General features: G+C 72.1%; 43 protein-coding genes (1 of these 43 only partly in view). 29 read left to right on the top strand and 14 right to left on the bottom strand.

The window, feature by feature from the left end; all coding sequences use genetic code 11:
* Positions 1 to 123: 123 nt before the first annotated feature.
* Positions 124 to 1803 carry a DHA2 family efflux MFS transporter permease subunit gene (locus ACFZAX_RS22865; RefSeq protein WP_390963782.1) on the bottom strand — a complete coding sequence of 560 codons (1680 nt, stop codon included), beginning with the start codon at positions 1801 to 1803 and terminating at the stop codon, positions 124 to 126.
* A 222-nt stretch (positions 1804 to 2025) separates the two neighbouring features.
* Between ACFZAX_RS22865 and ACFZAX_RS22860 the strand changes: the two genes are divergently transcribed.
* The 8 genes from ACFZAX_RS22860 to ACFZAX_RS22825 all read left to right on the top strand — a co-directional run bounded on the left by ACFZAX_RS22860 (position 2026) and on the right by ACFZAX_RS22825 (position 10872).
* Positions 2026 to 2778: a cupin domain-containing protein gene (locus ACFZAX_RS22860; RefSeq protein WP_390963781.1), complete on the top strand. Its 753-nt coding sequence runs from the start codon at positions 2026 to 2028 to the stop codon at positions 2776 to 2778.
* Complete coding sequence (locus ACFZAX_RS22855) at positions 2775 to 3851, top strand: hypothetical protein (RefSeq protein ID WP_390963779.1); 1077 nt, start codon at positions 2775 to 2777, stop codon at positions 3849 to 3851. Before ACFZAX_RS22860 ends, ACFZAX_RS22855 begins: the two co-directional genes overlap by 4 nt.
* Complete coding sequence (locus tag ACFZAX_RS22850) at positions 3848 to 5032, top strand: hypothetical protein (protein WP_390963778.1); 1185 nt, start codon at positions 3848 to 3850, stop codon at positions 5030 to 5032. The genes ACFZAX_RS22855 and ACFZAX_RS22850 overlap by 4 nt, the downstream gene beginning before the upstream one ends.
* Positions 5032 to 5958: a hypothetical protein gene (locus tag ACFZAX_RS22845; RefSeq protein WP_390963777.1), complete on the top strand. Its 927-nt coding sequence runs from the start codon at positions 5032 to 5034 to the stop codon at positions 5956 to 5958. Before ACFZAX_RS22850 ends, ACFZAX_RS22845 begins: the two co-directional genes overlap by 1 nt.
* A gap of 12 nt (positions 5959 to 5970) precedes the next feature.
* Positions 5971 to 6522 carry a hypothetical protein gene (locus tag ACFZAX_RS22840; protein ID WP_390963775.1) on the top strand — a complete coding sequence of 184 codons (552 nt, stop codon included), beginning with the start codon at positions 5971 to 5973 and terminating at the stop codon, positions 6520 to 6522.
* A gap of 95 nt (positions 6523 to 6617) precedes the next feature.
* Complete coding sequence (locus ACFZAX_RS22835) at positions 6618 to 8393, top strand: asparagine synthase-related protein (protein ID WP_390963774.1); 1776 nt, start codon at positions 6618 to 6620, stop codon at positions 8391 to 8393.
* A 61-nt stretch (positions 8394 to 8454) separates the two neighbouring features.
* Positions 8455 to 9804, top strand: coding sequence for an aldehyde dehydrogenase family protein (locus tag ACFZAX_RS22830; RefSeq protein WP_390963773.1), 1350 nt, complete (start codon positions 8455 to 8457; stop codon positions 9802 to 9804).
* A gap of 93 nt (positions 9805 to 9897) precedes the next feature.
* Positions 9898 to 10872, top strand: coding sequence for an acetylxylan esterase (locus ACFZAX_RS22825; protein WP_390963772.1), 975 nt, complete (start codon positions 9898 to 9900; stop codon positions 10870 to 10872).
* A 30-nt stretch (positions 10873 to 10902) separates the two neighbouring features.
* Here ACFZAX_RS22825 and ACFZAX_RS22820 read toward each other — a convergent pair whose 3' ends face one another.
* The 3 genes from ACFZAX_RS22820 to ACFZAX_RS22810 form a co-directional block, all read right to left on the bottom strand.
* Positions 10903 to 12162, bottom strand: coding sequence for an arginine deiminase (locus tag ACFZAX_RS22820; protein WP_390963771.1), 1260 nt, complete (start codon positions 12160 to 12162; stop codon positions 10903 to 10905).
* A 48-nt stretch (positions 12163 to 12210) separates the two neighbouring features.
* Positions 12211 to 13671: a basic amino acid/polyamine antiporter gene (locus ACFZAX_RS22815; protein WP_390963770.1), complete on the bottom strand. Its 1461-nt coding sequence runs from the start codon at positions 13669 to 13671 to the stop codon at positions 12211 to 12213.
* A gap of 298 nt (positions 13672 to 13969) precedes the next feature.
* Positions 13970 to 14125 carry a DUF6131 family protein gene (locus ACFZAX_RS22810; RefSeq protein WP_390963769.1) on the bottom strand — a complete coding sequence of 52 codons (156 nt, stop codon included), beginning with the start codon at positions 14123 to 14125 and terminating at the stop codon, positions 13970 to 13972.
* A gap of 153 nt (positions 14126 to 14278) precedes the next feature.
* On the opposite strand from ACFZAX_RS22810, the gene ACFZAX_RS22805 reads away from it, so the two are divergent.
* From ACFZAX_RS22805 to ACFZAX_RS22750, 12 genes are all read left to right on the top strand, one after another.
* Positions 14279 to 14599 (top strand): gas vesicle protein GvpO, encoded by a 321-nt coding sequence (locus ACFZAX_RS22805; protein ID WP_390963768.1) that lies wholly within the window; start codon positions 14279 to 14281, stop codon positions 14597 to 14599.
* A 30-nt stretch (positions 14600 to 14629) separates the two neighbouring features.
* Positions 14630 to 15100 (top strand): gas vesicle protein GvpJ, encoded by a 471-nt coding sequence (gene gvpJ, locus ACFZAX_RS22800; RefSeq protein WP_390963767.1) that lies wholly within the window; start codon positions 14630 to 14632, stop codon positions 15098 to 15100.
* Between the two features lie 3 nt (positions 15101 to 15103).
* On the top strand, positions 15104 to 15865 hold the full coding sequence (locus ACFZAX_RS22795) for a GvpL/GvpF family gas vesicle protein (RefSeq protein ID WP_390963766.1): 762 nt from the start codon (positions 15104 to 15106) through the stop codon (positions 15863 to 15865).
* The gene (locus ACFZAX_RS22790) at positions 15856 to 16113 is read left to right on the top strand and encodes a gas vesicle protein GvpG (RefSeq protein ID WP_390963764.1); all 258 of its coding nucleotides are present in this window, start codon (positions 15856 to 15858) and stop codon (positions 16111 to 16113) included. Before ACFZAX_RS22795 ends, ACFZAX_RS22790 begins: the two co-directional genes overlap by 10 nt.
* Positions 16114 to 16116: 3 nt before the next feature.
* Positions 16117 to 17061: a histone protein gene (locus ACFZAX_RS22785; protein ID WP_390963763.1), complete on the top strand. Its 945-nt coding sequence runs from the start codon at positions 16117 to 16119 to the stop codon at positions 17059 to 17061.
* A 6-nt stretch (positions 17062 to 17067) separates the two neighbouring features.
* Positions 17068 to 18168 carry an SRPBCC family protein gene (locus ACFZAX_RS22780; RefSeq protein WP_390963762.1) on the top strand — a complete coding sequence of 367 codons (1101 nt, stop codon included), beginning with the start codon at positions 17068 to 17070 and terminating at the stop codon, positions 18166 to 18168.
* On the top strand, positions 18165 to 18527 hold the full coding sequence (locus tag ACFZAX_RS22775) for a gas vesicle protein GvpJ (protein ID WP_390963761.1): 363 nt from the start codon (positions 18165 to 18167) through the stop codon (positions 18525 to 18527). The genes ACFZAX_RS22780 and ACFZAX_RS22775 overlap by 4 nt, the downstream gene beginning before the upstream one ends.
* Positions 18524 to 19354 (top strand): GvpL/GvpF family gas vesicle protein, encoded by an 831-nt coding sequence (locus tag ACFZAX_RS22770; protein ID WP_390963760.1) that lies wholly within the window; start codon positions 18524 to 18526, stop codon positions 19352 to 19354. The genes ACFZAX_RS22775 and ACFZAX_RS22770 overlap by 4 nt, the downstream gene beginning before the upstream one ends.
* Positions 19351 to 19578, top strand: coding sequence for a gas vesicle protein (locus tag ACFZAX_RS22765; protein WP_327179772.1), 228 nt, complete (start codon positions 19351 to 19353; stop codon positions 19576 to 19578). The genes ACFZAX_RS22770 and ACFZAX_RS22765 overlap by 4 nt, the downstream gene beginning before the upstream one ends.
* A complete protein-coding gene (locus tag ACFZAX_RS22760; protein WP_327179771.1) occupies positions 19575 to 19853 on the top strand; it encodes a gas vesicle protein K in 279 nt (92 codons plus the stop codon). The genes ACFZAX_RS22765 and ACFZAX_RS22760 overlap by 4 nt, the downstream gene beginning before the upstream one ends.
* Positions 19854 to 19855: 2 nt before the next feature.
* A complete protein-coding gene (locus ACFZAX_RS22755; RefSeq protein ID WP_390963758.1) occupies positions 19856 to 20842 on the top strand; it encodes an iron-containing redox enzyme family protein in 987 nt (328 codons plus the stop codon).
* Between the two features lie 110 nt (positions 20843 to 20952).
* Complete coding sequence (locus tag ACFZAX_RS22750) at positions 20953 to 21657, top strand: HemK2/MTQ2 family protein methyltransferase (protein WP_390963756.1); 705 nt, start codon at positions 20953 to 20955, stop codon at positions 21655 to 21657.
* A gap of 314 nt (positions 21658 to 21971) precedes the next feature.
* Here the strand turns inward: ACFZAX_RS22750 and ACFZAX_RS22745 are convergent, their stop codons facing one another.
* Together ACFZAX_RS22745 and ACFZAX_RS22740 are read right to left on the bottom strand one after the other, a co-directional pair.
* The gene (locus ACFZAX_RS22745) at positions 21972 to 22226 is read right to left on the bottom strand and encodes a CDGSH iron-sulfur domain-containing protein (protein WP_390963755.1); all 255 of its coding nucleotides are present in this window, start codon (positions 22224 to 22226) and stop codon (positions 21972 to 21974) included.
* A 118-nt stretch (positions 22227 to 22344) separates the two neighbouring features.
* A complete protein-coding gene (locus tag ACFZAX_RS22740) occupies positions 22345 to 23298 on the bottom strand; it encodes a PfkB family carbohydrate kinase (RefSeq protein WP_390963754.1) in 954 nt (317 codons plus the stop codon).
* Between the two features lie 281 nt (positions 23299 to 23579).
* Here ACFZAX_RS22740 and ACFZAX_RS22735 point away from each other — a divergent pair, with 281 nt between their 5' ends.
* From ACFZAX_RS22735 to ACFZAX_RS22725, 3 genes are all read left to right on the top strand, one after another.
* The gene (locus tag ACFZAX_RS22735; protein WP_390963753.1) at positions 23580 to 24941 is read left to right on the top strand and encodes an FAD-dependent oxidoreductase; all 1362 of its coding nucleotides are present in this window, start codon (positions 23580 to 23582) and stop codon (positions 24939 to 24941) included.
* Between the two features lie 158 nt (positions 24942 to 25099).
* Positions 25100 to 25732 carry a methyltransferase domain-containing protein gene (locus ACFZAX_RS22730; RefSeq protein ID WP_390963752.1) on the top strand — a complete coding sequence of 211 codons (633 nt, stop codon included), beginning with the start codon at positions 25100 to 25102 and terminating at the stop codon, positions 25730 to 25732.
* A 361-nt stretch (positions 25733 to 26093) separates the two neighbouring features.
* Positions 26094 to 27878: an ATP-binding cassette domain-containing protein gene (locus ACFZAX_RS22725; RefSeq protein ID WP_390963751.1), complete on the top strand. Its 1785-nt coding sequence runs from the start codon at positions 26094 to 26096 to the stop codon at positions 27876 to 27878.
* Between the two features lie 37 nt (positions 27879 to 27915).
* Here the strand turns inward: ACFZAX_RS22725 and ACFZAX_RS22720 are convergent, their stop codons facing one another.
* The 7 genes from ACFZAX_RS22720 to ACFZAX_RS22690 form a co-directional block, all read right to left on the bottom strand.
* The gene (locus tag ACFZAX_RS22720; protein WP_390963885.1) at positions 27916 to 28662 is read right to left on the bottom strand and encodes a hypothetical protein; all 747 of its coding nucleotides are present in this window, start codon (positions 28660 to 28662) and stop codon (positions 27916 to 27918) included.
* Positions 28663 to 28844: 182 nt separating this feature from the next.
* Positions 28845 to 29039 (bottom strand): hypothetical protein, encoded by a 195-nt coding sequence (locus ACFZAX_RS22715; protein WP_327179759.1) that lies wholly within the window; start codon positions 29037 to 29039, stop codon positions 28845 to 28847.
* Between the two features lie 201 nt (positions 29040 to 29240).
* Complete coding sequence (locus tag ACFZAX_RS22710) at positions 29241 to 30383, bottom strand: acyl-CoA dehydrogenase family protein (RefSeq protein ID WP_390963749.1); 1143 nt, start codon at positions 30381 to 30383, stop codon at positions 29241 to 29243.
* Positions 30380 to 31570, bottom strand: coding sequence for an acyl-CoA dehydrogenase family protein (locus tag ACFZAX_RS22705; protein ID WP_390963747.1), 1191 nt, complete (start codon positions 31568 to 31570; stop codon positions 30380 to 30382). The genes ACFZAX_RS22710 and ACFZAX_RS22705 overlap by 4 nt, the downstream gene beginning before the upstream one ends.
* Complete coding sequence (locus ACFZAX_RS22700; RefSeq protein ID WP_390963746.1) at positions 31567 to 32535, bottom strand: zinc-binding dehydrogenase; 969 nt, start codon at positions 32533 to 32535, stop codon at positions 31567 to 31569. The genes ACFZAX_RS22705 and ACFZAX_RS22700 overlap by 4 nt, the downstream gene beginning before the upstream one ends.
* Before the next feature lie 132 nt (positions 32536 to 32667).
* Positions 32668 to 33267 carry a helix-turn-helix domain-containing protein gene (locus tag ACFZAX_RS22695; RefSeq protein WP_390963745.1) on the bottom strand — a complete coding sequence of 200 codons (600 nt, stop codon included), beginning with the start codon at positions 33265 to 33267 and terminating at the stop codon, positions 32668 to 32670.
* A gap of 100 nt (positions 33268 to 33367) precedes the next feature.
* Positions 33368 to 33634, bottom strand: coding sequence for a metal-sensing transcriptional repressor (locus ACFZAX_RS22690; RefSeq protein ID WP_390963884.1), 267 nt, complete (start codon positions 33632 to 33634; stop codon positions 33368 to 33370).
* Between the two features lie 106 nt (positions 33635 to 33740).
* Between ACFZAX_RS22690 and ACFZAX_RS22685 the strand changes: the two genes are divergently transcribed.
* Complete coding sequence (locus ACFZAX_RS22685) at positions 33741 to 34313, top strand: rhodanese-like domain-containing protein (protein WP_390963744.1); 573 nt, start codon at positions 33741 to 33743, stop codon at positions 34311 to 34313.
* Positions 34314 to 34846: 533 nt separating this feature from the next.
* On the opposite strand, the gene ACFZAX_RS22680 is transcribed toward ACFZAX_RS22685, so the two are convergent.
* Positions 34847 to 36142 carry an alpha/beta fold hydrolase gene (locus ACFZAX_RS22680; protein ID WP_390963742.1) on the bottom strand — a complete coding sequence of 432 codons (1296 nt, stop codon included), beginning with the start codon at positions 36140 to 36142 and terminating at the stop codon, positions 34847 to 34849.
* 475 nt (positions 36143 to 36617) lie between these two features.
* Here ACFZAX_RS22680 and ACFZAX_RS22675 point away from each other — a divergent pair, with 475 nt between their 5' ends.
* From ACFZAX_RS22675 to ACFZAX_RS22655, 5 genes are all read left to right on the top strand, one after another.
* Positions 36618 to 37547, top strand: coding sequence for a DUF6807 family protein (locus tag ACFZAX_RS22675; RefSeq protein ID WP_390963741.1), 930 nt, complete (start codon positions 36618 to 36620; stop codon positions 37545 to 37547).
* Positions 37548 to 37676: 129 nt separating this feature from the next.
* On the top strand, positions 37677 to 38915 hold the full coding sequence (locus tag ACFZAX_RS22670) for an aromatic acid exporter family protein (protein WP_390963739.1): 1239 nt from the start codon (positions 37677 to 37679) through the stop codon (positions 38913 to 38915).
* Between the two features lie 258 nt (positions 38916 to 39173).
* The gene (locus tag ACFZAX_RS22665) at positions 39174 to 40487 is read left to right on the top strand and encodes a pectate lyase (RefSeq protein ID WP_390963737.1); all 1314 of its coding nucleotides are present in this window, start codon (positions 39174 to 39176) and stop codon (positions 40485 to 40487) included.
* Positions 40488 to 40830: 343 nt separating this feature from the next.
* Positions 40831 to 41265 carry a hypothetical protein gene (locus ACFZAX_RS22660; RefSeq protein ID WP_390963736.1) on the top strand — a complete coding sequence of 145 codons (435 nt, stop codon included), beginning with the start codon at positions 40831 to 40833 and terminating at the stop codon, positions 41263 to 41265.
* Positions 41266 to 41475: 210 nt separating this feature from the next.
* Positions 41476 to 41570, top strand: the 5' portion of a protein-coding gene (locus tag ACFZAX_RS22655) for a Rossmann-like domain-containing protein (protein WP_390963734.1). 781 nt of this gene lie beyond the right edge of the window; 95 of the gene's 876 nt are visible here — the first part of the coding sequence; its start codon is at positions 41476 to 41478; its stop codon lies off the right edge, out of view.

Below are 41570 nucleotides of genomic sequence, written 5' to 3'. Positions count from 1 at the left end.
CCTGGGGCCCGCCCCCCCCCCCCCCCCACCACCCCCCCGGCCCCCCCCCCCCCCCTGGCAGGCCCCGCGGTGGGGCCCCCCCGGCGGGGGCCCCGCCCCCGCCACAGGGGCGAAGAGCGCCGGTCAGGTCCCCGGTGGCGGCGGTCCGTCGTCGGGCGCACGGTCCTGGAGGGCCACGCCGTTCCTGGGCGCCGTACCGTCCCTGTCGGCGGCCGTCCGCGCACCCGTACCCGTACCCGGCGCGACGTCCGCGTCGTCGTCCGTCGCCGGGGCCGCGCCGCCCTGGAGCCGTTCGCGGTCGGAGGCGCGGACCTGGATGACGAAGAGGGCGATCAGTGCGGCGAGTACGGCGAGCACGGCCGCGACGATGAAGGCGGCGGACACACCGGACGACAGCACCTCGTTGCCCCAGGGCGGCGGCAGTTCGCCGGTCCTGCGGAACTCCAGCTGCTGTGCCGGGGTCGCCTCCTGCATGAAGGGGGGGATCTGGTCGGTGGCCTCGTTGCGGCTCGCGGTACCGAAAACCGTGACCAGGATGGAGAGTCCGAGCGATCCGCCGACCTGCTGGGTGGCGTTCAGGATGCCGGAGGCCGCTCCCGCCTCCTTGGGGCGGACGCCGGAGACCGCCATCAGCGTCAGCGACACGAACTGGAGTCCCATGCCGAAGCCGAAGACGAGCACCGGGCCGAGCAGGCTGCCCAGATAGGTGCTGTTGGCGTCGGTCAGGGTCAACCAGCCGAGCCCCGCCGCCGCCAGCACCGCACCCGTCACCATGAACGGTTTCGGCCCCCACCGGGGGAGCAGTTGGGACGCGATCCCGGCGCCGACCGCGATGATGGCGCTCACCGGGAGGAAGGCGAGCCCGGCGCGCAGTGGGCTGAAGCCGAGGACGTTCTGCACGAACAGGGTCAGGAAGAAGAACATGCCGAACATCGCGGCGGACAGGGACAGCATGATTCCGTAGGTTCCCGCGCGGTTGCGGTCGCGGAACATCCACAGTGGGGTGATCGGCTGTTTCGACCGCTGCTCGTTGGCGATGAATGCGGCGAGCAGCACCACGGCGGCCGCGAAGGCCCCGAGGGTGATCGAGTCGCTCCAGCCGTCCTCCGAGGCCCGGATGAAACCGTAGACGAGCATCACCATGCCGAGCGTGGAGGTGAGAGCGCCGAGGAGGTCGAAGTGGCCCGGGTGGCGTACGGACTCCGGGATGTAGCGGGGGGTGGCCAGTGCGATCAGCAGGCCGATCGGGACGTTGACGAAGAAGATCCACCGCCAGTCGAGCCACTCCACCAGCAGACCGCCGGCCAGCAGCCCGATCGCGCTGCCGCCGGCCGAGACGGCGGCGAAGACGCCGAACGCCCTGTTCCTTTCGGGGCCTTCACGGAAGGTCGTGGTGATCAGCGACAACGCCGTGGGGGATGCGATGGCGCCGCCGACCCCCTGCAGCGCGCGGGCGCCGAGCAGTTGCCAGGATTCCTGCGCCAGGCCCCCGAGGAGGGAGGCGAACACGAAGAGCAGGACACCGAAGATGAAGACTCTGCGGCGTCCGAGGATGTCTCCCAGCCGTCCGCCGAGCAGGAGCAGACCACCGAACGTCAGGGTGTAGGCGTTGATCACCCACGAGAGGTTCTCGGTGCTGAAGCCCAGCGAGGACTGGATGTGTGGGAGCGCGATGTTGACGATGGTGATGTCGAGCACGACCATCAGCTGGCACGAGGTGATGACCAGGAGTGCCATGCCCTTGCCGCGTCCCTCGTTGCGGGGCGCGGCCAGATGTGCGACATGCGTGGGAGAGTCCGTCATATCAGTACTCACGTCTGCCGACGGCGGCGTCCACGGCCCGGGCGGGCCGGACGCGTTACCCGTCCGACGGTAGGCCCCGGGCCTGGGTGCCGCCATTCGGGCGCCCGTCGGCCGTCCACCGCGCCGTTCGTCCGCCCTTCGCACCTCCCGTTCACCGCGACTTCACCGGAGAGACGTGCTCACGCCTCCCGCTCGGGTGCCGTCCGGCCCTACGATTCCCTCGTGACGCGCGCGCCGCGCGCCACCGGGGCGGGGGGAGGCGCAATGGGCGCGGGCAAGGAGATACCGGACCGGCTACGCGGGGCGCTGCCCCGCGGGGTGCGCCTTTATCACGTGCGGCCGGACGGTTCCGTGGTCGTCGCCGACCGTGACGGATGCCGCCCGCTGGGTCCCGGCGGCCAGATGATTCCCTTCATCGACGACGGCCAGTTCGCCCATTACCTGGTCGGAGACGCGGCGACGTCCCCGGAGCGGCCGTCCAACGCGACGGTGAAGCTCGGGATGGTCGGTCCCCGCAGCGCCTTCACCCCGCACGCCCACGGCGGCGAGCACTACGTGCTGTCGCTCGGCCACGCGTCGTGCGGTCTGTACGACACCGAGCGCGGCAGGACCGCCGACGTGAGCCTGGTGCCGGGGATGCTCATCCGCATCCCCGAGATGATGCCCCATTCGTTCGCCAACCGTGGCAAGCGGCCCCTGACCATCCTCACGGCGAACACGGGCTACGGCATCGATCACGAGGACTACGCGATCACCGCTCCGGAGGCGGAGCGCCGGGCCCTCGGCGGGATCTCGCCGCAACCCCGCGGCGGAGCACTCGCCACGGCTGCCGCCACCGACTTCCGGTCCTTGGCCGCGGCCCTGCGTTCCGTGGAGGAGCGCCAGCGGGTCCACGGCATCGCCCCGGCCACGCTCCGGGAGCGGCTGGCGGGCCGGCTGCGCCGGGTGGCCACGGCGCTGGAGGACCACCGGTGATCTGTCCGCACTGCGAGCACGAGCTGCTCCGCAAGGAACGCCCCGGCAACAGGTGCGCGTACTGCAAACGCCTCTACGCGCTGGATCCGAAGACCAACCCCCTGAGCCTCAGCGACCTCCGGGTGCGGCGGGTGATGGCCGCGCTGTCGGCCGACGGTCACGTGGCGGTCGCCCCCGGCCAGCTGTGGTACGCCCTGTCGCGCCGTTCGCTGCGGACCAGCAGCCTCGGCGCGGTGTGGAACCCGCTGCTGACGGTGGCGGGCGTCGTCCTCCTGCTCGCCGGTGTCCTGGTCCCCTTCGTACCGGCCTTCCTCACCGGAGCGGTCTTCCTGCTGGTGTCGCTGTCGGTGGTCGTCGCACGGAGTGCCGGGGTGGGGCGGGGCGTCCCCCGGGTGGAACGCGACGCGTTCCGCTCGGTGGTCCTCGCCCCGTGGCTCCGGGTGTACGGCGCGTTGCCGCCCGGCCTGGTGGACGAGCCCGTACGGGAGCGGAGCCCCTACGCCGCCCCGCCCTCTCCGCGGAAGCCCGCACCCGGCGCCGAGGCCCCCGGGGTCCTGCTCTGCCCCGATCCGTCGGTCATCGCGTTCCTCGCGGCGGAGGGCGTGGCCGGGCACTACGGCCTCGTGCTCGTCCGGACCCTCGACGAGGCCGTGGGTCTGGCACCTCGGGGGCCGGTGATCGTGCTGCACGACGCGGACGCGCACGGGGTGCTCCTGGTCCGGCGGACCCGCGACGCGTTTCCGCGGACCGCGGTGGTCGACGCCGGTCTCCCCGTGGGCAAGGTCCGCGGCCTGGCCCAGGCGGTGCCGGTGCGCGACCGGTGGCGCGGGCCCGACGCGGCGGCACGGCGTGAACTCGCCGCTCTCGGTGAGTTCGGCGAGGCGGAGCTGAAGTGGCTGGGGCGGGGCTGGGGTTTCCCGCTCGTCGGGCTGCCTCCGGCCCGGTTGCTGGACGTCGTCGTGCGGTGCGCCGCCCGGGCGACCGGGCGGCCCGATCCCGCCCGCGCCGGGGCGGCCGGTCTGGGCTTCCTGACATGGCCCTCCCCCGGCACCGGACGGGGGCCCGGCACGTGATCTGTCCGGGCTGCGAGGCGCGGATCACCCGCAAGGAACGCGTCGGCGGCAGATGTGTGCGGTGCGGGCGGCGCTACGCCCTGGACCCGTGGTCGGACGGGCCGGGGATGCACGACGTCCGCATCCGGCGCTGCGTCGAGCGGGCGACCGGCAACGCCCGGCTGAGGATCACCCTGACCCAGCTCTGGTACGCGTCCCGGTCGTCCAACCCGTTCTCGGAGGCGTCGGTGCCGCGCGGTGTCCGGGCGTGGGTGCGCTGGGCGGTCGCGCTCCCGCTCTCCGCCGCGCTGGTGGCGGGTGCCGTCGTGGCACGCGGCGCGCTGGGAACGGTCGCCGCATGGCTCGTCCCTGTGGTGCTGGTCCTGGCGGCCGCGCTGCGCCACCGTCCGGGGCGGCAGGCGTTCGCGCTGGTCCAGCCGTCGGAGAACGCGTTCCGGGCGCTGATGCACGGCGCCTGGGCGACGACGTACGGCGGGCTGCCTGGTGGTGTGGTGGACGAGAGGCGCGCGGCAGGCACCACTGCCGCGCGGCGCGCTGCCGAGGGCCGGTCGGGACCGCCCGAAGTGGTGATCCTCTGCACGGAGCCGGTCGTCGCGCGCTTCCTCAGGGAGAACGGGCTCCCGAAACGGCCGCACACCCTCCTGGTGACGAAGGCCACCGACCGTATCGGCGGCACGGACGGCCCCGGACGCGTGCGCGAGGCCCTGGAACTGCTGGCCGGTCAGCGGGCCGGCCTGCCGGTCGTGGTGCTGCACGACGCGGACGCCTCGGGCGCCGTGCTGGCACCGGCGCTCCGTGCGGCCCACCCCGGCCGGGCCGTTGTGGACGCCGGTCTCCGGCCGGGGACCGCCGCCCGCAACCCGCGTGCCGTCCGCCGCTACTCCGCCGGTTCCGGGTACGACGCCGAACTGCTGCGTACCGTGGCCGGTCTGCCCGAGCACGAGGCCGCACGGCTGGCCGAGGGCTGGTGGTGGCCGGCCGCCGCGGTGCCGCCCCCGGTACTCGCCGAGGCCGTCACCAAGGCGGTCGAGCACGCCGTGACGGCACCCGCCCCGAGGCCGGACCGCCCCGGGAGCCCGCTCTCCGAGGGGTTCCTCACCTGGCCGGAGGCCGTCGGCCAGCCGCCGCGCGGCGCCTCCCGCACCCCCGGCCCGCACCACCAGCACGACAGGAGCACGTGATGACGCCCCGACGTCCGCCCCTCACCGGGGCGCGCGCCCTCGCAGCCGGGTCCCGCGGGCCCGGCACCCGCCTGATGGCCCGTGCGCTGGACGCCGCCCTCCACACGGCGATCGACACCGCCGCCGCACGGGCCGCCGAACCTGACGGTCTCCGGTTCACCGAACGGCAGTTGTACTTCGAGACCTGCCGGGTGCTCGATCCCGCCCTGCCCGTGCTGAGCCGGGTTCCTCGCACCGTGCGGCCCTACCTGCGGCTGTCGTCGTTCACCCGCGCCCTGGACGCCCGGGGCCGTGACACCGTTCCGGGCCTGCTGCCGCCCCCGCCGGAGGGGGTTCCCGCCCCGCAGCGGGAGAGCGAACCCGACCTCCACGACTACGGACTGCCCCGTCTCCTGGTCTGCCAGGACCGCGCGATCGCGCGGATGCTGCTCGCCAACCACGTCCATCTGGAGGCCGCCTGCCCGGTCTTCGCGGTGGCCGGCGCGCTGCCTTTCGACCCGCGGCTGACCACGGCGCTGGAGCGCGCGGGCGGGGCGACGGTGTACGTGCTCCACGACGCGAGCCCCCGGGGGATCGCGCTGCGTGGCCTGGTCCGGGCCTCCCTCGGCCCCGCCCCCGGCGTGCGGGTCTCCTCCATCGGGCTCGTACCGCGTCATGCGCGGGCCATGCGCTTGCCGGCCGGACGCGGCCCGGTCCGGAGGGAGGAACTGGCCGCGTTGCCCGGCACCCTCAGGCAGCAGGAGACGGCGTGGCTGGCGCAGGGCCGTTTCGCCGAGGTCGCCGCCGTGCCGCCCGGCCGGCTGGTCCGCGCGGTACTGCGTCTCACCCGCGGGCCCCGGGTGCCGCGGGCCTCGGTGTGGACGGGGCTGCGGGACCTGCGCGCCACGGGCTTCTTGAGCTGGCCCGATCCGACCGGAAGACCCTGAGGACAGCAGACCATGATGAGGCCCACAGAGATCGGCTACAGCGACGAGCTGCTGGCGGACGGCACGGTGCACCGCTCCTACCAGGACGGCCGGCAGGAGTGGCGGCGACGCGATCCGGCGGTGGCGGGGCTGGTGCGCTGGCACGACAACGTGGGGGCGTCGGGCACCGACGAACTCCTCGGCGACCGCATCGTCAAACGCGTCTCCAACGGCACCGCCACCTACGGCCGGGACCTCGGATACGGCCGGACCGTGTGGGGGCGTGGCGAATCCCTCACGGTCAACCGCACCTCGTTCGGCGGCCGGATGGGCCTGCTGCTCGCGGGAATCGGGGCGACGGCTCTGGCCGTCACCGAGGCGCAACTGCCGCCGCTGACCCTGAGCCCGGAGGAAGAGGAGGAGCTGCGCCGCCAGGCGCGGGACTCCGGAGGGGACGGCGGCGCGGGCGGCGACGGGGCGGGTTCTGGCGACTCGGACGGACCGGCCGGCTCGGGGGACGACGACTGGGACGGTGGCTGGGGCGACGGTGACGACGGCGGCTGGAGCGACGACGACTTCGGCTGAGGCGCCGGGGTGGTGTCCGGCGGATCGAGGCCGGACACCACCAGAGCGGCGCACGAAGGAATCCCGGCGAGGAACAGAGCGGAGAGGAGCCGTCGATGGCGCGCTTCTGTGTGAGTCTGGCCCCCACGACGGACGGAGCTCGCGCCCACGTCCGGGCGATGGGCGCGATCCCCGGCATCGGGCCGGAGGTCACCGTCCCGCGCGCGGACGCGGCCCTGCTGCGCGGCGAACCCGGTCCGGCCGAGGGCCCGTTCACCGCGTGCGGTCTCACCGCCACCGGTGAGGTCACCCTCCACAACGCGCCGGTGCTGCGGGACGCGCTGGAACAGCACGGCACCCCCGCCCCCGCGCGCTGCCCGGACGCCGAACTGCTGCTGCGCTGCTGGGCGTCGCTCGGCGCGGAGGGGGTGGCGCTCGCCGAGGGCATGTTCGTGCTGGCAGTGCTCGACGGCACCGACCTGGTGCTGATCCGCGACCACGTGGGCGCCCGTACGGTGTTCTACGCGCGGGCGAACGGGGCCTGGGCGGCCTCGTCCTCGCTGCGGGCGCTGCGCAGATGGCCGGCGCTGGGCACGTCCCTGGATGTGGCCGCGGTCCGTTCGTTCCTGACCTTCGCCTACCTGCCCGGCGAGGAGACGCTGCTGACGGGCGTACGGGAGGTGCTGCCGGGCCGGGTGCTGCGGCTGTCACCGGACGGCTCGGTGGCCGAGACCGTCCACTGGGAACCGGTCGAGAGGCTCGGCGGGGAAGCGCCCGACGGCCCGCAGGACCATGTTCTCGGGCTGCGGGCCCTGCTGGAGGACGCGGTGGCCCGCCGGCTGCCCGAGGCGGAGCCGGTGGCGGTCCTGCTCTCCGGGGGCATCGACAGCTCGCTGGTCACCGCGCTCGCGGCGAAGCTGCACAGCCGTCCGGTCCGCACGTACTCCATCAGCTTCGGCGGTGAACTCCCCAACGAGCTCGGCTACTCGGGTCTCGTCGCCGCGCGCTGCGGGACCCGGCACCGGGTGTTGAACGTCTCCGGTGCGACGGTCGCGGCGCGGCTCGCGGAGGCGGCGGCCCTGCTGGACAGTCCGGTGGGCGACCCGCTGACGGTGCCCAACCTGCTGCTCGCGGAGGCGGTGGCGGACGAGGGGGCGTCGGTGGTGCTCAACGGCGAGGGCGGCGACCCCGTCTTCGGCGGCCCGAAGAACCTCCCCATGCTGGTGCAGGAGATGCACCGGGAGGCCGGGGCGCCATGGGACGAGGACCGGGCGACCGCCTATCTGCGGTCGTACCGCAAGTGCTGGACGGACCTTCCGGTGCTGCTGACCCCGCAGGCGCTCGACGCGCTGGCCGACGCGCCCCGACCGCAGCGCTTCGTCGAACCGTACCTGCTGCCGGGCCCGGCAAGTCCGTACCGCATGAGCAGCCTGCTCAACCAGTTGCTCCACTGCAATCTGCGGACCAAGGGTGCCCACCACATCCTGACCAAGGTGGAGCGGCTGACCTCGTCCCGGGGAGTGGAGGGCCGGGCCCCGCTCTTCGACCGGCGGGTGGTCGACCACGCTTTCGCCACACCGCCGACGTACAAGCTCCGGGGCACGGTGGAGAAATGGGTCCTCAAGGAGGCGGTGCGCGATCTTCTGCCGGACACCGTCGTGGACCGCCCGAAGAGCGGGATGCGGGTGCCGGTGCAGCAGTGGCTCACCGGTCCGCTGCGGGACCTGGGCAACGAACTGCTGCTGGGGCGCGGGGCCCGGGAGCGCGGCCTGTTCCGTCAGGACACGATCCGCACGTGGCTGAAGGGCGAGGGCACGCTGCTGCCGCGCCAGGGGGGCAAGCTCTGGCTCGTCCTCACGCTGGAGCTCTGGCTCCGTTCGTACGACCTCTGACGGGCGGCCCGGGCTCCGGGCGCCGCAGGAGACACCACCCGAACTGCCGGAGGACCCACCGATGAAGACCACTCTCACCGACCCCCGCACCGGTCTGGCGCGCGGTACGGCGCCCGTGTCGCGGGAGCCGGAGGTGGCCGGGGCGGTGTCGGCCGCCAGAGCGGCGCTGCCCGGCTGGAGCGCCCTCACTCCGCGGGAGCGGGCCGGACGCCTGGGGCTGCTCGCCGCGGCGGTCGAGGCGGACGCGGCGGAGTACGCCGCGTGCGAGCGGTCGGGGACCGGCAAGCCGGAGTCGGAGGCGGTGGGCGAGGTCGCGCAGGTGGCCGACCTCTTCCGGTTCTACGCCACGGCTGCCCGGACCCGGACCGTACCGGCCTCGGGCGCGCTGGTGGCGGGCCACGAGAGCTGGGTGCGGTGGGAGCCGATCGGTGTGGTCGGCGTGGTGGTGCCCTGGAACTACCCGCTGATGATGGCGGCCTGGCGGTGCGCGCCCGCGCTGGCCGGCGGGAACACCGTCGTGGTCAAACCGGCCGAGACCACCCCGGACTCCCTGCTGCTGCTCGCCTCGCACGCGACGGCGGTGCTCGGCGAGGGGGTGCTCCAGGTGCTGCCGGGCGACCGGGCGACGGGGCGGCTGCTGGTGGAGTCCGGGGTCGACATGGTCGCGTTCACCGGCAGCCCGGAGGCGGGCCGGGATGTCGCGGCACGGGCGGGCATCCGCCGGGTCAGCCTCGAACTGGGCGGTAACGCCCCGGCGATCGTCCTCCCCGACGCCCCGCCGGAGACATGTGCGGCGCTCGCGGAGGCGGCGACGTACAACGCGGGCCAGAGCTGTGCGGCGCCCGCGCGGGTGATCACGCTGGCGGAGAACTACGAGCGCGTGGTCGCGCTGCTCGGCACGGCGATGGCGGGGCGGGTGGCGGGCCGTGACTTCGGGCCGCTGAACAACGCGGACCAGGCGGCCCGTTACGACCGGATCGTCGCCGCCTCGGAGGCGGGACGGTCGGTGACCGGGCCCCTGGAGACGGCGGCGGGCGAGGAGAAGGGCTACTGGCGTCCGGCCCGGGTGCTGGTCGATCTGCCGCCGGCCGACCCCGCGATCACCGAGGAGGTCTTCGGCCCGCTGCTCACCGTCGAGCGGGTGGCCACCGTCGAGGAGGCTCTGGCCAGGGCCAACAGCGTGCCGCAGGCGCTGGCGTCCAGTGTGTGGACGACCGACCTGGAGCGGGGGATCGACCTGGCGTCCCGGCTCGACGCGGGCGAGGCGTGGGTCAACTGCCATCTGGTGCAGACGGCCGAACTCCCGCACGGCGGGAGGGGTTCGTCGGGTCACGGCACGGACCTGAGCGTGCTCGCCCTCGACGAGTACCAACGGCCGAAGACGGTCACAGTACGCGTCGGGCGGCCCTGAAACCTTTCCGTTCGGGGACGGAACCGGGCTTCTGCGGACCGGGTGATCGCACGTACCGTGTGATCATTCATCCGTGCGACGAAAGCGGCCCGCATGTCCCTGTTCGACCTGCCTCTCGAAGAACTCCGTACGTACCGAAGCGCTTCGGTGGAGCCCGCCGACTTCGACACGTTCTGGTCGAGGACGCTCGAGGAGACCCGCAGCCACCCGCTCGACGCGCGCTTCGAGCTCCGCGCGGACACGGGCCTGAAGACCGTGGAGGTGTACGACGCGACCTTCGCCGGTTTCGGTGGCCACCCGGTGAAGGGCTGGCTGGTGCTTCCGGCGGGCACCACCGAACCGGTGCCGGCTGTGGTGCAGTTCATCGGGTACAACGGCGGGCGCGGCCTGGCCCACACCCATCTGCTCTGGGCGTCGGCCGGGTTCGCGCACTTCGTCATGGACACCCGGGGTCAGGGCAGCGGCTGGGCCGGCGGCGACACCGCCGATCCGGTGGGCAGCGGGCCCGCGTTCCCGGGGGTCATGACCCGGGGCATCGAGGACCCTGACGACTACTACTACCGGCGGCTGTACACCGACGCGGTACGGGCCGTGGAGGCCGCCCGCTCCCACCCGCTCGTCGACGCGTCGCGCACCGCGGCGGCCGGCATCAGCCAGGGCGGCGGCATCACGCTCGCCGTCGCCGGTCTTGTGCCGGACCTGGTCGCCGTGGCGCCGGACGTCCCGTTCCTCTGCGACTTCCCGCGCGCCCTCACGGTGACCGACCGCAACCCCTATCGCGAGGTGGGCGACTACCTCAAGACCCACCGGGGCCGCACCGAGCGGATCAAGGAGACACTCGCCTACTTCGACGGGGTGCACTTCGCCGCACGGGCCACGGCGCCGGCGCTGTTCTCGACGGCGCTGGAGGACCTCACCTGCCCGCCGTCCACGGTGTTCGCCGCGTTCAACGCGTACGCCCACACCGACAAGTCGATAGAGGTGTACGACTTCAACGACCATGAGGGCGGCGGCCCCCACCAGGAGGCCGCGCAGCTCGCCTGGCTCCCCGGAAAGCTGACGGCCTGACCACCGGAGGCCCCTGCGGAAAGTGGCGGGTCAGAAGGAGACGGGGTCGCGGACGAGCGGGCAGGTCATGCAGTGACCGCCGCCGCGTCCGCGCCCCAGCTCCGCACCGACGATGGTGATGACCTCCACGCCCGCCTTGCGCAGCAGGGTGTTCGTGTGGGTGTTGCGGTCGTAGGTGAAGACCACCCCGGGTTCCAGTGCCACGGCGTTGTTGCCGCTGTCCCACTGCTGGCGTTCGGAGGCGTACACGTCGCCGCCGGTCTCGATGACCCGCAGCGCGGGCAGTCCGAGTCCCTCGGCCACGACGTCGACGAAGGGAGTGGAGCCCTCGTCCGTGATCTCGACGCCCGGAGTCCTGTCGCTGGGGCGGAGGGAGAAGGTGTGGACCGCGTCCATGATCCTCGGATAGAGCGTCACGATGTCGCGGTCGGCGAAGGTGAAGACGGTGTCCAGGTGCATGGCGGAACGCAGCTTGGGCATGCCGGCGACGATGACCCGCTCGGCGGCCCCCTCGCGGAAGAGGGAGGCGGCGACCTGGGTGATGGCCTGGCGGGAGGTCCGCTCGCTCATACCCATGAGGACGACGCCGTTGCCGACGGGCATGATGTCGCCGCCCTCGAAGGTGGCCTGCCCCCAGTCCTGTTCCGGGTCGCCCCACCAGACCTTCGCGCCCCGGTAGTCGGGGTGGAAGGCGTAGACGGCGGCCATCAGGAGGGTCTCGCCGTGGCGGGCGGGCCAGTACAGGGGGTTGAGGGTGACGCCGCCGTAGAGCCAGCAGGTGGTGTCCCGGGTGTACAGGGTGTTCGGCAGGGGCGGCATGAGGTACTCGCGGGCGGCGGTCGACTCGCGGGCCAGAGCCAGGTAGCCGGAGCGGAACTCGTCGGGGAGGTCCGCGGTGGCGAGCCCGCCGATCAGGTACTCGGCGAGGCGACCGGGTTCCAGCGACTCCAGGAAGGCGCGGGTGTTCTCGATGAGCCCGAGGCCGACCTCGTTGGCGGTGATCTTGCGGTCCAGCAGCCAGTCCCGGGCCGCCGGGATCGCCATGGTCCCGGCGAGCAGTTCGTGGAGTTCGACGACGTCGACGTCCGCCTGCCGCAGCTTGTTGACGAAGTCGGCGTGGTCGCGCTGGGCATTCTCCACCCACATCACGTCGTCGAAGAGCAGGTCGTCCGCATTGGTGGGGGTGAGCCGCCGGTGGGCCATCCCGGGTGCGCAGACCAGGACCTTGCGCAGCTTGCCGACCTCGGAGTGGACGCCGAGGGCGGGGCTCTGGGCGGTCGTGTCAGTCATGGGGAAGCCTTTCGCGGTTCACCGGCGGGGCGGCCGGGGCGGGACGGGTCAGAGTTCGATCCAGCCGGCGGCCAGAGCGATCACACCCATGACGGCACCCGCGATCGAGACGGCGCAGATGACCGCTTCGACCGGCGAGAAGAGGCGGCGGTTCTGCTCCCGCCGGGCCTTGACGAACAGGAAGGTCGCCGGGGCGTAGAGGATGAAGGAGACGAGGACGAACTTCAGTCCCGCCGCATACAGGAGGAAGGCCGTGTAGAGGGTCGCGAGCGCGGCGACCACCAGCTCCCCCCGGGTGATGCGGCCTTCGGCACGTTCCCTTTCGGGCCTCAGCGCGATCTTGAGGGCGAAGGCGGCGGCCAGCAGGAACGGGATCAGAGTGAGGGCGCTGGTCAGGTCGAGCGCGAAGTTGAAGGCGTCGTCCGAGAACGCGGTGATGACCAGGACCAGCTGGCTGAGCGCCGTCGTCATGAGCAGGGCGGGTACGGGCACGTCGGCGGGGGTGGACCGGCCCAGGAAGCGGGGCATGTCGTCGTCCTTGGCGGCGACGAAGAGCACCTCGGCGGCCATCAGTGTCCACGCCAGGTACGCGCCGAGGACGGAGATGATGAGCCCCACGCTGACGAAGACCTTGCCCCAGGTGCCGACCGCCGCTTCCAGGACCCCGGCCATGGAGGGCTGGCGGAGTTCGGCGATCTCGGCCATCGGCAGGATGCCGTACGAGACGATGGTGACGGAGGCGAAGACGGCGAAGACGCTGAGGAAGCCGAGGATGGTGGCCCGGCCGACGTCCTCGCGCCGCTTGGCGTGGCGGGAGTAGACGCTGGCCCCTTCGACCCCGAGGAACACGAAGACGGTGGCCAGCATGGTCCCGCGCACCTGGTTGAAGAGCGAGCCCGCGTAGTCGGCCCCGGCGAAGTTGTCGGCGAAGACGGACGTGTCGAGGCAGAAGAGGGCGAGAAGCACGAAGACGAGGATCGGGACGACCTTCGCCACGGTCACGATCCGGTTGATCGCCGCGGCTTCCTTCACTCCTCGCCGGATGAGGAAGAAGAACCCCCACAGCCCCACCGACGACAGCACGATGGCGAGCGCCGTGTCGCCGTCTCCGAGGGCCGGTGCGATCGCCCCGATGGTGGACATGATGAGCACCCAGTAGGTCACGTTGCCGACGCACGCGCTGGCCCAGTAGCCGAAGGCCGAGAAGAAACCCAGATACTCGCCGAACCCGGCCTTGGCGTAGGCGTACACACCCGCGTCGAGGTCGGGTCTGCGGACCGCGAGCTTCTGGAAGACGAACGCGAGCATCAGCATGCCGATGCCGGCGACCGCCCAGGAGATCAGGGCGCCGGCGACACCGGTCTCCGCGGCGAAGCGCCGGGGCAGTGAGAAGACGCCGGCGCCGACCATGGAACCGACGACCATCGTCGTGAGGGTGAGCAGAGTGAGTTTGGCCGCGGGCGACGACGCCTCAGCGGGAGTGCCGGTGCCGGCCTCGGCGTTGGTCATACTTCCCCTCCGCGAGGTGCCTCTTCCGGTCCGCGCGGGGACGATGCGCTCCGGTCGATCCGACACACGTTCATTGCGACGGGAATCTAATGCCACATGTCCGCTTTGTCATATTGCGGCTGCGACGGAGGCGACGGCACACGGAGAGGTGACACCCAGCCCTCGCAAAGGCGGGTGTCACCCCTTCCGATCATTCGGCGACAGCCGACGAGCCCCCGACTCCGCCCGTAGGTGAACCGGCCGAAGGGCCGCCGCCGGAGACCCGGCACCGCCGACCGCCCTCTTGACGGGCACCGCTCTACCAGTAGTGCCGCCTGCCGCCCACCGCACGCCCGGTGGCGCCGAGCAGGAGCAGCACCGCCCCCACGACCAGCAGCACGATGCCGATGGTCCACAGGAACGAAAGCCCGGTGATCAGACCGATCACCAGCAGGATCACACCGAGAACAATCATGGCGTCCTCCGTCCGTCGTGGTTCCAGTATGCGCGCCGCTCCCCCGACGGGCTCACGGAAGCAGGATCACCGCCGCGCCCGGTGGACCAGCGGGTATGCGCCGATGGCGCCGTCCAAGATGCACCGAGCGCCGTGGCACCCAGACTGGGAACCATGGCAGAGACACGTCGTAAGCGGGCCGCTCACCCCTCGCCCGCCGCACGCAAGAGCTCCTCGGACGGCGGCCCTCAGGGAGCGGCCCGTGCTGCCTGCCAGAGCCTGGAGGGCCTGATCGCGCATCCGCTGGAGGGCGTTTCCGCCGTCCGGCGCGCCGACGACGACGGCTGGCACGTCGTCGTCGACGTTCTCGAGGTACCCCGCATTCCTGACACCACGAGCCTGCTCGCCTCCTACGAGGTACGGCTGGACCAGCAGGGCGAACTCGTGGAATACCGCCGAGTGCGCCGCTACCGACGGGGTTCCGCCGACGAGTGACGCGGCGGCCCCAAGACCGGAAGGACCCCCATGGCCACGACCTCCTACTCCGACGAAGTCACCTGCCCGCCACGTTCCGGCACTCTCTACGACGTACTGGAACTCATCCTCGACCGCGGCATGGTGATCGACGTCTTCATCCGGGTGTCTCTGGTCGGGATCGAGATCCTGAAGATCGACGCCCGCATCGTCGTGGCGAGCGTGGACACCTATCTGCGGTTCGCGGAGGCGTGCAACCGGCTCGACCTGGAGCGGGATTCCGGCAGCACCACGATCCCCGAGCTGCTCGGCGGGACCGCGGCCAAGTCGATCGGCAAGCGCAAGGTGCGCAAGGCGGCGTCGACGGTCGGGGACACGGTGCGCAAGGCTGTGGGCGCGGACGACCGCGATGCCGACCCGGAGGACGAGGCGGACGAGGCGGAGGAGCCCGTACGCCCCAAGAAGCGGCGAGCCCCCGAGCGCTCCGGCAGCGCACGTCGCCGCCGTCCCGTGGAGGCCTGAGCCATGCCGACACAGGGTGTGTACGTCTACGGCATCGTCCGCCACACCACCGCGGTGCCGACCGGACTGGGCGGCGTCGGCACTCCTCCCGCGCGTCTCACGACCATCGGACGGGGAGCGGTACGCGCCGTGGTCAGCGAGGCGCCCGCACGGATGCGCGCCCGGCGCCGGGATCTCATGGCCCACCAGGAGTTGCTGGTCAGGCTCGCGGAGGTCGACTCCGTACTGCCCATGCGTTTCGGCATGGTGGCGACGGGCGAGCAGACCGTGCTCCAGCAACTGGCCGTGACCGAGAAGGCGTGTCTGGAAGCCCTGGAGCAACTGGCCGGACGCGTGGAGATCAACGTCAAGGCGTTCCCCGCGCAGGACGCGCTCTCCGCGGTGGTCGCCGAGGAGCCACAGGTGCGCCGGCTCCGCCAGGACGCCCGCCGGACCCCGGGCTACGAGGCCTCCGTACGACTGGGCGAGGCGGTGGCGAAGGCGCTGGCCCGCAGGGCGGCCGAGGCCGGGCAACAGATCCTCGCCGAGCTCACGCCGATGGCCCACGGGGTTGCCAAGGGGCCCGAGGTGCGCGACTGCGCGCTCAATGTGTCGTTCCTGGTCGACCGGGCCCGGGAAAGCGAGTTCCGTGGGGCGGCACGACGCCTCGCCGACGCGCGCCCCGACCACGTCGACCTCAGGATCGTCGGCCCGCTGCCCTGCTACAGCTTCGTGGCCGGCACCACCTCGCTCGCTCCGGCACACACGGGTGCGGCATGGGGCTGATCACGGGGATTCTCCTGCTCCCCCTCGCCCCTGTGCGCGGGGTGGTGTGGGTGGCGGACAAAGTACACGGGGCGGCCGAGCACGAACTGAACGATCCGACCGTCCTCAGGGCCCAATTGACCGCGCTCAACCGCGATTTGGAGGCCGGCCACATCGACATCGAAGAATTCGAACATCAAGAGGAACTGCTGCTCGACCGGCTCCACGCCGAAGGCGTGGCGGCGAACCGGACGATCGAAGGTGACTGACCCATGGACGACACGGCCAAGGTGACGCTCGCTGCCGCAGTGGTGGGCGGGTACGTACTGGGGCGGACGAAGAAGGGCAGGCTCGCGATCACAGTCGCGACCTACCTGGCGGGACGGCGGTTCGGCCTCGAACCGAAGCAACTCGCGGCAGAGGGCATGCGGCGGCTGAGCGACGTACCGCAGATCGCGGAGTTGCAGGAGCAGTTGCGGGGCGAGGTCCTCGAAGCGGGCCGCGAGGCGGTCTCGGCGGCCGCCAACCGCGGAATGGTCTCGCTCGCCGAGGCGATCGGCGAGCGCACGGCCCGCCTCGGCGAACGAGGGCGCCCGGCCGAGGAGGTCGAAGGCGGGGACGAGGACGAGGACGAGGAGTACGAGGACGAGGGTCCCGAGGAAGGGGAGCTGGAGGGCGAGGACGAGGAAGAGCCCGAGGAGGAGGGCGAGGAAGAGGAGGACGAAGAAGAACCCGAGGACGAAGAGCCCGAAGAGCCCGAGGAGGGGGAAGAGGAGGACGAAGGGCCCGAGGAGGACGAAGGGGACGAAGAAGAGGAGGACGAAGAAGAGGAGGAGGAACCCGAGGAGCAGGAAGAGGAAGAGCCCGAGGAGGAGCCCGCACCGCGCCCCCGCTCCCGTAAGCGCTCGGACGCGCCCCCCGCGCGCGGTGCCGCGAAGAAGGCCGCTCCCGCCAAGAAGAGTGCGGCGAAGAAGGCACCGGCCAAGAAGGCGGAGCCCAAGCAGTCGGCACCCGCCAAGAAGGCAGCGAAGAAGGCTCCCCCGGCGAAGAAGTCCGCTCCGGCGAAGAAGGCCGCTCCCGCCAGGAAGAGCGCGGCGAAGAAGGCACCCGCCAAGAAGGCCGCCGCGAAGAAGGCACCCGCCAAGAAGAGCGCGGCGGCCAAGAAGACGTCGTCGTCCAAGCGGACGGCTTCCAAGCGCGCCGATCGCCGGAGGTAGCGAGCCATGGCCAGCAACGAGAAGGACGGTCCCGAGGACCAGGCGTCAGGTATCGAGCGGCTGCGCGAGGAGCTTTCGGGCTATCTCTCCGGTCAGGTGGAGCGACTGGCCGGTAAGGCCGGGGAGAAGCTCACGGACGTCACCAGTCAGCTCACCGATGTCGCAAAGAACGGCGGGTCCTTGCCCTCCATCGGCGCGCGTGTCCTACAAGGGGAATCGCCGCTGAAAGCCTTCGTCTCCGAGAAAGCCAAGGGAGTGAAGGACAACGTCGTGGGCAAGGCGAAGGAGGCCTTCGGCGGGGGTGGCGACGGGGGCGGGGGCGGGGGCGGCGGAAAGGGTGGGAAGAGCAAGTCGGGCGGCAAGTCGATGAACATCATCGAAGTACTCGATGTGGGCGTGCCGTTGCGCGACGCGTACGACTACTGGACGCAGTACGACCAGTTCAGCAGCTTCACCAAGGGCGTCCAGAGCGTCTCGATGGGCGACGAGACGGAGAGCGACTGGAAGGTGAAGATCGGACCTTCCTCCCGCGGCTTCAAGGCCACCGTGCAGGAGCAGATTCCCGACGAACGGATCGTGTGGACGTCCGAGGGAGCCAAGGGCAGCACACGCGGCGCCGTCAGCTTCCACGAGTTGGCGCCTTCCCTGACCAGGATCGTCCTGGTCGTGGAGTACTACCCGGCGGGCTTCTTCGAGAAGACGGGCAACCTCTGGCGCGTCCAGGGGCGCCGCATCCGCCTGGATTTCAAGCACTTCCAGCGCTACGTCACTCTCAGCGCCGAACCGCCCGAGGGCTGGCGCGGTGAGATCCGCGACGGAGAGGTCGTCGTCTCGCACGAGGACGCGGTCGCGGAGGAGGAAGAGCAGGAAGGCCAGGAGGACGAGTACGAAGACGGCGAGGGGGAGGACGGCGAGTTCGAGGACGAAGACGCCGAGGACGAGGACGAGGACGCCGAGGACGAAGACGAAGAGGACGCGGACGCGGACGACGAGTACGAAGACGAGGATGACGACGGCGAGTACGAAGACGAGGACGAGGATGACGGCGAGGACGAGGAAGAAGAGGCGCCTCGTCCCCGGAAGCGGAGAGGGGGCGGACGACGGTGACGGACCTGGCGTACCGGCAGGCCGGCGACACCGTTCCCGGTCCGCAGACGACCAACCTCGCCGACATCCTGGAACGGGTTCTCGACAAGGGCATCGTCATCGCGGGAGACATCAAGATCGATCTCCTCGACATCGAACTGCTCACCATCCGGCTCCGGCTCTTCGTGGCCTCGGTGGACACCGCCAAGAAGGCCGGAATCGACTGGTGGGAGACCGATCCCGCACTCAGTTCACGCGCGTCGCGCAGCGCCCTCCAGGAGGAGAACCGCGAACTGCGCGAACGCATCGAGGCGTTGGAGTCACCCGACGACGCCGACGCCGACGGACGGAAGAGATCCAGGGAGCGCGCACGCACATGACCCGTACCCTTCGCAGCGGCTCCGCTTCCGGGGGCGGCGCCCTCTACGTCTTTGCCGTGTGCCGCGACCTCGATCCCGACTCCCTCGGGCGGTCGCCGGGCCTCACCGGCGAGGAACCCCCACGGGTGCTGCCTCTCGGGGCGCGCCTGTCGGCGGTGGTGCAGACCGTGCGGGCGGACGACTTCACCGACGAGGTGTGGCAGGAACGACTGGCCGACCAGGAGGAGTTGGGACGCTACGCGCGGGCGCACCACTCGGTGGTCACCGCCGTCGCCGGGAGTGCGCCCACCGTGCCGCTCCCCATGGCCACGCTCTACCACGGTGACGGCAGCGCCCGGGCGGCGCTCGCGTCGCAGGCGGCGCGGTTCGACCGCGCGCTCGACCGGGTCGCCCACCACGCCGAGTGGGGCGTCAAGGTGTTCCTGTCCCCCTCGATGGCCCGAGACCACACGAGCCGGGAGGTGGCGGCTGCCGCACCGTCCGACCGGGCGAGGCCCGCCGTGGGTTCGGGGCTCGCCTATCTGAACCGGCGCCGGAACATCCAGGAGAACCGGCAGCGCCGTCACGTCGAAGCCGGGCTCAGGGCCGACGCGGTGGACGAGGCGTTCCGCCGGGTCGCGGCGGAGGCCCGCCGGTTGCGGCTGCACTCCGCATCCGCCTCCGAGGACCAAGGCGTGCAGGTCCTCAACGCGACCTACCTGGTGGCGGAGGCCCGGTCGGCCGAGTTGCACCGGCTTGCGGAGTCGCTGCGGGAGCCGGGCGACGTGCGGGTCACCCTGTCGGGTCCCTGGGTGCCGTACTCGTTCGTGGGCGAGGTGGAGGGATGAACCGCGAGGTGGTGCCCTGGGATTCCGCCGAGCCGCTGAGCGGTCCGATCGGGGTGCCGCTGGTCGATCTGCTCGACCGGGTGCTCGCGACCGGGGTGGTCATCAGCGGGGATCTCGTGATCGCGATCGCGGACGTTCCGCTGGTACGACTGTCGCTGCACGCGCTGTTGTCCTCGGTCAGCGAACGCGTGCCCGCCCCCTGGGCCGACGGAGGACCGCTGTGACCGGGGCGCGGCTCGACCTCGACCGGGAGCGGATGGGTCGTGACCTCGTCACGCTCGTCCTCACCGTGGTGGAGTTGCTGCGCCAGCTCATGGAACGGCAGGCGATCCGCCGGGTCGACCAGGGCGATCTCACCGACGAGCAGGCCGACGAGATCGGCGCCACCCTGATGATGCTCGACCAGCGGATGACCGAACTCTGCGAGCAGCACGGCGTGCGCCCCGAGGACCTCAATCTGGACCTGGGGCCCCTCGGGTCCCTGCTGCCGCGGGACTGACGATGGACACGTACGGCAGGGAAGCGCATCGGTCACCGGAACTCCCCCGCGCCCGGGGGCCGTTGTCGGCCGCGGTACTCGCTCATCTGCGGGGTGCGGGCGGGCTGCCGCGGGCGGGGGACGCCCGCGCGGCCGATCCGTACGGCGAGGATCTCCACCTGGCGCTGTACGCGTGCTACGAGCTGCACTACCGGGGGTTTGCGGGGGTGGACCCGGACCTGGAGTGGGACCCGGACCTGCTGGCCGTGCGGAGGGGCGCCGAGGACTCCTTCCTGGCCGCGCTGCGGCGCGACGCCACGGGCACCGGTTCCCTGGAGGACGTTCTGGCCGGGCTCCTGGTGGAACCGGTGCGCGGTCAGGGGGTGTCGGACTTCCTCAAGGACGAAGGCGAGCTGCGACACGTCCGCGAGTACGCCGTCCAGCGGTCGCTGTACCACCTGAAGGAGGCCGACCCGCACGCCTGGGTCCTGCCCAGACTCGGCGGACGGGCCAAGGCGGGGATGGCGGCGATCGAGTACGACGAGTTCGGGGCCGGGCGCGCGGAGCGCGTCCACGCGCGCCTCTTCGCCGATCTGATGGCCGACCTGGGGCTGGAGACCGCCTACGGCCACTATGTGAACGAGGGCCACGCCGAGATGCTGGCTCTGGTCAATCTGATGTCGCTGTTCGGGCTGCACCGGCGTCTGCGGGGCGCTCTGGTGGGGCATTTCGCGGCGGTGGAGATCACCTCGTCGCCCGCCTCGCGTCGGCTTGCCCAGGCGATGCGGCGCGTCGGGGCGGGGACCGCCGCCGAGTTCTTCTACGTGGAGCACGTCGAGGCGGACGCCGTGCACGAGCAGGTGGTCAGACGCGAGGTCGTCGCGGGGCTGCTGGCGGACGAGCCGGAGCTGGCGGCCGACGTCGCGTTCGGCGTCACCGCCACCGGCTTCCTGGAGGAACGGCTCGGGGAACGGCTGCTGGCCGGCTGGCGCGAGCCGCCCGCCCGCTGAGGGCGTTCCCTCGCCGGGGAGGCACACCTCGGAAGGCGCCGAGTGGTGACCCGAGCGTTTCCGCCCCAATCTGAGACAGACCGCTCATCCTTACGTCCGAGGGAGCCCCGATGGCCACCGATGTGGCGTCGCCCGCCCCGTTCGTCCTGACCCTGCCCGGCGTGTACGCGCCGCAGCACGACACCCGTCTGCTGATGCGGGTGCTCGAACACGAGGCCCTCGCGCCGGGCGCGAGGGTGCTGGATCTCGGTACGGGGAGCGGGGCGCTGGCGATCCGCGCCGCCCAGCTCGGCGGGTCGGTGACAGCGGTCGACCTGTCCCGCCGGGCCGTGCTGACCACCCGGGCCAACGCCCGGCTCCACCGCCGCCGCATCGACGTACGGCGCAGCGATCTGACCGCGGCCGTCCGGGGCCATGCTTTCGACCTGGTGCTGTGCAATCCGCCCTACGTGCCCTCACCGACGCCCGAGGTCCCGGGGCGCGGACGTGCGAGGGCCTGGGACGCGGGCCTGGACGGGCGGGTCGTCCTGGACCGCGTCTGCGACGGGGCGCGGGAGGCGCTGCGGCCGGGAGGGGTGCTGTTGATGGTGCACTCGGCGCTCTGCGACCCGGACCTGACCGTGGAGCGCCTGGAGCGGGCGGGGCTGCCCGCGGAGGTGCGCGAGCGGGCCCGGGTTCCGCTGGGGCCGGTGCTGCGCTCGCGACGGTCGTGGCTGCGCGACCGGGGCCTGCTCGGGCTGGGCGCGCAGAGCGAGGAGCTGGTGGTCGTACGCGCCGTACGCGCCGGCTCCCCGGCCGCACATCCTGCCGTGTGAGGTCTGCGGCTGAAGAACCGGCTCATCGGGCCCTCGGACGCGTTCCGCCTGCGGATCTCTTCGGGCGGGACCTCACGGGGGTGCGGCCCGGCCCGGGGGTGCCACAGCCCGGATCCGCCCGTCGCGTCGGCCACCCGGCCGGTCACCCACCGTGCGCCGTCGGAAGCGGGGAAGGCCACGATGTCGGCCGCGTCTACCGGCGGGCCCGATCCGGCCCAGCGCCGCTGGCGACGCCGCGTGGGCGTCGGCCTGCGGATCGCGGCGCAGCCGGCCCGCGTCGACGTCGGTGCCGATGAGGCCGGGCGCCACCGGGTTCACGGTGATGCGCCCCCTCGGCCCCGGCCCTTGCCTCCTTCGCCCGTACCGTCTTCACCCTTCACCCTGCGCCGGTGGCTGGTGTCGCACCAGGGGTGGATACGGCTCTTGCGGCACATGCACAGGGCGACCACGAATCGGTCCGACACCACCGTGGCGCCGTCCGGCAAGGTCACCTCCACGGGCCCTTCCAACAGCAGCGGTCCGTCCTCGGTGAGCGTGACGCGACAGGGGGCACGGGGGGTGTCCGGCACGGGGACCGCCTTCCGGGGTCCGCCGGCGCGGGTCTACGGGCGTAAGGCCCGGGCGGACACCTGACTCCGATGGTCGTCCCCGTCCGGACCGCGCGCACGCCGAGCACCGCGCCGGGTTTCAGACGCGCGCCGCCGGCGGCGTCGCGCCGGACACCGTCCCGGCACCCGCTTCCCACTCCGCCACCCGGGCGAACAGCAGGTCACGGCCGATGGCATCGGCCCGGGTCGCCTCCACGGTGCAGGCGTACGCCCCGGCGACAGCGCCGAAGAGAGCGCACCGTGCGGGTTTCTCGCCCGCCAGCCAGCCGAGCAGGAAGCCGGCGGCGAACGCGTCGCCGGCACCGTTGGAGTCGACGACCGGTTCGGGCGGGGCGATCGCCGCGACATGTGTCAGCTCACCGTCGACGAGCAGATGGGAACCGGCGGCCCCGTCGGTGGCGACGGCGACGCGGGCCCTGCCGTGGTCGGCGATCCTGCGCAGGGTCGCCCCGGGGTCCGCCAGGGCGGTGGCGGAGAGGAATACGAGGTCCGCCTCGAACGCGAAGGGCTCGTGGTAGGGGTTGACGCCGTCCCAGTTGTGCAGGTCGGTGGAGAGCGTGAGGCCCGCCTCGCGCAGCAGCGGGAGGGTGAAGGCGCAGGGATGGGTGATCGAGACGTGCGCGTGGCGGCTCTTCGCTGCCAGCGCCCGCACGGTGGCCTCCGGTAGCCGGTCGCTCTCGGCCGCGCGGCTGTCGTCGTACAGGGAGAGCCGCCGGCCGTCCGGGCCGACGAGGTTCACCGCGCGTTTGGTGCCGAGCGGCTGCGGGACGCCGGTGAGGGGGAGGGACCGGTCGCGGTGGAACGCCCGCACCAGGTCGCCCTCGTGGTCGTCGCCGATCAGGTCGATGTGATGGGTGCGCAGGCCGAGTGAGGCGAGCCCGAGGGTGACGAAGTCGCCGGTCTGCCCGGCGCGCGCGGTGATGCCGGGGCGGATCATGTGGCTGTCGGCGTACGGGACCGGCAGCTCGGGCACGTACACGATGGTGTCGACGCCCGCTCCTCCCAGGACCAGTACGTCGTTCTCCTTGCTCATGGGAGGAGGACCTTTCCCCGGGGTCGCGGCTCGTGCGGGACGGGAGCGAGTCAAGCAGCCGCCCACAGCCACCCGCAATCCCTTGCGGAAAAGTACGGAAAAATTTTTCACGGACTGTCCCGCGCAGCCGCCCGCGTGCGGGCGACGCCTCCTGGCGACCCCGGCCACAGGCCCCGGAAGGCGAGGACATAGCGTGTAGGGGGGTGTAGTAAGTCAAGCCTTACCTTGACGGCACCCTGCCCGCGTTCGCCCGCCCCGAGGAACGAAGGAACTACAGCCCCATGACACGCCCCGTCCGCGTCGCCATTGTCGGAGCCGGTCCTGCCGGAATCTATGCGGCCGACGCGCTGCTGAAATCCGAAGCCGCCAAGGACCCGGGTGTCTCGATCGACCTGTTCGAGCGCATGCCCGCACCCTTCGGTCTGATCCGCTACGGCGTGGCTCCCGACCACCCCCGGATCAAGGGCATCGTCACCGCGCTGCACCAGGTGCTGGACAAGCCCCAGATCCGGCTCTTCGGCAACGTCGACTACCCGAACGACATCGGTCTGGACGAGCTCCGCTCCTTCTACGACGCGGTGATCTTCTCGACCGGCGCCGAGGCCGACCGCGCGCTCGACATCCCCGGGATAGAACTCGACGGCTCCTACGGTGCCGCCGACTTCGTCTCCTGGTACGACGGTCACCCCGAGGTTCCGCGCACCTGGCCGCTGACGGCCGAGAAGGTCGCCGTGCTCGGCGTGGGCAACGTGGCGCTGGACGTGGCGCGCGTACTCGCCAAGACCGCCGACGAGCTGCTCCCCACGGAGATTCCGGCCAACGTGTACGAGGGCCTCAAGGCCAACAAGGCGCTGGAGGTGCACGTCTTCGGGCGCCGCGGTCCCGCCCAGGCGAAGTTCAGCCCCATGGAGCTGCGCGAGCTGGACCACTCGCCGAACATCGAGGTCATCGTCAACCCCGAGGACATCGACTACGACGAGGGCTCGATCGAGACCCGCCGGGGCAACAAGCAGGCCAACATGGTCGCCCAGACGCTGGAGAACTGGGCCATCCGCGATGTCGGCGACCGTCCGCACAAGCTGTTCCTGCACTTCTTCGAGTCGCCGGTCGAGGTGCTCGGCGAGGACGGTTCCGTCGTCGGTCTGCGTACCGAGCGCACGGAGCTGGACGGCACGGGCAACGTGCGCGGTACCGGCACCTTCACCGACTGGGACGTGCAGAGCGTGTACCGCGCGGTCGGCTACTACTCCGACGAGCTCCCGAAGCTCCCGTGGGACCCGGCGTCCGGCACGGTCCCGCACGCCGCCGGGCGCGTGGTCGCCGGCTCGGAGCACATGCCGTCGGTATACGTCACCGGCTGGATCAAGCGCGGTCCGATCGGTCTCATCGGCCACACCAAGGGCGACGCCAACGAGACCGTCGAGTGCCTGCTGGAGGACCGGGCCGAGGGCCGGCTCCCCGCCCCGGCGCAGCCCGAGCCCGACGCGGTCGTGGCCCACCTGGAGGGCCGCGGGGTCCGTTACACCACGTGGGAGGGCTGGCACCGCCTGGACGCGCATGAGAAGGCGCTCGGTGCCGAGCAGGGCCGCGAGCGGATCAAGGTGGTGGAGCGTTCGGCGATGCTGGACGCCTCCGGGGCCTGATCCCCGCACGGCGTACGCGTCCCCGGCCCCGCACCCGCGGAGACCGGGGACGCGGTCGTTCGTACGGTGACCGGCCGCGGCCCGCGCCCCGTTGTGGGCGGGCGCGCCGGGTGGCACGATCCGGGGTGACCCGGCCGGCCCGCGGAAGGAACGCACCCATGGACGACGTGAGCCGCACCTCGGCCGCTGCGGTGTTCGACGCGCTGGGCGCCCGGTACGAGCGGGCCTTCGCCGGTTCGCCGGCGCACCGGGCCTCTTTGCGGGAGCTGACCGGACATCTCGCGCCGCACAGCCGGGTACTGGACGTGGGCAGTGGGACCGGCCGCCCGACGGCCGAGACGCTGGTCGCCGCGGGTCACGAGGTTCACGGGGTCGACGTCTCGCCGGTCATGGTGGAACTGGCGGCCCGGCAGGTCCCCGGGGCCTCCTTCGTACACGCCGACATCCGCGAACTCCCGTTGACGGAGGAGTCCTTCGACGCCGCATGCGTCTACTTCTCGCTCCTCCAGATGACCCGCGGCGAACAGGCGGCGCTGCTGGCCAAGGTCGCCCGGTCCCTGCGCCCCGACGGGCTGCTCGCCGTGGCGACGGTCCCGCTGGACGTGGAGGGCGTGGACGGTCTCTTCATGGGCCGCCCGGTGCGGGTGACCAGTTTCGACGGTCCCGCGTTCACCGCGCTGGTGACGGACGCCGGGTTCACGGTCGTCTCCGGCCGCAGCTCGCTGTTCACCCCCGCGCATCCGGAGGCGACGGCCGAACCGCACCTCTTCCTGCTCTGCCGCCGCGCCTGACGCCCGGAGGGCGGGCTCGCGCCCCTGGAGCGACCGTGCGTCGCATGGGTGACACGACCAGAGGTGTGGAAGATCCGCAGGGGTCCGGCGGGACGTCGGCGAGCACGCCGCCGAACCGGGCCACCCGTGGATCTTCCACGGCACGGCCGGGGCGCTCGCGACCGCGTACACCCGGCTCCCGGTGGCACCCGGGAGCCGGGAACCAGGTGACGAAGGACGACGCGGATGCGCCGTCACCGGCCCCGGTCACCGACCGGAAGCCCGGCGCCCCGCCCGTGACCAGCGGGTTCTCACCGGGACGCGCGCCCACGATGCGGACGGGGTCTTGCGGCGGTCGAGGGCGGGCGGCTTGGCTGGTCGGATGCAGCACACGCTTGCCCTTCCTCCGCGGCTCTCCGCGCTCGACCACCGTTACCGGGGCGAACATCCCATCCGCACCCTCGGCTACCTGCTCCACCCGGACCGGGCCCGGCTGATGCTCGCGGTGCTGGCGTTCGTCGTCAAGCACAGCCCGATCTGGCTGCTCCCCCTGATCACCGCCAACATCATCGACGTCGTCGTCCGGCACAGCCCGGAACGGGAGTTGTGGCTCAACGCGGGCGCGCTGCTGTTCGTCCTCGTCCTCAACTACCCCATGCACCTGCTGTACGTACGCTGCCTCAACGGCAGTGTGCGGCGGATGGGCACGTCCCTGCGGCAGGCGCTCTGCCGGCGCATGCAGCAGCTCTCCATCGGTTACCACGCGCGGACCAGCGCCGGTGTTCTGCAGGCCAAGGTGGTCCGGGACGTCGAACTGGTCGAGCACATGGTCCAGCAGAGCGCGGACATGGGACTCGCGGGGATCGTCACCCTGATCGGCGGCCTCGCCGTGATAGCCGTCCGGGTGCCGTCCTTCCTTCCGGTGTTCCTCGTGGTCGTGCCGGCCGCCGCGTTCCTCGTCATGAAGCTGCGTACCCGACTGCGCACCCATAACGAGTCGTTCCGTCAGGAGGTCGAGCAACTCTCGGCCCGGGTGAGCGAGATGACGAGCCTGATCCCCATCACCCGGGCGCACGGCCTGGAGAAGGCCGCGCTCGGCCGGGTGGACGGCCCGCTGAGCCAGGTGCTGACGGCGGGGCTGCGGCTGGACGTGCTCAACGGGCGGTTCGGCGCCATGGCCTGGATTTTGCTGAACTCGCTCGGTGTCGGCTGCCTCGCCGGTTCCGCGCTGGTCGCGTACCACGGCTGGCTGGCGATCACCGCGGGCGACGTCGTGATGCTGAGCGCCTTCTTCACCACGCTCACGGGCTCGGTGTCCACCTTGTTGAGCCTGGCGCCGGTGATCAGCCAGGGGCTGGAGTCGGTGCGCTCGGCGGGCGAGGTGCTCCAGGCGCCGGACCTGGAGATCAACGCGGGCAAGGAGCGGGTCGAGCGCGTCGAGGGGCGTATCGACTTCGAGAACGCCGGGTTCTCCTACGACGGCTCCTCCGGCGACGCGGTGAAGGACTTCACGCTCTCCGCCCGTCCGGGCGAGACGGTCGCCCTGGTCGGTGCCTCGGGGGCGGGAAAGTCGACCGTCCTCAACCTGTTGATCGGGTTCATCCGGCCGACCTCCGGGCGGATTCTGCTCGACGGCAGGGACATGGCGTCGCTGGACCTGCGGACGTACCGGCGGTTCCTCTCCGTCGTCCCGCAGGAGTCGATCCTGTTCGAGGGCACGGTGGAGGAGAACGTCACCTACGGTCTCGGCGACACCGATGAGGGCACGGTCCGGCGAGCGCTGCGCGACGCGAACGCGCTGGAGTTCGTGGAGGCCCTTCCGGACGGCATCCGCACCGTGGTCGGCGAGCGGGGGGCCCGGCTCTCGGGTGGCCAGAAGCAGCGCCTGGCCATCGCCCGCGCGCTGATCCGGGACCCGAAGGTCCTCATCCTCGACGAGGCGACCTCGGCTCTGGACACCCGTTCCGAGGCGCTGGTGCAGGAGGCCCTGGCCCGGCTGGTGCGGGGACGGACGGTTTTCGTGGTGGCCCACCGACTGTCCACGATCAGGTCCGCCGACCGGATCGTGGCTATGGAGGGGGGCCGCATGGCGGAAATCGGCACCCACGAGGAACTGATGCGCCGCGGCGGCGTGTACGCGGGGCTTCACCCGTCCCGGGCTGCGTAGGGCGTACGGGCAGGGGTCCCGGTCCGGCGGCGACGGGTCAGCCGCGCGGGGCGCGCCGGGTGCGGGTTCGGTTCTCCAGCAGGCCGCGCCGGATCCCGGCGGCGGTGTGGCGGGCGTGGTCGGTTGTCGCCCGCCGCTCGGAGACGGACGGCACGAAGCGATACGTGGGCTGGCGGCACCGTCCGCAGGGCAGGTCCGTGGTGATGAGGTAGCCGTCCTCGCAGTCGGGATCGGGGCAGCGGCCCCGCGTCAGCAGGGCTTCCGCGATGTCCTGCGGGGACCAGCGGCGGTTGCCGTCCTCGTCGGTCTCGTGCAGGGCGTGTGCCCAGCGGAGGTTCCAGCGGCGCTCGATCCGCTCCCGGAGCTGGAAGGCGGTCCGCCCCCGTCCGAGCTCCTGGCGGACCAGGTCGAGAATTTCGGCCGGGAGCCTGCGGCCGAGTCCCTGCATGAGCGGTTGCGGCAGGGCGTTCAGCACGTAGCCGAAAGGGTCCTTTCCGGCAAAGCGGTGCCACGCCTCACAGCCGCAGGAGCCGTCCGGCCGCTTCGGGTTGTTGCAGCGCCCGCACATGCCCCGGCAGTCGGCGCAGAGACCTTGGTCGAGGCCGTCCAGGTGGGGCGCCGGGGCACGTCCGCACTCACGGCAGCAGGAGCTGCAGGGTCCGCAGAGCCGCTCGCCGGCCACGTGCGTGGACCAGGTCCGCGTCTGGCACCGGCAGCACAGGGCACTGTTGCAGTACTCGTGGTGCGCGGCGCCGGAGTGACGGCCGGAGGGCGGGAAGGACATGGCGGAGTGCTCCAGACGGGCGACGGGGAGCGGCACGGTGGCGCTCCGGGTCGCCGGAAATCGGACGGGGACCTGGGGACGACGTTACCGCCCGCCGGGGGTGAACGCGGCGGGCGGTCGTGCGCGGCTCGCATCCCGCGAAGTCGGCGGGAGCGACCGGGGCTCTGCGCAGGGGGCGGGCGTCAGGGTCTCAGCCCGCTCACGATCTCGGCGGTGGAGGCGATGCCGTCGTGGATCGTGGGCGCCATCCGCGTGCCGGCGATGAGGAAGCCGAGCAGGGCGCAGACGATGGCGTGCGAGATTTTCAGGCCGCCGTTGCGCATGAAGATGATCGCGATGATCAACAGGAACACCACGAGTGAGATGGAAATGACCATGCCCCGCCTCCTCCGCCGCGCCCGGTGTGCGGCATGTCGCGGCCAGTGTGGCGGAGGGCGAGCGCCGTTCGGCGGACTGGCGTGTCCGCCGAACGGGTGTTGACCGAGTGTGACGGCATCGCCGGGAAAGGTGGTGCCGACGGGGCGGCGGGGCGTTGACGGGAGAGGCGCAACGCGTCTTGCCGCCCCGTTCCAGCGCCGTCAGGGGGCCGGGAGCTCGACCAGGTCGGCGACGGCTTCGCGGTGGCGGCCGGCCGTTCCGTAAGCGAGGGAGTCGGCCTTCGCGCGCTTCAGGTACAGATGGGCCGGGTGTTCCCAGGTCATGCCGATCCCGGCGTGGAGCTGGACGCACTCCTCGGCCGCGTGCACCGCCACCCCGGAGCAGTACGCCTGGGCGACGGCGACCGCGAGGGGCGCGTCGGCGGCTGCGGTGGCCAGCGCGTCGGCGGCGTTGCGGGCGGCTGCGCGGGCCGAGACGACCTGGAGCCAGAGTTCGGCCATGCGGTGTTTGAGTGCCTGGAAGGAGCCGACCGGCCGGTTGAACTGGTGGCGTTCCCGTGTGTACCGGACAGTCTCGGCGAGGCACCATTCGGCGACTCCGAGCTGTTCCGAGGCGAGGAGACCGGCTCCGGTCAGCAGCCCGTGCCGTACGGCCGCGGCGCCTTCGTCCGGTCCGGCGAGCAGCGTGGCGGCGGCTCCGTCCAGGATGATTCCGGCGAGGGGCCGGGTGAGGTCGAGCGGCACGAGCGGCTCCAGGACCACGGCGGCCCCTTGCTGGGACGCGCGCTCGACGGCGTACAGCCCGGTGGGGGCGGGCACCAGCAGCACGTCGGCGAGGGCCGCGTCGGCGACGCCCCGTACGGTGCCGGTCAGCGCGCCGCAGTCGGCGGTCACGTCGGCGGCGTGGTCCGCGCCGGGCGCGGCGGCGAGCGGTACGGCGAGGGCGGCGGTGCGGCGCCCCGCCGCGAGGTCGCCGAGCAGCCCGGCCGCGGGTCCGTCCTCGGGGCGGAGGGCGAGCAGGACGGCGGTCGCGACGACGGCGCTGGTCAGGTACGGGGACGGGGTGACGGCCCGCCCGAGCTCCTCCAGGACGACGGCGGCCTCGCGGTGGGTGGCGCCGAGGCCGCCGAGCTTCTCGGGGACCAGCAGTCCGGCGGCACCGATGTCCGCCGCGAGGGTCTTCCAGAGGTGCTGGTCGTACGGCGTGTCGGACTCGGTGCGGGCGATCACGGACGGCGCGCCGGACCGGTCGGCGAGCAGGGCGCGGACGGCCGACCTGAGGTCCTCCTCCGCCTCCGAGTAGAGGAGGTCGGGGGTGGCGGACGGCTGATGCGGGGCGGTCATCGGGAGAGGTCCTTCCAGGCGACGTCCTTGTCGGTGCGCGGTTCGGCGGGCAGGCCGAGGACGCGTTCGGCGACGATGTTCAGCAGCACCTCGCTGGTGCCGCCCTCGATCGAGTTGCCCTTGGAGCGCAGGTAGCGGTAGCCGGCGTCCCGCCCGGTGAAGTCCACCAGCTCGGGGCGGCGCATCGTCCAGTCGCCGTAGAGCAGCCCCTCGTCGGCGAGGAGTTCGACCTCCAGCCCGCTGATCTCCTGGTTGAGCCGTGCGAAGGCGAGCTTCATGCCGGAGCCCTCGGGGCCGGGCTGCCCGGCGACGAGTTGCTGGCGCAGCCGTTCCCCGGTGAGCCGGGCGACCTCGGCCTCCACCCAGAGGGTGAGCAGCTGTTGGTGCAGGTCGGGGGTGCGCAGTTCGGGGCGCTCGCGCCAGGTGCGCGACACGGGGCCGATCATCCCGCCCTCTCGGGGAATGCGCATGCCGCCGATGGAGACGCGCTCGTTCATGAGCGTGGTCTGGGCGACCTTCCAGCCCTCCCCGACGGGTCCGAGGCGCCTGCTGTCGGGGATGCGCACACCGGTGAGGAAGACTTCGTTGAACTCGGCCTCACCGGTGATCTGCCGCAGTGGGCGTACCTCGACGCCCGGGTCGGTCATGTCGCAGATGAAGTAGCTGATGCCCCGGTGCTTGGGCAGGTCGGGGTCGGTGCGGGCGATGAGGATGGCCCAGCGGGCGAGGTGGGCGCTGGACGTCCAGACCTTCTGTCCGTCGACGGTCCAGGTGTCGCCGTCGCGGACCGCCCGGGTGGAGAGCGCGGCCAGGTCGGAGCCGGCGCCGGGCTCGCTGAAGAGCTGGCACCACACCTCCTCGCCGATCCACAGCGGGCGCAGGAACCGCTGCTTCTGCTCGTCGGTTCCGAAGCCGAGGATGGTGGGGGCGGCCATGCCGAGGCCGATGCCGATCCGGCGGGGGTCGTTGTCGGGGGCGCCGGCGGCGGCGAGTTCGGCGTCGACGGCCGGCTGGAGGGAGCGGGGGGCGTCGAGGCCGCCCAGGCCGGCCGGGTAGTGGACCCAGGCGAGGCCCGCGTCGAAGCGGGCTCCCAGGAATGCGGTGCGGCCGGTGGTGGCCGGGGGGTGTGCGGCGAGCAGCTCGCGGGTACGGCGGAGCAGTTCGGGGGCGTCGACGGTGGTGGTCATCGGGTGCCTCCGGTCGGCAGGACGACGATGCGTCCGGTGGTCGTGCCGTTCGCGACCCGCTGGACGGCGTCCGCCGCGGCGGACATCGGGACACGCTCGCTGACCAGCGGCTTGACGAGCCCCTGGTCGGCCAGTTTCGTCAGCTCGTCGTGGCAGGCGCGGACGGCGGCCGGGTCCTTGGTGTTGTAGAGGCCCCAGTGGAGTCCGAGGACGGAGTAGTTCTTGACGAGGACGTGGTTGAGCGCCGGGGTGGGGACGGTGCCGCCGGCGAAGCCTACGACGACGATCCGGCCCTCGAAGGCGATGCATTTGACGGACTTGGCGTAGGCGTCGCCGCCGACCGGGTCGTAGACGACGTCCGCGCCGCGCCCGCCGGTGGCCTCCTTCACCACGGCGACGATGTCCTCGCTGCGCCGGTCGATGACCAGGTCGCAGCCGAGTTCGCGGGCGACGGCGGTCTTCTCGGGCCCGCCGGCGACGCCGATGACGGTGGCGCCCGCGGCCTTGCCGAGTTGGACGGCGGCGCTGCCCACTCCCCCGGCGGCGGCGTGCACGAGCAGGGTCTCGCCGGGCTGGATACGGGCACGGCGGTGCAGGCCGAACCAGCCCGTCTGGTAGCCGATGTGCAGGGCGGCGGCCTCCGCGTCGTCCAGCGCGTCGGGGGCGGGCAGCAGGGCCGCCTCGTCCACCACGACGTACTCGGCGAGGCCGCCGTTCGGAAGCGCGGGGGTGGCGAGCACCCGGCGTCCGTCCTCGGTCTCGCCGCAGATCTCGACCCCGGGCGTGAAGGGCAGCGGGGGCCTGACCTGGTACTGGCCTCGGCAGAGCAGCGCGTCGGGGAAGTTGATGTCGGCCGCCCGCACCGCGAGGAGTACTTGGCCCTCGCCCGGTACCGGGCGGTCCGTCTCGTCGAGGGTCATCACCTCGCTCGGTTCGCCGTTCCGGTGCACTCGCCATGCCTGCATGAAGGCCTCCACAAACCTGTCGGCGTAACTCCTGCTCCGGCGCATACTAAGCGGTCGCTTGCCTCCTGGGAACACTCCGCGACCCCGGAAACGGGCGGGCCCGCACGTCAGGGGTGGGCCGCGCCGGTGGCGTCAGTCGGCCTTGGGCCGGGCGATGACGTGCATCCGCTCCCCCTGCGGCCCGAAGAGGCTGAGGAACTCCACCGTCTCCTCCCCGGCGGGCCCGAACCAGTGCGGCAGCCGGGTGTCGAACTCCGCGGCCTCGCCGGGGCCCATCACCAGGTCGTGGTCGGCGAGGCGCAGCCGCAGCCGCCCGGAGAGGACGTACAGCCATTCGTAGCCCTCGTGGGTGCGCAGGTCGGGGCGTTCGCCCGTACCGCCCTGCTGGACGAGCTTGTACGCCTGGAGTCCGCCGGGCCGGGCGGTGAGCGGGAACATGGTCCGGCCGTGGCGGACGACCGGCTCGGCCCGGACCCGCGGGTCGCCCACGGGCGGCGCGCCGATCAGGTCGTCGAGCGGAACCTCGTGGGCACGGGCGATGGGCAGCAGCAGCTCCAGGCTGGGGCGACGGCCGCCCGACTCCAGCCGGGAGAGCGTGCTGACGGAGATGCCGGTGGCCGCCGAGAGGGCGGCGAGGGTCACCTCGCGGTCCTTGCGCAGACGGCGCAGCCGGGGGCCCACTCCGGAGATCACCGCGTCCAGCTCGGGGTCGCCCGGTGCCTGTTCGTCCATACCGACCAGTGTGCAGAATCGGCAACGGCTTTTGTCAACCGCGCACCGTGGCCGAGCGCACCGCGGCACCGGAGCCGACGAGGGCCGTGGCTCGGGAGCGTCAGGCGAGGGAGAGGAAGAGCTTCTCCAGCCGGGCCCGCATCCGCTCCCGGTCCTCCGGTTCCGCCGTACCCTCGGTCAGGCAGTGCTGGAGCCCGGTCGCGATGATCGCGAACCCGGCGCGGTCCAGCGCGCGCGAGACGGCGGCCATCTGCGTGACGACGTCCTCGCAGTCGCGGCCCTCCTCGATCATCCGGATGACCGCGCCGAGCTGTCCCTGCGCGCGGCGCAGGCGGTTGAGCACGGCCTTCAGCTCGCCGGCCGTCATGTCGGGTTCCACACACACTCCTCCGCATACCCCCCGGGGTATTTTATCCTCGCCGGGGCAGGAGGAACCCGTTCCGCTTGCTCTCGACCGAAAGGACACCCCGCTCGTGACCAGCCCGGCTTCCCTCTCCCCCGTCCAGGCCGCTTCCCGTCTGGACGAATTCACCGTCATCGACGTCCGGGGTCCCGGCGAATACGCCTCGGGGCACGTACCCGGCGCGTACAACGTCCCGCTCGACCGCGTGGCCGAGGCGCTCCCGGCACTGAAGTCCGCAGCCGCCCGCAATTCCCTGCTCGTGGTCTGCGCGTCGGGCGTCCGCTCCACCCGCGCGGCCGAGATACTCGCCGACGCCGACATAGCGTCCACGACCCTGTCCGGGGGCACCTCCGCCTGGGTGAGTGCCGGGCACGAACTGGACCGTCCGGCCGGGGCGAAGGCCGTCTGGCCCCTGGAGCGGCAGGTCCGCCTCGCGGCGGGCTCCCTCGTGGTGGCGGGCCTGCTCGTCGGCCGCCGCTTTCCCGCGGCCCGCTGGCTGTCGGCCGGCATCGGTTCGGGCCTGGTCTTCTCCGCGGTCAGCGACACCTGCGGCATGGCGGCGGCGCTCTCCAAGCTGCCGCACAATCGCGCCCCGCAGACCGCCCCTGAGCTGAACGAGACACTGGAAGCTCTCCAGAGCTGAGCCCTACGCGTCCGCGCGGCACCGATCCGGTCCGCGGAGACGCGGAGACGCAGGTGGTCGGCAGGATGTGGGCGTGGGCCCCGCGCGGGCCCGCAGCCTGCGGTTTCCGGTGGCGCCGGGGCGGTGAGCGAGTAACGGGCCGGGTGAGGGCTGAGTGGTGGCACTCCTCAGGCCCTGGGCCGGTCCTCCTCCTCGGGCCTGTTACCCCGTCCCGGCGTATCGCCTGACTTTTTGGAACAGGCTCTGGCTGGTGCACGGCGACGAACACGTCATCAAGCTGACGGGCACGGCCCTCGACGTCGGTGACGGACCGGCCCTCGCGGCGGCGCTGCGCTCCGTCGAACTGACCGCCCCGCCGGCGTGAAGGGCGTCCACCCGCGTCCTCCCTGTTCCACGAGCGGGGAGGCGAGGCCGAGGGCGCCCGCCCCCTCTCCGCTCGCGGCGTCGGTCAGAGGCGACCCCATGGGCAACGGCCCCGAGTCCGCCCCTCTCCCTGATCCGGCCCGATCCGGGCGAAGGGCCCCCTGGCCCGCTCAGACGTCGTCGCGGACCATGGCCAGCAGCCGGTCCAGCACGCGCGGTCCGCCCGCGCGCAGACCGTCGTGCTCGAACTCGTTGGTCACCCAGGTCCGCAGCCCGCGGATGCCCGCCGCGGTGGCGAGTGCGTGGGCCGTGTCCACGTACATGTCGTCGTGGTAGACGGCCGCCGCGACCGGGACGTCGTTGGCGGCGAGCCGCTCCTTGTCGTACAGCTCCGGCCAGTCGGTACGCGCGGCCAGCAGCTCGGCGGTCTCGCGCAGCGGGCGCAGCGCGGGATCCGTCTCGAAGTGCCACGGGTGGATGCTCTCACCGGTGAAGAGCAACGGACCGTCCGAGGCGAGCGCCGTTCCGGCGTCGAACTGCGGGAACTCGGCGCGGACACGTTCGGCGGACCAGCCGGTGGGCCGCTCGCCCCGGCCGTAGATCGCCTCGTGCATCAGGGCGTAGAGCGGGTGCCCGGCGAAGGAGTTCGCCGCACGGACGGCTTCCTGGAAGGTGTCGGAGAGGGCGGGGCCGTCGGGCGTGGGGACGAAGGCGTTCTCCAGCAGGTAGTGCAGCTGGTGGCTCCCCTGGCCGCCGCCGAGCAGGATGCCGAGCGACTGGAAGCTTTCGGGCGTCAGGAGGTGACCGGCAGACTCGACGCGGTGCGACGCGAGGTGTGCGGCGATCTCGCGGGCCCGCGCGACGTCCTGCGGGTAGCGGGCGTAGTGGGCGGCGACCTTCCGCTCGACGCGCGGGTACGCGGCCCGGTAGACCTCGTCCGCGTGGGCGTCGAGCGACGGCAGTCCGCCCGTGATCAGTACGGCAGCCAGGCCTTCCGGGGCGGCCGACAGATAGCGGACGGCGCAGAACCCGCCGAAGGACTGGCCGAGAACCGTCCAGGGGCGCCCGCCGGTCAGGCGCGCGCGGATCAGTTCGCAGTCCCGCACGATGTTGTCGGAGCGGAAGTGGCCCAGATACGCGGCCTGTTCGGCGGGGCCGCCGCGCATCGGCAGGGTCTGCCGGTTCGCCGGGGTCGAGAGTCCGGTTCCCCGCTGGTCGAGAAGGAGGACGCGGAAGTCTTCTAGGGCGCGGCCGAGCCACGCCTCCGTACCGACGAAGCGCCGCGCGCCGAACCCCGGGCCGCCTTCCAGGTACACCAGCCAGGGCAGGTCCTCGCCGGCCTTCGACGGTGCGACCGCCTCCCGGCCGAAGACCTCGATGCGCTCGCCCGCGGGATCGGCGTGGTCGAGGGGGACGGTGAACCTGTGGTCCGTGAAGACGACGCCGGGGTGGCGGAAACTGCTCACAGTACTGCTCCTGAATCAGTCGGATTCCGGACAGTTCAGCACACGGACCCGGCGCGGCTCGTTCCGCCCCGGGTCGGCGACGACGGCTGGTGCCCCGGAGGCCGGTGCCCGGGGGGCTCCTCCGGGCGCCGGTACGCGCTGCCGTCGCGGGTGCGGCTCAGCGGCGGGCAGCACGGCGCTCCCCTCGGCGGGGCCATGCAGGTGTACGCCGTTCACCAGCGGCGATGCACCGCACTGAGCCACCTCCCGGTTCCGGCGGGCCTCTTCGTCGCCTCCCTTGACCCCTCCGGGCAGGGCGCCTAGATTGTGGACAGAAAGCGCTTGCTACACCGAGGGGTGGACGCCTTCCCTTCGCGCCCGGCCCCGCCCTGCCCACTCCCCACCGCACCCGAGCCCGTACCGCCGGTATCGCCTCAACGAACGCCACAGCCCCACGAACACCACTGGTCCCACGGACCCGTACGGAGATCACCGCATGACCGCGAAGCCCCTCCTCGTCCACCGGCACGGCGAGGACGTCCGTGTCCTCGTCGCCTCCTCCGGGGTGGAGCTGCTGCGGTACGTCTACCGGGCCGAGGCCGCCTGGGAGGCGCCGAAGCCCTACATCCACCCGCTGCGCACCCTCGCCGGCCGGATCGTCACCGACTACCGCCCGAACGACCACCGCTGGCACAAGGGCCTGTCGATGACCGCCTCGCACCTGTCTGGGCAGAATCTCTGGGGCGGCAACTCCTACGTACACGGCGAAGGCTACCGGCCGCTGCCGGAGCGGGTCGGCTCGATGGCGCACGCCGGGTTCGACGAGGTCTCGGCGCGGGAGGACGGGGTCACCCTCACGGAGCGGCTGACCTGGCATCCGTACACCGGCGAGCACTGGGCCGACGAGGTACGGCGGGTGGAGGTGCACGACATCGATCCGGCGGGCGGGAGCTGGGCCCTGACGTGGTCCAGCGCGGTGACCAACCGGCGGGCGGAGCCGCTGCGGTTCGGCAGCCCGGCCACGCACGGGCGTACGGGCGCCGGGTACACCGGACTGTTCTGGCGGGGCCCCCGCGCCTTCCGGGGCGGCCGGGTCCTCTCCGCCGAGGGCGAGGGTCCGGGGCTGAACAGGCAGCAGTCCGACTGGCTCGCGTACACCGGGGAACACGACGGCTTCGACGGGCATGCCACGATCGTCATGGCCCACGCGCCCGAGAACGATCACACCGGTGCGCGCGGAACGCATCCGGCGCACTGGTTCGTGCGCAACGACTCCTACGCGGGCATGGCCCCGTCGTTCGCGTTCCACGAGGAGTTGGTGCTCGGTCCCGGCCGGACCCTGGAGCGACGCTACCGGGTGCTGATCGCGGACGGCGCCTGGGAGCGGGACCGGATCGGGGCCGTCCTGGGCGGGATGGCCTGGTAGGCGACTCACCACCGGGCGCCGCACGGCCCGCACCCGTGCCCGGCTCCCCGGCACGGCCGCGCTGCGTCCGTACGGAGGCACCTGGACCCGGGGGTGCTGCGAACGCGATCTTCGGGGCAGTTTGTAGGAATGTCTGGAGTTTCCGCACCCGTACTCGAACTTGTCCGGCGCACCACCGAACCGGCGACCGTGCAGGCCCTGCGTTCCACGGCCGCGGCCGTCATCGCCTTCTCCGTGGCCCAGGCGACGCTGCCTCAGCCGGCGCCCCTGACCGCTCCGCTGACGGCGCTGCTGGTCGTACAGGTCACCCTCTACGCGACCCTGACCACCGGCATCCGCAGAGTCAACTCGGTGGTCGTCGGCGTCCTCATCGCGATCGGGTTCAGCGCGCTGGTGGGCCTGAACTGGTGGAGTCTCGGACTGACGATCTTCACTGCCCTGCTGATCGGCCGGGTCGTGCGGGTCAACGAGTTCGTGCCCGAGGTGGCGATCAGCGCGATGCTCGTCCTGGGCGTCTCCCAGATCGCCGACACCGCCTGGGACCGGATCCTGGAGACGCTGATCGGCGCCGGGGTCGGGCTGCTCTTCAACCTCCTTTTCGCGCCGCCGGTGTGGGTGCAGACGGCGGGCGCCTCCATCGAGGGGCTGGCCACCCGGATGGGCTCGATGCTGCGCGCCATGGGGCAGGAGATCGGTGGCCACATCCCCGTACCGGAAGCCGCCGCCCGGCTGCACGAGGCCCGCCGCCTCGACCACGACATCGTGGAGGTGGACGCCTCGCTGCGGCAGGCCGAGGAGAGCCTCATGCTCAACCCGCGGGTGCGCCAGGGGCTGCTGAACCGGGTCGTGCTCCGTACCGGTCTGGACACGCTGGAGATCTGCGCGGTCGTGCTGCGGGTGCTCACCCGCACCCTGACGGATCTGGCCAAGCAGCGCACCGAGGAGAAGATGTTCCCCGACGACGTGGGTGAGGGGCTGACCGAACTCTTCGAACGGATGGCCGAGGCCATCGAGGCGTTCGCGCGGCTGATCACCACGCCGCTCGCGACGGGCGGCGAGCAGGCCGAGGACCGTCTCGCCGAGGCGCTGTCGCGAGGCCGGGAGACGCGCGACCGGATCGCCGATCTGCTGCTGGAGGACGTGCAGGAGCACCCCAGGCAGTGGCAGTTGCACGGCGCCCTGCTGGCCGAGGTGGACCGCGTACTCGACGAGCTGGACATCGACAAGCGTACGGAGCGGCTCGGTGAGGAACTCGACCGCCGGTCGGCCGAGCTGCACGAGCGTCACCCCCGGCTGCGCCGGCTGAGCCGGAGGCTGAGCGGCAACGGCGCGCGTCGGCGTCGGCCGAGGATTTCCGAGGCCGGCTGACGGGACCGTCGAGGCCGGTTCCGGCTTCTGCGCCGGGCCGGCCCGACAGCCCAGGGGAGCCTGCGTACCGGTTCGCGCGCAACCCATTGACCGCCGATTCCGGTTGACGTACCGTCACCGGCGTTCGCATACAAGAACTCGGTTCAGAAGAACGAACAACGTTCCTCACGCTTTCCCGGCCGAGCGCTTGCCTTTACCACCGCACCAACACTTCCTGGTGCCTGCGGAGGACGCCGCAGGCGGTGAAAGGACCCTCGAATGCGCACGGAGAATCAGCATGCCAGAAGGCGGGGCGGCAGGGCAGCCGCCTCGTTCCTCGCGATCGCCGCACTCATAGCGGCGACGCTCACCGCCCTCTTCGCCACCGGCTCGGCCTCGGCCGCACCCGCAGCCGGCTCGTACACCCTGAAGAACGCCGGCAGCGGACTGTGTCTGGAAGTCCCGGGCGCCAGCGCCTCCGCCGGCACCCAGCTCACCCAGAACACCTGCGCGGGCAGTGCGGCGCAGACCTGGAAGCTCACGGCTTCCGGCAGCGGTTACACCCTGATCGCCTCGCACAGCGGCAAGTGCGCCGGCGTGAAGGACGCCTCCACCAGCGCGGGCAAGGCCGTCGAACAGCAGACGTGCAGCGGTGCGGCGACCCAGGTGTGGACCCTCACGCAGGTGAGCGGGAGTGTCTACCAGGTCGTCAACAGCAACGGCGGCAAGTGCCTCAACACCAAGGACTCCGCCACTGCCGCGGGGACCCTGGTCCAGCAGAACTCCTGCGACTCGGTGACCAGCAAGCGCTGGACGTTCACCGCGGCCGGGTCGACCACGCCCCCGACCGACCCGCCCACCACGACCCCGCCCACGACCCCGCCGCCGAGCTCGGGGTCGAAGCCCGCCTGGCCCACCGCCAACGGAAGCCAGGCCGTCTCGGCCAGCATCCAGGTGTCCGGCACCTACGACGGCAGCCTGAAGCGCTTCTACGGAACCGGCGACCTCGGCAGCGACGGCCAGGACGAGGACCAGCCGGCGATGTTCGAACTGGCCGCCGGTGCCACTCTGCAGAACGTCATCCTCGGCTCCCCCGCTGCCGACGGCGTCCACTGCGCCGGTGCCTGCACACTCAAGAACGTCTGGTGGGAGGACGTGGGCGAGGACGCGGCGACCTTCCGCGGCAGCTCCTCCTCACAGGTCGCCACAGTCGACGGCGGCGGTGCGCGGCTGGCGGACGACAAGGTCTTCCAGCACAACGGCGCCGGCACGGTCGTCATCAAGAACTTCCAGGTCGACGACTTCGGCAAGCTGTACCGCTCCTGCGGCAACTGCTCGACGCAGTACGGCCGCCACGTCGAGATCTCGAACGTCTGGATCACCGCACCGGGCACGTCCGTGGTGGGCATCAACACCAACTACGGCGACACCGCCAAGATCTCGGGCGTCACGATCTACGACGACGCGGACCGCGACATCGACATCTGCAAGAAGTACAAGGGAACGACGAGCGGTGAGCCGTCCGAGACCGGTTCGGGCGCCGACGGCACGTACTGCGTCTACAGCTCGTCCGACATCACCTACGTGGACTGAGGCGCGGCCGGCGGACGCCGGAGCACAGTACGACGGAGGGGCAGCGGGTACCACGCGCTGCCCCTCCGGGCTGTCGCGCGGATGCCCGGGTGGCGCCTCCGTGGGGGAGTTCGGCCGGGCGGTGAGGTGGCCGCGCTCACGGCCGGAGCACTCCGGGAAACCGCACGACAGGAGTGAAGTGCGGACGTCCGGATGGTTCTGCGCCAACAGGACGTGTACACCGCGTTCGGCGACGTCGGCGGCTTCTCCTCCGCCTACCCTCGTGCCGACATCGTCACTGCGCCGGCATGCCCCCGTGCGGACTGTTCACGACCATGGCCAGTGATCCCGCGGCAGGACGAAGGTGCCCCGGAAAGAACTCGATGTGCTGGTGCCCGCCGTCGTCCGCCTCCGCTGTCCACCGAACGTCGTCAGCGAGGGCGGTCAAGCCTCGTCGGTCACCCTCGATCAGCAGGCCGCGGTGCTCCCGGTCGACCCGCCGACGGACGCCCGGGCCGCCGGCGTCCACCACCTCGACCGCAGTGAGTCCGGTGCCACCGAAACGCGGTTCGGCCGAGGCAGTGGTTTCCACGCGGCCCCCACCGGCGGCAAGGACGAGGGCCACGCGGACGAGGTCGCCCGCCCCGCCGGAAACGTCGACCCCGGCGTCACCGGGAACGAACAGAACCCTCATCCGTGCGACGACCCTCCTGGTTCCGCAGCACCACGCGACGAGAAAAAGGCGTCTCCCCCGTCAGCCGGACTTTCCCGGCTCAGGCTCAGCCGCCACGCACACTGACGACCGCTCGACGGGGCTCGGAGGGGCACCCGTCGATTCCTGTCGACGCGTCGGGTGCGGCCGGACACGGCAACGACTCTCACCCACGGCACGGATGACAATGAAAATGATTGTCGATAACGTGGTCCCTCCGGGCGCCCTCCTCCGAGCGCGGGGTTCTGCCGTCGCGCCCGGGCGCACCGCACCGCACCGCACCGCGAAGGAGACACCATGACCCCCCTGACGTGCGCGAGCTCGGCCGGGCCGGCCCTGACATGCCCAGGGGCCGACGCGAGCTCGTACCCCGAACTCGTCGAGCAGGTCAC

The sequence above is a fragment of the Streptomyces sp. NPDC008125 genome (assembly GCF_042957125.1).
GTDB lineage: Bacteria > Actinomycetota > Actinomycetes > Streptomycetales > Streptomycetaceae > Streptomyces.
The sequence above is the reverse complement of the archived record's forward strand: the minus strand, read 5'-3'. Positions and strand labels throughout refer to the sequence as shown.

Excerpts from the sequence above, each read along its gene's own strand:
- ACFZAX_RS22785 (WP_390963763.1), top strand. The coding sequence starts at position 16,117 with ATGGACGACACGGCCAAGGTGACGCTCGCTGCCGCAGTGGTGGGCGGG.
- ACFZAX_RS22755 (WP_390963758.1), top strand. The coding sequence starts at position 19,856 with ATGGACACGTACGGCAGGGAAGCGCATCGGTCACCGGAACTCCCCCGC.
- ACFZAX_RS22715 (WP_327179759.1), bottom strand. The coding sequence starts at position 29,039 with ATGGTCATTTCCATCTCACTCGTGGTGTTCCTGTTGATCATCGCGATC.
- ACFZAX_RS22820 (WP_390963771.1), bottom strand. The coding sequence starts at position 12,162 with ATGACTGACACGACCGCCCAGAGCCCCGCCCTCGGCGTCCACTCCGAG.
- ACFZAX_RS22670 (WP_390963739.1), top strand. The coding sequence starts at position 37,677 with ATGTCTGGAGTTTCCGCACCCGTACTCGAACTTGTCCGGCGCACCACC.
- ACFZAX_RS22810 (WP_390963769.1), bottom strand. The coding sequence starts at position 14,125 with ATGATTGTTCTCGGTGTGATCCTGCTGGTGATCGGTCTGATCACCGGG.
- ACFZAX_RS22695 (WP_390963745.1), bottom strand. The coding sequence starts at position 33,267 with ATGGACGAACAGGCACCGGGCGACCCCGAGCTGGACGCGGTGATCTCC.
- ACFZAX_RS22725 (WP_390963751.1), top strand. The coding sequence starts at position 26,094 with ATGCAGCACACGCTTGCCCTTCCTCCGCGGCTCTCCGCGCTCGACCAC.
- ACFZAX_RS22845 (WP_390963777.1), top strand. The coding sequence starts at position 5,032 with ATGACGCCCCGACGTCCGCCCCTCACCGGGGCGCGCGCCCTCGCAGCC.
- ACFZAX_RS22710 (WP_390963749.1), bottom strand. The coding sequence starts at position 30,383 with ATGACCGCCCCGCATCAGCCGTCCGCCACCCCCGACCTCCTCTACTCG.
- ACFZAX_RS22750 (WP_390963756.1), top strand. The coding sequence starts at position 20,953 with ATGGCCACCGATGTGGCGTCGCCCGCCCCGTTCGTCCTGACCCTGCCC.
- ACFZAX_RS22780 (WP_390963762.1), top strand. The coding sequence starts at position 17,068 with ATGGCCAGCAACGAGAAGGACGGTCCCGAGGACCAGGCGTCAGGTATC.
- ACFZAX_RS22805 (WP_390963768.1), top strand. The coding sequence starts at position 14,279 with ATGGCAGAGACACGTCGTAAGCGGGCCGCTCACCCCTCGCCCGCCGCA.
- ACFZAX_RS22740 (WP_390963754.1), bottom strand. The coding sequence starts at position 23,298 with ATGAGCAAGGAGAACGACGTACTGGTCCTGGGAGGAGCGGGCGTCGAC.
- ACFZAX_RS22665 (WP_390963737.1), top strand. The coding sequence starts at position 39,174 with ATGCGCACGGAGAATCAGCATGCCAGAAGGCGGGGCGGCAGGGCAGCC.
- ACFZAX_RS22675 (WP_390963741.1), top strand. The coding sequence starts at position 36,618 with ATGACCGCGAAGCCCCTCCTCGTCCACCGGCACGGCGAGGACGTCCGT.
- ACFZAX_RS22790 (WP_390963764.1), top strand. The coding sequence starts at position 15,856 with ATGGGGCTGATCACGGGGATTCTCCTGCTCCCCCTCGCCCCTGTGCGC.
- ACFZAX_RS22830 (WP_390963773.1), top strand. The coding sequence starts at position 8,455 with ATGAAGACCACTCTCACCGACCCCCGCACCGGTCTGGCGCGCGGTACG.
- ACFZAX_RS22815 (WP_390963770.1), bottom strand. The coding sequence starts at position 13,671 with ATGACCAACGCCGAGGCCGGCACCGGCACTCCCGCTGAGGCGTCGTCG.
- ACFZAX_RS22840 (WP_390963775.1), top strand. The coding sequence starts at position 5,971 with ATGATGAGGCCCACAGAGATCGGCTACAGCGACGAGCTGCTGGCGGAC.
- ACFZAX_RS22865 (WP_390963782.1), bottom strand. The coding sequence starts at position 1,803 with ATGACGGACTCTCCCACGCATGTCGCACATCTGGCCGCGCCCCGCAAC.
- ACFZAX_RS22705 (WP_390963747.1), bottom strand. The coding sequence starts at position 31,570 with ATGACCACCACCGTCGACGCCCCCGAACTGCTCCGCCGTACCCGCGAG.
- ACFZAX_RS22770 (WP_390963760.1), top strand. The coding sequence starts at position 18,524 with ATGACCCGTACCCTTCGCAGCGGCTCCGCTTCCGGGGGCGGCGCCCTC.
- ACFZAX_RS22720 (WP_390963885.1), bottom strand. The coding sequence starts at position 28,662 with ATGTCCTTCCCGCCCTCCGGCCGTCACTCCGGCGCCGCGCACCACGAG.
- gvpJ (WP_390963767.1), top strand. The coding sequence starts at position 14,630 with ATGGCCACGACCTCCTACTCCGACGAAGTCACCTGCCCGCCACGTTCC.
- ACFZAX_RS22825 (WP_390963772.1), top strand. The coding sequence starts at position 9,898 with ATGTCCCTGTTCGACCTGCCTCTCGAAGAACTCCGTACGTACCGAAGC.
- ACFZAX_RS22795 (WP_390963766.1), top strand. The coding sequence starts at position 15,104 with ATGCCGACACAGGGTGTGTACGTCTACGGCATCGTCCGCCACACCACC.
- ACFZAX_RS22730 (WP_390963752.1), top strand. The coding sequence starts at position 25,100 with ATGGACGACGTGAGCCGCACCTCGGCCGCTGCGGTGTTCGACGCGCTG.
- ACFZAX_RS22690 (WP_390963884.1), bottom strand. The coding sequence starts at position 33,634 with ATGACGGCCGGCGAGCTGAAGGCCGTGCTCAACCGCCTGCGCCGCGCG.
- ACFZAX_RS22835 (WP_390963774.1), top strand. The coding sequence starts at position 6,618 with ATGGCGCGCTTCTGTGTGAGTCTGGCCCCCACGACGGACGGAGCTCGC.
- ACFZAX_RS22735 (WP_390963753.1), top strand. The coding sequence starts at position 23,580 with ATGACACGCCCCGTCCGCGTCGCCATTGTCGGAGCCGGTCCTGCCGGA.
- ACFZAX_RS22765 (WP_327179772.1), top strand. The coding sequence starts at position 19,351 with ATGAACCGCGAGGTGGTGCCCTGGGATTCCGCCGAGCCGCTGAGCGGT.
- ACFZAX_RS22700 (WP_390963746.1), bottom strand. The coding sequence starts at position 32,535 with ATGCAGGCATGGCGAGTGCACCGGAACGGCGAACCGAGCGAGGTGATG.